The organism is Kribbella koreensis (assembly GCF_039525325.1).
In the GTDB taxonomy this organism is placed as follows: domain Bacteria; phylum Actinomycetota; class Actinomycetes; order Propionibacteriales; family Kribbellaceae; genus Kribbella; species Kribbella koreensis.
On the sequence record NZ_BAAAHK010000008.1, the window covers coordinates 269,313 to 324,925 of the forward strand.

Here is a 55,613-nt window from a genome sequence, read left to right on the forward strand (position 1 = left end):
GTTTCCGAGGACCGGGAAGGTCGACTTGAGGGTCGACAGCGGCAACGGGAGGACGCCCTTGACGGCCGCCGAGTCGATGGCGACGCCGACGCTGCCCAGTCCGCGATCGAGCAGGAGCTGGACGACGGTACCGCCGAACGAGTGGCCCATGATGATCGGCGGCCGATCCAGCGCCTGGATGATGCTCTGGTAGTGGTCGACCACCTCCCGAAGCCCGACTCCCGCGATCCCCGCGGGGTCACGGCGAAGGTCCTCGACCTCGCGGTCGAGCCCCGGCCAGGCCGGGGTCAGCACCCGGTATCCCCGCCCTTCGTAGTGGTGTTTCCACCCCTCCCAGCTGCGTGGATTCACCCAGAGCCCGTGGACGAGCACGATCGTGCCGGCCTCACCGGCGGAGAATTCATTCATGCGGACCTTCCCTTGAGCAAGACGCTTCGTTGCCTGGAGCACGCCTGACCGGCGCTCCCCGAAAGTCGCCTCGGTGCGCGTCGAGCACGCATCCGGCGGATGCTCATCAGGATCGGTCGCCACTCCACCCGCCCGCTTCCGTCGGATGACCACAGGAATCCGACGCCGTCCCGCCACCTCGGACAGTCGTTCGACAGTCGGATGACGGTGACCCTGCTCCTGAGTTACTGCCGCAGGTAAGCGTCGACCTCAGGCAGTACCTCGGACAGCGGGCGGTGCATGTCCAGCTGGAGGTAGTTGCCCGGAGGCCGTTGGACGCGGTCTGCCGCGCCGCGGAAGAAGGCCTCGCCATCGACTGGTTCGTCGCCGAGGTCCACCGGCGGATGATCCACACCGCGACGATGGCTCCTCAGCCGCGGGCGTTGGTGGAGTCGCTCGTCGATGAGTTTCAGATCGTCGACCTGGCATTCGACGTACCGGTAGTTCGCGTTGTGCTGCCGGGCGATTCCCATCCCCTCGGTGACGATCCGTGGCCAGAAGCACGGGCTGTCCATGACCACGGGATGGCCTTGGGCCAGTACGTGGCGGGCCTGGGCGTACATCACCTCGTACGCCGCCTTGGTGCTGCTCGTCAGGTCGAAGCCCGCATCGAGAATGGCGGACTTGATGACGTCGTAGTCGACGGCGACGGCGTTGAACGTCTTGACGACGTGTGCGGCCACGGTGGACTTTCCGGAGCCGGGAACGCCTGACATCTGGAGCAGGAACATCCTGTGCCGACCTTCCGTTGTTCCCGGTATGAATGAGCCTATCGAGGTTGTACGCCGGTTCTGTGCGGCTTGGTCTGACAATGTCGCTACCGCTGAGCTGGTCGCGTTCTTCGCCGAGGACGCCGTCTACCACAACATCCCGCTGGAGCCGGTGGCCGGACGGGAGGCGATTGCCGGCTACATCGACTCGTTCATCCGTCCTGGGGCGCCGGGAATCGAGCGGATCGAGTTCAAGGTCCGCAACATCGCGGCCGATGGTCCGGTCGTGATGACCGAGCGGGTGGATGTGTTCACGCTGCCCGACAGGTCGTTCGAGGTACCGGTGATGGGGGTCTTCGAGGTTGCCGACGGCAAGCTCACGGCGTGGCGCGACTACTTCGACATCAACCAGTTCACCACCCGAATGGGATAGAAGCCCGCGGATTCTCGGCGGTAGCCTGTTGAGATGGGGCTTGGGCGGGGGAAGACGGAGCATGGCGGCGCTCGCGATATGACGCGCAAGCACGGCCATTGGGGTCATGCCGAGGAGGCCAAGGCCTGGGCGTCCCGCGCCCGCCGGCGCGACGAGAAGCGCGAGCTTGATGAAGTACGGCATCAGCTCGGTGAGTGATGCCATTCGCAAGGACGACCTTGCGGCTGAGGGTGAGCCGGAGGTGGAGTTCAACGTCGGGATTGCGGGGCGTTTGCCGCGGAAGACGGCTGCTGCGGGTGCGTTGATTCGCGATGACGCTGGGCGGATCTTGTTTCTGAGCCGGATGGTCGTTGATCCTGGCGAGGCGCGTGGCTATGAGTTCCTGTCGCTGGATGAGGCTGCCGGGCGGTTGCGGCCGTCGCTTGCTCGGAGGATCGCGGTAGCGGTGGAGGCAGTGGATCGGGGAGTGCCGGTCTATGCGGAGTTCGGGCGTTCCGTGAGTTCCGCGGACTAGGCGCCGGCACGCTTGCGGGTTAGGACGGCTACCGCGATCAGGGGTAGGGCTGAGATGGCTTGCATTGTCGTGTACCAGGTGGGGCAGAGGTTGGGGATCAGGTCTACGGCGATGATGGCGATGGGCATGATCGTGGTGAGGGTTTGTAGGCGGGTGAGGCTGGAGTGGGTGCCGGTGGCGGCTTGGGTTGCCAGGCGGTAGAGGAGTGGGGAGATCGCCAGCAGGATGGTGGAGCGGATCCACTCGAAGAGGGTTGTCTGGTGGTTCGTGAAGGTCAGCGTCGCGACTGTGCCTAGAGTGATGGCGCTGACCATGGCGTAGAGCTTGATGCACTTCTTGACGGTGTCGAAGGATTCTTGGGTGCGGGGAGCGTCGGTTGTCGTCATGTCGTCGACGCTACGGAGGTCGGAACAGGTCCGGTATGGAGCTGGGCGTCGGGCAGGGTGGGGCTGGCCACACCCTTGGTCCGGCGATACTGGGTTGGTGATTCTTGAGGGTGTGCGGGTTCTTCATCGGACTGGGCAGTGGTGTGCGGGGGTGCGGACTGCTGACAATGTGGTGGCTTATGACGTGCCGATCCTTCCGGAGTGGCAGGCGGTGGGGCGGCCGACCGTGGATCGAGGGTTTGTCATTGCCGATGAAGGTGTGCAGATCATGAAGCCGAACACCTTCACGGGATGGCTTGAGGGTGGTTGGTACATCGATCTGGTGGATGTGGAGGAGACCGAGCCGGGGCGGTTGGTCGTTCATGATCGGCAGGTGGATATTTTGTTGCCGCCGACAAGCATTCGGTACGAGATGCTTGATCTGGACGACTTCGCGGATGTGATCGAGAACGGGTCGCTTGATGCGGCTACCGCGGTTCGGGTGTTACGGAACACTCAGCGGTTCATCGACAAGTACCTGCGCAACACGGACCAGGACGTTCTCGAGTCCTGGCCGGACTTCCCGCCGGCGGCCGTACGGCAACTGGCGGAGCTGCCGCCTTTTGAGAAGGGGGAACAGTGGTGAGGCCTCGGATCTTCGGTACCAGCTTCGCGGACGTCTATCCGTTGTACGTCGCCAAGGCGGAGCGGAAAGGGCGGACCAAGGCGGAGGTCGACGAGATCATCCGGTGGCTGACGGGGTACAGCCGGCAGGACCTGGAAGGGCAGTTGGCGAAGCAGGCGGACTTCGAGACTTTCATCGCGGAGGCGCCGGAGCCGAACCCGGCGCGGGCGCTGGTCAAGGGCGTCGTCTGTGGCGTCCGGGTGGAGGAGATCGAGGATCCGGTCATGCGCGAGATCCGGTACCTGGACAAGCTGATCGACGAGCTGGCGCGCGGTAAGGCGATGGAGAAGATCCTCCGCAAGGTGTGAGCCCGCAGCGCTGGCTTGGCTGAGACAGCGGGGTGACAGCGCCGTGGGCGGGTGCTGTCAGGGGGTGTCGTCAGGGTCGTGGTGTGACTCGACGACAGGAGCTTCCGATGTATGACGTGGTGATAGTGGGTGCGGGGCCGGTTGGGCTGTTCCTTGCTTGTGAGCTGGGGCTGGCGGGGTGCTCCGTGCTGGTGCTCGAGCGGGAGGCAGACGAGGCGTCGCCTTGGCGGGCGATGCCGTTGGGGATGCGGGGGATGTCGGCGGCCTCGGTCGAGGCGTTCTACCGGCGAGGGTTGCTGGGGGAGTTGCTCGCGGCGTCCGGGCGGTCGAAGGATCTCGAGGAAGACGAGCCGCTCGTTCCTCAGCGGGTAGGGCACTTCGCGGGGATGATGCTCGACCCGAGCAAGGTTGATCTCGGCGCGCTCCCGGAAAGGTTGCCGACGCCCGCGCCGGGTGGCGCGATGACCAGCCTGGAGGCGGTCGAAGGGGTGCTGGCCGAGCGGGCGGCCAAGCTTGGCGTCGAGGTCAGGTACGGCGTGACGGTTGGTGCGCTTACGCAGTACGAGGAGAAAGTCGTCATCAACCAGGAGTACGAAGCGCGATGGGTGGTCGGGTGTGACGGCGGGCGGAGTACGGTGCGCGGTCTGGCGGGCTTCGAGTTCGCCGGTACGAAGCCGGAGTTCACCGGCTATGTCATGGACGCCACGGTCGCCGATCCCGAGAAGCTCGAGCCCTGGTTCAATCCGACGCCGACCGGGATGTACGTCCGGATGCCGATCGAGGGGCATCTCGGGATGATGGACTTCGACGGTGGCGCCTTCGATCGCTCGCAGGAGCTGACTCGCGAACACCTGCAGGAGGTACTGCGCAGGGTCTCAGGCACTGACGTGACCTTGAGCGAGGTACGCCGGGCGTCGAGCTTCACCGATCGGGCGATGCAGGCGACGACGTACCGGCAAGGGCGGGTGCTGCTGGCCGGCGACGCCGCGCACATCCACTCGCCGCTGGGCGGGCAGGGGCTCAACCTCGGCCTCGGCGACGCGATGAACCTGGGCTGGAAGCTCGCGAAGACCGTCCAAGGCAATGCTCCGGATGGTCTTCTCGACAGCTACGCGGGTGAGCGTCAGCCGATCGCCGCGCGCGTGCTCGACTGGTCGCGTGCGCAGGTGGCGACGATGGCGCCGGGATCGCAGGCGCTGCAGGGGTTGCTGCACGAGCTGTTCGAGACCCGCGACGGTACGACGTACGCGTTCAAAAGGTTGTCGGGGGCATCGATCCGGTACGACCTCGGCAGCGAGCATCCGCTGGTCGGCCGGGTCGCGCCGGAGTTCCGGCTCGAGGACGGCCGCCGGCTCGCGGACCTGATGCGCGACGGCGAAGGCGTCCTCCTCGATTTCAGCGGGCGCCTGGCCAGCAGGGCGACAGGGTGGGAGGGAAGGATCCGGTACTCCGCTCAGCCCGCCCGCGACGACCTCGGACTGGCCGCCGCGCTGATCCGGCCGGACGGTGTCGTGGCCTGGGCGGCGTACCAGGCCGATCCTGATGGCGAAGCTGCCGCAGCCGGGTTCGACCAGGCGGCGACGCGTTGGTTCGGTGGTCGCGCATGACGATCACCCTGCGAGCGGGCAGCACCGTGATGTTCACCGGCGACTCGATCACCGACAGCTTCCGGTTCGAGAGCGAGGAGGCGCTCGGGTACGGCTACCCGCTGCGCGTCGCCGGAGAATGGGGCTACCGCCATCCGGACCGGCCGATCACCTGGCACTACGTCCGCCCGCTGGCGATTCTGCAGGTAGTTGCCAAGGGCACCTTGTGCTCCGTCTGAGCATCCGCACGCCGCGGATCTGCTCAGGCGGAGCACAAGGTCGGTCCGCTCAGTCAGCTGACACCAAGGGAGCGATCAGTTCGTGCCAGTCGGTTTCTGCGGCTTTGCGGGTCACCTCGGCGAATCGTGGTTCGCCGAGGTGATGTCGGGCGTCCTGCTCGATTCTGGTGGCGTCCAGTTGGGAGAGGCTCGCCAGACCGCGGACGTCGGTGGTGGCTGCCAGGAGGAGCGCTGCCTGGTCGTAGTTGCCGAGGCGGGCAGCGAGGTCCGCGAAGCCGACCAGGAGTGGGCCGAGCAGGAAGGCGAATCCTAGTTCGGAGGCCGCCTGCCAGGCGGCGATACGGTGACGGCGGGACTCCTCGAGATCGTTGGTCAGGTAGCCGCGCACGTCGTGGATCTGGGCGCGAACACTCGCCTGCTCCGCGGCGTCGCCCAGGAGCGTGGTTGCGAGCTCCAGCTGACGGCGGGCCTCCGCCAGGTCGCCGGCCAGCCGCGCGAGGCCCGCCTTGGCGAGTGCGAGGGAGACCAGGGCGTACGGCCAGGTGACGCCCTCGGCGAGCCGCTCGGCGTCGGCGATGGCGGCCGCGCTGGCGTCGCGGTCGCCGATCACCCAGTACAGCATCGCCTGCTGGGTCCGCGTCTCGATGACGTCCTCGACGGCGCCGAGCTCGGTGAGGACGGTGATCGCCTCCTCGTAGCACTCGCAGGCGCCGTCGAACTCACCGCGGGTCGCGAGCTGGACCGCCAGCTCGCCCAGTGCCAGGTAGATCCCGAACCGGTCGCCGAGCGTCCGGAACTCCGCGAGCGCCAACGCAACCTGAGCCTCCGCCTCCGCACCGCCCTGGCCGAGGAGGGCTCGCATCTTGCCGACCTGCCAGCGGGCCAAGGCCCCGACCCACGGGTCGTCGCTGTCCAGCTGATCCTCGAAAGCGGCCAAAGCCTGCTCAGGCGCATCGAGCAGGCGCTCCATCGGGATCACCAGGCCGAGCATGGGGTGGTTGCTCTCGCTGAGCTGACTGAACCGGTACGCCTTCCGGATCCACTCCTCGCCCAGATGCTCGTCGCCCTGCCCCGACGTCACGTAAAGCACCACCAGTCCGTAGACCAGCGCACGGATGTCATCCGGCACCTCGCCCGGGAGGTCGACGGCCGCGAGTGCCAGCTCAAGCCCTTCGGTACGACGTCCGCCCAGCCACCAGTACCACCCGGTGGCCGCCGCGAGCTGCATCGCCGTCCCCGCGTTACCGGCCGCGATCGCTCCCCGCAGCGCGGCGCTGAGGTTGTCGTGGTCGGCCCGGAGCAGGGCGAGCCACTCCAACTGCTCGGCGCGGCGCAGATGCGGCTCCGCGATCTCCGCGAACTCGGTGAAGTACGCGAGATGCGCCTGCCGGGTCTGATCGGATTCGCCCGCCTCCGCGAGCCGATCGGCGGCGTACTCCTTGATCGTGGTCAGCATCCGGTAGCGCGGAGCGCCATCGCCCACAGGGACCAGCAGCGACTTCTCGGCGAGTGAGGTGAGCAACTCGAGCACCTGATCCCGCTCGACGGCGTCACCGAGGCAGACGTGCTCGGCCGCCTCCAGGCTCGCTCCACCAGAGAACACCGAGAGCTTGCGTAGTACCGTCCGCTCGGCGTCGGTGAGCAGCTCCCAGCTCCAGTCGACCACCGCGCGCAACGTCTTGTGGCGCGGCAACGCGGTACGGCTCCCGCTGGTCAGCAGCCGGAACCGGTCGTCGAGCCGGTTGGCGAGCTGCTCGATGCTCATCGTGCGCAACCGGGCGGCGGCCAGCTCGATCGCCAGCGGCATCCCGTCCAGCGCCAGGCAGATCCGCACCATCAGCGCCTTGGTGTGTTCGTCGGTCCCAAGAGCCTTCCGTACTGCGCCCGCCCGGTCCCGCAGCAACCGCAGCGCCGGCGAGCTGTCATCGACGAGACCGCCGGTCGGGAGGGCAAGCGGCTCGACCTGCCACAACGCCTCGCCGGTGATCCCGAGCGGCTCCCGGCTGGTCGCCAGGATCCGCAGCCGCCGGCACTCTCCGAGCACTCGCTCGGCCAGCTTCGCCACCGACTCGATCACGTGCTCGCAGTTGTCCAGGATCAGCAGCATCTCCCGGTCGTTGATCGCGGCAATCAGCCCGTCCATCGGGTCCGATGGCGACGGACCGAGCAGCGCGTCCCGAAGACCGAGCCCGGCGAGCGCGGTCTGCGCGACATCGCTTCCCGCGCCGATCGGGGCGAACTCGATCAGCCAGATCCCGTCCGCCATCCCACCGAGCACTGTCCGCGCGGTCTCCGTCGCCAGCCTGGTCTTCCCCGAACCGCCCGACCCGATGAGAGTGGTCAGTCGATGCTCTGCGATCAGCTCCCGGACTGCCGCGACGTCCGCGTCACGGCCGACGAAACTCGTCAACTCGGCCCGTACGTTGGTCTTGCGGGTCTCCTCGCGCTGTCCCAGCTCCCCACGCAGCAGCGCAACATGCAAGGCCGCCAACTCCGGCGAGGGGTCGACGCCGAGCGCGTTGGCCAAGGCCTGTCGTGTTCGCTCGTACAGGACCAACGCCTCGCTGTCGCGACCGGTTGCCACGAGGGCGCGGATCAGCGCCGCAACCAGCCGTTCCCGCAGCGGATGCGCAGTCACCGCGTCGGTCAGCTCCGGGAGCACCTCCGCGCCCTGGCCGAGGCTGACCTCTCCCTCGAACCGATCCTCCATCGCGGTGAGCCGCAGCCCCTCGAGCCGGGTCCCCGCCGCGTTGAACGCGGCGCTTTCGTCCAGGCCGACGTCCTGCAACGCCGCCCCACGCCACAAGGCAAGAGCCTCGCGCAGCAGCCGCACCTGCCGGGGACCCTTCTCAGTGCGGGCCTGCCCGACGAGGGCTTCGAACCGCAGCGCATCGACCGCGTCGGGATCCACCGTCAACCGGTAACCGCTCGGCTGCCCCTCGACCGACCCCTCCGGCAAGGCCTTCCGCAACCGCGAAACCAACCGCTGCAAGGCATTCGCCGCCTCGGCCGGTGGCTGCTCACCCCAGATCCAGTCGACCAGCGTCGCCTTCGGCACGGTACGACCCGCCTCCAGCGCCAGCGCGATCAGCAACCCCCGCAGCCGGGCACCCGGAACGTCGGCCAGGCGCCCATCGCCCGCCCGAACCTCGAATGACCCCAGTATCCCGATCTGCACCCGACAGATCTTGCCATCCATCCGGAGCCCCGAACGCCCAGGCTGCCCGGCGCCCCCGCTGTCACCGACTCAGCGGGACAGGTCTCGCAGTTGGCGGCGGGAGGTGATCTCCAGTTTGCGGTAGATGTTGCGGAGGTGGGCGTCGATGGTGCGGGGGCTGAGGAAGAGGGTTGCGGCGACTTCCTTGGAGCTTGCGCCGGCGGCGACCTTGGTGGCGATCAGGCGTTCCTGCGACGTGAGCTGGTCGATGGGGTTAGTGCCTTCGCGGCGCGGGCGCTGGCCGGTGGCGGCGAGTTCGCGGGCTGCTCGTTCGGCGAAGGCGGCGGCGCCCATCGCGGCGAAGGCCTCGTGCGCGGCTTGGAGCTCGACTCGTGCCTCGGAGCGACGGGACTCGCGCCGCAGCCATTCGCCGTAAAGCAGCCGCGCACGCGCGTACAGAGCCCGTACGTCGGTCTGCGCGAGCAGGTCGATCGCCTCCCGGTACCGCGCGTCCGTGCTCGCTGACGCCGGATCGAGCAAGGCCTGCGCGAGAAGGTGCGATGCAACGGCCCACGGTGTCGGGTTGGTGCGGGCCAGCGCCTCGATCCGGTCCACTGCGAGGGCCGCGTCCTCAGGGCGGCCGGCTCGGGCGGCGGCTTCGACGAGTTCCGCGTCGAGGCTCCAGACGACGTACGAACCGCGTTGCTGTTGTTGCTGGGCGGTGAGTCCGGCCTTGACTGCGGCCGGGTAGTCGCCAAGGCCGTTGCGGAGTACGGCGGTGGCGTAGAGCTCGGCGACGATCTCGTCCCGGCCGACGCGCTCGTGCATGCCGGCCAGCAGCTCCTGGAACTCGTCCGTGTCGCCCCGCCAGGCCGCGAAGATGAACTCGGCGAAGGCCAGGTCGAGGGTGCCGGCCGCCTCGTCGACCGCGCGTGCCTCCTCCAGAGCAGCGGCCGCGTCGCCGAACCGGCCGAGCATCATCCGCCCGATGGCATGGAACTTCAGCGCCTGCGGCAGTACTGCGAACGCCGACTGCCGGCGAGCCAGTTCGACCTGATGGGTGGAGACCTCGTCCACCGCCTCGGCGTCGCACAGGTCGATCGCCATCATGCAGGCGAGCTCCATCCACCAAGGGCTGGTGAGCTCGGAGGTCCTGAACGCCTCCACCGCGGCGCGCATCGCCGGTACCGCCTTCTCGGCCGGCAGCATTGCCTGGTCGAGCAACGCATCCAGTAGCAGGTCGGCAGGTCGTGGGTTCTCCGGCGGCGGTACTTGAGCACGGATCCGGGTGCCGAGCTGGCGCAGGCGTCCCGGCAGCCGGTCGATGAACATCGCGGAACTGAATGCCTCGATGTAGGTCTCCCGGGCCTCGTCGGGCGGGAGGTCCGGGGCGACGCTGACCAGGGCTGCGGTCGCCTCGGGACTGCGCTCGAGGTGGAGGTCGATCAGAGCGCGCTGGAGGCGGGCCTCGGCATGCTGTTCAGGGTCGAGCTGGCGGCGTTCGGCCTGGGTGACCAGCTCGCGGGCCTCGGGGAACGAGCCCAGTCGCATCCGCAGCCGGGCCGCGGCGAGGAGTCGGGCGGCTTGGCCGGCGGGCTCTGGGCTCAGTTGTGCGGCGCGTTCGAGGAAGGCCGAGGCGGCTGCGAGGTCGCCGCGCCGCTCGGTGCGTTCGGCCGACTCGGTCAGCTCGGTCGCGACGTCCTCGTCGGTGTCGATGACGGCGTGCGCTCGGTGCCAGGCGCGACGGTCGGGGTCGATGGCTCGGTCCGTCGCCTCGGCGAGCGCGGCGTGCAGGCTGCGGCGCATCGCGGGGGTCGCTGCCTGGTACGCCGCTGAGCGCACGAGCGGGTGGCGGAAACGCAGCCGTGGACCGAGCACGACCAGGCCGTCGTCTTCAGCGTCGGCGATGGTGGCTGGGTCGAGGTCGAGGAGTTTCGCTGCGCGTCGGAGTAGGCCTAGGTCTCCGACCGGCTCGGCGGCGGCCAGGGCGACGAGGGATTGCGTTGCCGGTGGCAACCGTAGTACGCGTCGGGTGAACTCGTTCTGCAGAGCCTCGACGACGCTGCCGCGCTGCGCGCTCTGGTGATCGGCGGGCAAGGCCATCGGGCCGTCGATGTGCCCGAACTCCAGCAGGGCAAGGGGATTGCCGTGCGCTTCGGCCAGGACGCGGTCGAGTACTTCGCTGTCGACGCCCGCTCGCGTCGAGGACTGCAGGAGGGTCAGCGCGTCGGCTTCGGCGAGGCCGGAGAGTTGCAGACGGGGGAGCTCGGGGAAGTCGACGCCGGGTCCGCTGTCGTCGCGCGCCGCGAGGACCATGGCGATCTGCTCGGAGGCGATCCGGCGGGCGACGAAGGTGAGCACTTGGCGGGTACCGGCGTCGATCCACTGGACATCGTCGATGACGCAGCAGACGGGGTGGCGGCGGGTGAGTTCGCAGAGCAGGCCGAGTACGGCGACGCCGACCATCAGTGGGCTTGGTGTCGTGGCGTCGCCGAGGCCGAAGACCGACTCGAGCGCTCGCTGCTGGACGGCGGGGAGTTCGGTGCGGTGCTCGATCACGGGGGCGCAGAGTTGGTGCAGGGCGGCGTACGGGAGGTCGCGCTCGAACTCGCTGCCGTCTGCGCGTAGTACCAGCCAATCGTCGAGCTGTCCGGCCACGGTCTCGACGAGTGTCGACTTGCCGATCCCCGCCTCGCCGGCGACCACGATCGCGCCGCCTCGGCCGTCCCCGGCCCCGCGTGTCACCTCGCCGATCGCGTGCAGCTCAGCCTGCCGGGCCACGAACTGCATCGGGTCGACTCTCCTCGGTAATCGATGGAACGCGCTTCGCGGCCATCGTAGGTGAGGGCCGGTGACTACGTAGGCAGCCGATCTACGTAGTTTTCGCCGACGCGCCGCCTGCCTTCGTCACGGCATCGTCTATCTCGTCAGCACGACACACCGAGAACGAAGCGAGGACGAGATGATCACCGAGGTAGAGCTCCCAGGCATCGTCGAACCGGAGGGACTGCGCCTGCGCCGGCGGGAGATCCCCGAGCTCGAAGCAGGCCAGGCGCTGATCCGGATGGAGGCGACGGGAGTCTCGTTCGCCGAACAACAGATGCGGCGCGGCCGGTACTACGACCAGCCGCCCTTCCCGTTCGTACCCGGCTACGACGTGGTCGGCGTAATCGAGTCCCTCGGCCCCGACTCGGGCTCCGGGTTCGTGGTCGGGCAGCGGGTTGCCTCGTTGACCAAGGTCGGTGGCTGGGCCGACCGGCTGGTGCTGAACACCGCGGACCTCGTGCCGGTGCCGGACGGGGTGGGGGCCGAAGAGGCGGAAGCGTTGATCGTCAACGGCGTGACCGCCTGGCGGATGCTGCGGATCGCGAAGGTCAAGCGTGGCGACACCATCGTCGTACTGGGCGCCAACGGCGGAGTCGGATCACTCCTCGTGCAGTTCGCCCGGTACCTCGGCGCGCAGGTCATCGGAACCGCTTCCAAGCGTCACCTCCCGTACGTCCGTGAGCTCGGCGCGATCCCGGTCGACCGCGAACAGGACACCGTCGCCGCAGTCAAGGCGATCGCCCCGGACGGAGTCGCCGCGGTCTTCGATCACGTCGGCGGTACCGGCATCCGCCACTCCTGGTCGATGCTCGGCCGCGGCGGATACCTCGTCTCCTACGGAACCGCCTCCACCCGTGACGACCAAGGCAACGCCAAACTCCCCGTTCTCGCCCTCTTCGGCCGCCTGTTCCTGTGGAACCTGCTCCCCAACGGAAAGTCCGCGACCTTCTTCAACCTATGGGCCGGCAAGGCCCGCCGCCCCGAGCGCTACCAGACCGAACTCCGCACCGACCTGGAAGCCGTCCTCGCACTCCTCGCCGCCGGCGAGATCACCGCCCGCATCGCCCGGGCCTTCCCCCTGGCCGACATAGCCGACGCCCTCCACTACGCCGAATCCGGCACCGCCGCCGGAAAAGTAATCCTCGTCCCCTGATCCCCGGCCCCGACCACCCGCCGCGGACCCCGCGGCCCCGACCACCCGCCGCGAACCCCCTGCCTAGCAGCTTCCTCGTGTACCCGCTTCCAGCGGCCCAGGCCAACTTGAGCACAGCGTCTGCCTCGGCCGCCGACAGCCAACCGGACCACCTCCATTGCGGCGCCCTTCACCCCGTCCGGTCTTATGTTGGACAAGTGACTGATGACAGCTGGGCCGGGTTGGCGGATTCGTTTGCCGAGGGCGCGTATGCCTCGCCGAAGGGGCGGGTGCGGACGTACGTGATGCACCACCAACTGCTCGAGCACCTGGCCGGGCCGCCGGGCGCAGTGCTCGATGTCGGTGGGGGAGCGGGGCATCAGTCGTTCCCACTGGCGCAGGCCGGCTACGCGGTGACGCTGCTCGATCCGTCCGCGGCGATGCTGGACAAGGCGCGAGAGCGACTCGACCGGTTGCCTGCTGAGGTACAGAAGCGGGTGACGTTGTTGCAAGGCGACGGCTTGAAGGCTGTCGAGCTGGTGGATGGGCGGCTGTTCGATGCGGTGTTGTGCCACGGCGTACTCGGATATCTCGATCAGCCGGACGAGCTGGTATCGCAGTTGTGTCAGTGCGCCGTCGCGGGCGGCCTGGTGTCGATCATGACGGGCAATGCCAACACGATGGCGGTACGTCCCGCGCTCGAGCGCCGCTGGGACGATGCGCTGGCGGCCTTCGACTCCACCGAGGAGATCGGGGTGCTGGGCGTGCCGACGCGGGCCGACACGGTGGAGCATCTCAGCGAGTTGATGAAGAGCCATGGGGTCGCCGCGCTGGAGTGGTACGGGGTCTGGCTCTTCACGGACTGGCTTGATTTCAGCGGTGTCGAGGTGGATCTGACCGACTCGGCGCAGGTCGCCGCGATGGCCGCGGTCGAGTTGGAGGCCAGCAAGCGAGACCCGTATCGGCAACTCAGCCGGCCCTTCCACCTCGTGGGGCGCAAGCTCACGTAGTACCGGATCTCAGCTTGCGGCCTTCTTGATCAACGCGGTGAGCTGCTTCTCGACGGCCGGGGTCAGCTTGGTCAGCGCGAAGGACGTCGCCCACATGTCGCCGTCGTCGAGGTTGGCCGGGTCGTTGAAGCCGAGCGTGCTGTAGCGAGCCTTGAACTTGTCGGCCGGCTGGAAGAAGCAGACGATCTTGCCGTTCTTGGCGTAGGCGGGCATGCCGTACCAGGTCTTCGGCGAGAGCTCCGGGGCGTTCTCCTTGACGATCGCGTGGATCCGCTCGGCCATCGCCCGGTCGCCCTCGTCGGCGATCTCCGCGATCTTCTCCAGTACCGCCGCCTCGGCCTCCGCCTTGCCGGACGCCGCCTTCAACTCCCGGGCCCGCTCCTTCATGGCCCCGCGCTCCTCGTCGGTGAACCCGTCGTAGGACTTGGACTTCGCTGCCGTGGACTTCTTCGTTGTGGTCATGGCTTCACCCTACGAACCCGCCTACCACCCGCGCTTCTCGAAAACTGATCGATATCCACACCTGCAACCATGTGTTGCGCATCAAGCCAGGTTGGGCTACTTTCATATGCAACAAAAGGTTGCGTCTGAAAGGAATCGAAATGGTAGACATCCTGCACAGAGTCGGAGTGAAGTCGTCGGTGGCCGAGGTCTACACCGCCCTCACCACGATCGAGGGCCTGTCCGGCTGGTGGACCACGAACACCAAGGGCGAGCCCGGCGCCGTCGACGGCGTCACCACATTCACCTTCGGCCCCGGCGGCTTCGACATGAAGGTCCTCGAACTCGACCCCGGCAAACGCGTCCTCTGGGAGGTCGTCGAAGGCCCCGAGGAGTGGCTGACCACCCACGTGATCTGGGACCTGGAACAGGTCGACGACTGGGCCATCATCCACTTCAAGCACGAAGGCTGGAAGGACCCCGTCGAGTTCATGTCCCACTGCAGCACCAGGTGGGCAGTCTTCCTCCTAAGCCTCAAATCCCTCCTCGAATCCGGCCAAGGCGCCCCCGACCCCAACGACACCACCATCAGCAACTGGCACTAGTTCTCTCCGGCCGTCGCTATCGTGCACCCGTGCCAGATCCCGTACTACGCCCGCTGCTTTTCCTAGATGTCGACGGCCCGCTCATCCCGTTCGGATCGACACCTCAGACCCACCCGACCTACGAGCCATCCACCGACGACTCGAACCCCCTCCTAGCCCGGATCGATCCAGCCCAAGGCCCCCGGCTCGCGGCGCTGGGTTGCGAGTTGGTCTGGGCGACCACCTGGATGACCGACGCGAACGACAGCATCTCCCCGCGCCTGGGCCTACCGGAGCTACCAGTGGTGATCTGGCCGGACCCGACCGAGATCGACGAGCAGTACGAGCGGTCCGGCCTCCACTGGAAGACCCACCCTCTGGTCGAATGGGCAGCCGGCCGCTCGTTCGTCTGGGTCGACGACGAACTCACCGACCTCGACCGCGCCTGGGTGGAGTCCAGCCATCGAGGTCGGGCCCTGCTCCACGCGGTCGATCCGCGGATCGGCCTCGCCGAGTCCGACTACTTGGCAATCCGGAGTTGGCTCGAACTCGGATGACCGGTGGGGCCGGGCTGTAATGGTGGGTATGACTGTTGACTTGTTTGCTGGGGTTGCGGTTCGGGAGATTGGGGCGGCTTCGGGGTGGTACGAGCGGTTCTTCGGTGGGGAGCCCGCGTTTCTGCCCAATGAGGTCGAGGCGGTTTGGGAGGTGGGGGAGCATCAGTACGTGTACATCGTGGAGGCGGCGGAGCGGGCTGGTCACGCGCTGGTGACCTTGTTCGTGAGCGACCTCGACGCGGTGGTCGACGGTCTCAGCGCGCGTGGGATCGAGCCGGTCAAGCGCGAGACGTATGAGAACGGCGTACGGAAGATCACCTACAACGACCCGGACGGCAACGAGATCGGCTACGGCGGCGGCCCGGCTGATCACGCTGGGAACGGCTGAGCGGTTACGGGCCGCGGTCGGATGAGGTGAAAGTTGGCTCTGGTGTTGCGGCCGCCTGATCCCCACTATGGTCCAGGGGAGGTGGGGGTGTTGCTGGAGGGGAAGATCCGGCTGCCCAGGCGGCGGCGGGCGGTGGTGTCGCGTGGGCGGCTGGGGGAGCGGCTGAGTGCGGGGACCGGGTTGACGTTGGTGTCGGCGCCGGCTGGGTTCGGGAAGACGGCGCTGCTCACCGAGTGGCTGGGTGAGGACGGGCGGAAGGCCGCCTGGCTTTCGCTTGACGAGCGGGACAACGAGCCGGCGTCGTACTGGTCCTATCTGGTTGCCGCGCTGAGGACCGTGGTGCCCGACGTCGGAGCCGCCGCGCTGTCGTTGTTGCAGGCTTCGCGGCCGCCGGTCGAGGCGGTACTTTCGACGTTGCTCAACGACCTGGAAGCGGTCGAGTACGACGTTGTGCTGGTGCTGGACGACTATCACGTGATCGAGCGGCGTGAGATCCACGACGGGATGGCGTTCCTGGTGGAGCATCTGCCGCCGCAGATCCGGTTGGTGATCGCGAGCCGGGTCGACCCGCCGTTGCCGTTGGCTCGGATGCGAGCGCGCGGCGAACTCGTCGAGCTCCGGTCGGCGGAGCTGCGGTTCACGGCCGACGAAGTCGCGGAGTACCTCAACGGCGTGATGGGTCTGGCGCTGACGGCCCACGACGTCGCGGTGCTGGAGGGACGTACGGAGGGCTGGATCGCCGCGCTGCAGCTGGCCGCGCTGTCGATGCAAGGCCGCGACGACGTCAGCGGCTTCATCGCCGGCTTCGCGGGGGACGACCGGTACATCGTCGACTACCTGGCCGAGGAGGTGCTGCAACGCCAGCCCCAGGAGGTCCAACACTTCCTGCTACAAACCTCCATCCTCGATCGCCTACACGGCCCGCTGTGCGACGCAGTCACCGGCCAGGTCGGCGGAAAGGACCGGCTCGCCGCGATCGAGCGAGGCAACCTCTTCCTCTTCCCGCTCGACGATCAGCGCCGGTGGTACCGGTATCACCAGCTCTTCGCCGACGTCCTCCAGGCGCACCTCCTCGACGAGCAGCCGGACGCCGTCGCAAGCCTCCACCAACGCGCCGGCGCGTGGTACGAAGAGAACGGCGACCGCGCCGAAGCGATCCGCCATTCCCTGGCAGCAAAGGATTTCGCGCAAGCCGCGACCCTGATCGAGCTCGCGATCCCGGCCTTGCGCAGGAACAGGCAGGAGGCGACCGCGCTGGCCTGGCTGCAGGCATTGCCCGACGAAGTGATCCGCGTCCGCCCGGTCCTCAGTGTCTCGTACGCCGGTACGCTCCTGATCACCCATGACCCGGCCGGCGTAGACCGCAGACTCGAAGACGCGCAGCGCCACCTCCAACGCACCGACGAAACGATCATCGTCGACCACGACGAGTACGGACGCCTGAACGAGGCGATCGAGACCTACCGAGCCGCCCAATCCATTGCCCAAGGCAACCTCACCGCAACCGTCGCCCACGCCCGCCAGGCCCTCGCCATCGCAGCCGAAGACAGCCACCTCTGGCGCGCCGCCGCCGCCGGACTGCTCGGCCTCGCCCACTGGTCCGCCGGCGACCTCGAAGCAGCCCACGAAGCCTGGACTGCTTGTACGACGGGACTCCAAGCCTCCGGCCACACCGCAGACGCACTCGGCTGCGCGATCGCCCTGGCAGACATCCGCAGCGCGCAAGGCCGCCCGACAGATGCGATGCGCACCTTCGAACAAGCCCTCCTCCTCAAACCACCCCCAGGCGAACCCGTACTCCGCGGCACCGCCGACATGTACGTCGGCCTGAGCGAACTCCACCTGGACCGCAACGACCCGCAAACCGCAACCCAGTACCTGGCAAAGGCCCAAGCCCTAGGCGACCACCTAGGCCTGCCGCAGTACTCCTATCGCCGCCGCGTCGCCCTGGCTCGCATCCGCGAAGCAGAAGGCGACTACCAAGCCGCACTCCAACTGCTAGACGAGGCGGAGACCGTCTACGTCAGCGACTACTTCCCCAACGTGCGCCCGATCCACGCACTGCGCGCGAGGGTATGGCTCGCGGCGGGGGAGCTGGACAAGGCAATCGACTGGGTCCGCGACCACAGCCTGACCGTCGACGACGACCTCAGCTATCTGCGCGAGTACGAGCACCTCACCCTGGTCCGCGTGCTCGCGGCCCAAGGCATCGCAGTCGAAACGTTCCTCGACCGCCTCCTGCAAGCCGCGCAAGCCGGCCACCGGGCCCGCAGCGTCAACGAGATCCGCACCCTGCGAGCCGACCCCCAAGCAGCCACCACCAACAACGCACGCAAGCAGGGCCTGATCGAGCCACTGAGCGCCAGGGAGTTCGACGTACTGCGCCTGCTCGGCACCGACCTCGACGGCCCCGGCATCGCTCGCGAACTCATCGTCTCGCTGAACACCGTCCGCACCCACACCAAGCACATCTACGCCAAACTCGGCGTCACCAGCCGCCGCGCCGCCGTCCGCCGCGCCACCGAACTGGAGCTGTTCTCCCGCTGAATCACCACCCCGATCACCACTTGTGGTGATGCCGGCTCACCAGCTCGCCGCCTAGCTTGCGAGTCGTGGACGAACCGTACGAAATCCGCCTCCAAGGGCATCTCGACGCCCGCTGGTCGGCGTGGTTCGACGGGCTCGACCTGACCACCGAGAGCGACGGCACCACCGTCATCAGCGGACCCGTGGCCGACCAGGCCGCCCTGCACGGTCTGTTGCAGAAGGTCCGCGACACCGGCCTGCCGTTGCTCTCGATCCACCAGAGCCATGGAAAGGCGACATGACCACCATCACCCGCACCCCGGCACCACCGACGGTCACCCTGCGCAGGACGGCGCTAGTCGCCGGCATCCTCTACCTGATCACCTTCGCCGCGTCGATCCCGGCCCTCCCGCTCTACAGTTCCCTGGTCGACGACCCGCAGTACATCCTCGGCAACGGCTCCAGCGCACCGATCCTCCTCGGCGGACTGCTCGAAGTCATCACCGCACTCACAGCAATCGGTACTGCAGTAGCGCTCTTCCCGGTCGTCAAGCGCCAGAGCCAAGGCCTCGCCCTCGGCTTCGTCACAGCGCGCGTCATCGAAGCGACATACATCGTGGTCGGCGTAGTCACGATCCTCTCGGTGGTGACGCTCCGCGACAACCCCGTCGCAGGCACCGATCCAGCAACCCTCGTCACCGCCCAGCAGTCCCTGGTCGCGATCCACGACTGGACCTTCCTGCTCGGCCCCGGCGTGATGCCCGGCGTGAACGCCCTCCTCCTGGGTACCCTCCTCTACCGCTCCGGCCTCGTCCCGCGCATCATCCCGACGATCGGCCTGGTCGGCGCCCCGTTCTTCCTCGTCTCCGCCGTCGCCCTGATCTTCGGCGCCTACGACCAACTCTCGCTCTGGTCGGGCATCGCCACCGCGCCCATCTTCGTCTGGGAACTCTCCCTGGGCCTCTGGCTCACCATCAAGGGCTTCAAGCAGGCGCCGAATGCATAGGTTCGTGGGTGAGTGGTGACGTAGTCTCCGAAGGATCTGACGTCTGGGTAGTGAGGTGAGTGGTTTGCGGTTCATTCGGGGGCAGCAGCCGGAGCAGGATCTGACGTTCAACGACGTGTTCCTGGTACCGAACCGGTCGGCCGTGCAGTCGCGGCTGGATGTGGATCTCGCGACGACGGACGGGAGCGGGGCGTCGATCCCGATCGTCGCGGCCAACATGACCGCGGTGTCGGGGCGGCGGATGGCCGAGACGATCGCGCGGTGTGGCGGGCTGGCGGTGATTCCGCAGGACATTCCGGTCGAGGTGGTGGCCGACGTCGTCTCCTGGATCAAGCAACGGCACCCGATCTACGACACCCCGCTGGTGATGGCGCCGAGCGGTACCGTCGGCGAGGCGCTCAACCTGCTGCCGAAGCGCGGCCACGGCGCGGTGATCGTGGTCGAGAACGGCCGCGCCGTCGGCGTGGTCACCGAAGCCGACTGCGAAGGCGTCGACCGCTACGCCCAGCTCGAAGGCATCATGTCGCGCGAGCCGCTCAGACTGCCGGCCGGGATCGCGGCGGAGGAAGCGTTCAACCAGCTGTACGACGGCCACCACCGGCTGGCGCCCGTGACGGACGAGGACGGCCACATCGTCGGCATCCTCACCCGCCAGCGTGCCCTCCGCGCCACTCTGTACGACCCCGCGGTCGATGCCCAGGGCAAGCTCCGGGTGGCGGCCGCGATCGGTATCAACGGCGACGCCGAGCAGAAGGCGAAGTCGCTGCTCGACGCCGGTATCGACCTGCTCGTGATCGACACCGCTCACGGTCATCAGGAACGCATGCTCGACGTACTCCGGACAGTCCGCGCCCTCGACCCCGAGGTGCCCGTCGTCGCGGGCAACGTCGTCACCGCCGAAGGCGTCGAGGACCTGGTCGAGGCAGGCGCCGACATCATCAAGGTCGGAGTCGGCCCCGGCGCGATGTGCACGACTCGCATGCAGACGGCTGTCGGCCGGCCGCAGTTCTCCGCCGTACTGGAGTGCGCGACCCGAGCCCGCGAGCTGGGCAAGCATGTCTGGGCGGACGGCGGCGTACGGCATCCGCGGGACGTCGCGCTCGCGCTGGCCGCCGGAGCGTCGAGCGTGATGATCGGCTCGTGGTTCGCCGGAACGTACGAATCGCCCGGCGATCCGCACCGCGACAGCGACGGCCGGATCTACAAGGAGAGCTTCGGGATGGCGTCGGCCCGCGCGGTGCGGCTCCGTACCGCCGACGACAGCCCCTTCGAACGGGCCCGTAAGGGCTTCTTCGGCGAAGGCATCTCGACCGCCCGGATGTACCTCGACCCCGAACGCCCGAGCGTCGAGGACCTGCTCGACTCGATCGTCTCCGGCGTCCGCAGCTCGTGCACCTACGTCGGCGCCACCAACCTGGAGGAGTTCCACGACCGCGCCGTCATCGGCATCCAAAGCGCCGCCGGCTACAGCGAGGGCAAGCCGCTCAACACCAGCTGGTGAGGCAGACTAGGCCCGTGAAGGCTCGACACCTGCTGGCCGGTGGCGTCGCGCTGCTGCTGTGCGCAGCCGGGCTGACGCTCATGGGCGCCGACGAAGCTCCAGCCGCCCGTGAGCAGGCCGACCTCACCATCGTTGCCCTGGGCGACTCGGTGACATCCGGCGTCGGCTGCCGATGTACCGCCTTCCCAGGGCTCTACGGCCGTCTGATCGCCGACCGCACCGGCCAATCGGTTGCCGTCGACAACCAAGGTGTCAGCGGGATGAACTCCGGCGGCCTGCTGACCCAGCTGAAGCACAAACACTCATCCATCAGCGAAGCCGTCCAGACCGCGAACATCATCCTGATCACCATCGGCGCCAACGACTACCTCGGCCACGAGGACGCCGTCACCCGAGCATCCTGTACGCCGATAGTCCCCAACAGCTGCGTCGCCAAAGAGCTCAGCCGCCTACCCGCCAACCTGCATCAGATCCTGACCCGCGTCCGCGCCCTCCGCCCCGGCGCGACCGTGCTGATGACCGGCTACTGGAACGTCTTCCGAGACGGGCAAGTAGCCCGCGACCGCTACACGCCCGACGGCATCGAAGCATCCTTCGCCCTCACCCGCGCGACAAACGCAGCGACTGCCGACGCGGCCCGAAGCGACGGCGCGACCTACGTCGACATCTTCACCGCGTTCGAAAAGCCAGGCCAGGACGTCACCACCCTGCTGGCCCCCGACGGCGACCACCCCAACGCCGCCGGCCACGCCCTGATCGCCCGAAGCCTCGCCTCGGCAACAGTCCTTCTAGCGCACTAGTGCCCGCTCCGCGCGAGCCGGAAGCCGAGGTCGTCGATGTGGAACGTCGGGTGACTCTTCCGGCGACTCGAGGCTCGGCAAGCGTTCGGCGGATCGTACGCACCCCCACCGCGGAACACCCGGTACGGTCCGTACGCCGCCGAGTGGAGGTCCCAGGTCCACTCCCACACGTTGCCGAGCAGATCGTGGAACCCCCACCGATTGGCCGCCTTGCCGCCGACCTCGTGCACGCGCCTACCCGAGTTGTCCCGGTACCACGCGATCTCGTCGATCGGACCGTATCGTTGCTCAGGGCCCCCAGTACGGCAGGCATACTCCCACTCCGCCTCCGACGGCAGCCGATACCCGCCGGCCGCCCAATCGCAGGCGACCTGCTCCCCGTCCCGATCCCCATCAACGATCGCGTACGCCGGTACCAGCCCCTCCCGCACTGACAACGCGTTGCAGAACCGGACCGCATCCAGCCACGACACATCGGTAGCAGGCAGGGCACTTGAACCACCGTCGTACTCCGCCCGCGTCACCGCGCAAGCAGCCAGCCTGAACGGCGCCACGTCCACGACCCACGAGGCGTCCAGCCCCTCGTCGCGCAACGCAACCTTGCCACCCGGAAGCTCAATCATCAGACCCGGACGCTAACACCGATCCACGAGCTCAACTGATCGCGTCCAGAACGAGTTCTGCTGCTGCATGTGTCCGCGGAGGAGGTGCCGCCGGAAGGGTTTTGGCAGCCGTTGACCGGGGGGATCAAGGGGGACGAGACGGCTGTACAGGCGGTGGCTCGGGAGGTGTTCGAGGAGACCGGGCAGGTGGTGGGCGAGGGCGAGTTCCGGTTTGTGGCGGACGGGATCCGGGTGAAGGTCTCTGCGGACTTCGAGGTGGTGAAGAGCCTCTTCGTGGTGCGGCTGCCTTCGCAGGTGGTGACCGTGGAGCCTAGCGAGCACGACGACTTTCGGTGGGTGGAGCCGGGTGAGGTGAGTGGGTTGCTGCACTGGGAGAGCAATCGGGAGACCTGGGAGCAGGTTCAGAAGGTGCTCTGAGCAGAGGCGGTGCTGCCGTTGCCGGCAGCACCGCCTTCGCTGCTAGGGGAACTTCAGGCGGATGATGAAGTTGTCGATGCCGCTGGGGGAGCCGCCGTTCATGTCGTCGTTGGTGGAGGTGATCCAGAGGGCGCCGTCGGGGGTTTTGGTGACGCTGCGGAGGCGGCCCCAGGTGCCGGAGAAGACGGCTTGGGGGGTGCCTACGCCGGTGCCGGCGGAGTTGATCTGGGTGACCCAGAGCTGGCGGCCGGTGACGCCGGCGATGTAGATCCAGTCGTTGACGATCTCAACGCCGCTCGGTCCGGCCTGCGAGGTGGACCAGGTGCGCTTCGGGGCGATGTAGCCGCCGCAGTCGCCGATGGTTCCTTCACAGGCGGGCCAGCCGTAGTTGCCGCCCTTCTGGATCAGGTTGAGTTCGTCCTGGCTGTTCTCGCCGAACTCGGCGGCCCACAGCTGCCCGCGCGAGTCCCACGCGAGACCCTGCGGGTTGCGGTGACCGAGGCTGTACACGTACCGCGCGTTGCCGCCCTCGCTGAAGAACGGGTTGTCGCTCGGCGGCGTACCGTCCGGGTTGATCCGCAGGATCTTGCCGTTCAGCGAGCCGCGGTTCTGCGAGTTGCCGCTGTTCTTCGCGTCGCCGACGGTCGCGTACAGCTTGCCGTCCGGACCGAACCGCAGCCGGCCGCCGTTGTGGTACCGGTTCTTCGCCAGCCCGGTCAGTACCGGCTCCGACGTCGTGGCCAGCACACCGTTCTCGTACTTCATCCGCACGATCCGGTTGTCGTTCGCGGCCGTGTGGTAGAAGTACACCCAGTGGTCGGTGCTGAAGTTCGGCGACAACGCCAGCCCCAGCAGGCCACCCTCACCAGTTGTGGTGACAGCGCCAGGAACCTTGCCGAGCGTGGTCTTCTGCCCGGTCGACGTCACCAGCAGTACCTCGAAACGGTCCCGCTCGGTGACGAGCGCCGACCCTGATCCATCCGGCAGGAACGCGACGCTCCAGCCCAGGTCGACCTTCGCGATGTCCCGGTCGTACGCCGGAATGCCACCGGTCCCGGTGCTCGCCGTCCGCACGCTCACCGCGTTGCTCGCGGCCGACGCGTTGCCGTCGGGGTCGCGCGCCTTGACCGTGAACGAGTACTGCGTGTTGGGCGTCAGGTTCGTGATCGTCGCCGTCAGCGAGCTCGTCGTCGACACCTTCGTCGCGCCCTGGTACACGTCGTACCCGGCGATGCTCCCGCTGTTGTCGGTCGACGCGTTCCACGCCAGGCCGACACTGTTCGCGGTGATCGACGTCGTGCGCAGGTTGCCCGGCGCGGTCGGGGGCTGCGTGTCGCCGCTCGGCGGGGTGGTGAAAGCGACCACGTTGCTCTGCTGCGACGCGTTGCCCGCGGCATCGAACGCGCCGACGGAGACGTCGTAGGCCGTATTGGAGGTCAACGTGTCGACCGTCGCTGACAGTGTGCTCGCGTCGACCACCTTGAGCACATTGCCGCCGCGGTTGATCTCGTACCGGACCACGCCGACGTTGTCGGAAGCCGCCGTCCAGGTGAAGGTGGCCGCGTTCGACTTGATGTTGCTGACGGCAAGGTTCGACGGAGCCGACGGTGGCGTGACGTCGTCGCTGGTCGGCGTCACGGTGAGCTTGTCCGCGTTCGGACCGCCGTCGGCCGTGGTCGCGCGGGCGCGGATCTTGTTCGTGCCCGCGGCCAGGGTCAGCCGGACCGTCTTGGTCTGCCAGCTGGTCCAGTCGCCGGTACCGGGGAAGGTGATGCCGACCGCGCCGGCCACGCCGTTGACGGTGAAGTCCATCGGCCGCTGAGCGGTCGTCCCGTTGGCGTAGCGAAGCGTCACGTCGGCCGGCCCGGCGGGCGCCGTCACCGTCCACTCGACATAGCTGCCGACGAGGTTGTCGTAGTTGACGAAGCCGGTACCGGTGTAGCCGGCGTGGTTCGACTCGACCACGCCCTGGGAGATGGTGGCGTTCTCGGCCTGGTAGTCGGTCGAGGCCGCGGTCGCGGACGGGGTGAGGGGTGCGAGGGCCAGCGTGACGGCCACGGCCGACAGACCGCTGAGCAGCGCACGCCGAAAGGATCGACGAGTCATGGAGGTCTCCTGATGTTCCGGGGCGGAAAGGAGCTGCAGGAACCACAATTAATAGTTAGGAAAGTTTCCTTTCCTAACTCGTAGTTCGCATCACACCACTGTCCGTCAAGGCCTGTCAACCCTTCGGGAATGCGCTTGCCCAGCGAACCGGTTCAGCTTTCCGAGACCGTGATCAACACCTTGCCGGTCGCGCCGGCCTCGACGGCCTGGTGAGCCTCGGCGGTCTGAGCCAGGTCGAAAGTGTGCAGCGGCAGGCCCGCGTCCTCGCCGACGGGCAGCACGCCGGCGGCGATCGCGGCGCTGACGTCCTCGGCCGCGGCCGAGATGAGCTTCGGGCCCACGCCGTAGAGCAGTAGGAACTGGTACCGGGCGTTCAGGCCCATGTTCGCGCGAATGTCGAGGGCGAGCGGCTGGTTGCCGTCGTTGGCGTAGATCGCGATGGTGCCGAGCGGGCGTAGTACCGCGAGGTTGAGCTCGTTGTTGGCGCCGGCGGCGACCTCGACGATCACGTCGACCCCGTCCGGAGCGAAGGAACGGATCTGCGCGGCCGCATCCTCTTCCCGGTAGTTCACGACGTGATGCGCACCGGCGGACTCGGCGTAGGCGGTCTTGCCCGGGCTCGTCGTCGCGATCACCGTGGCGCCCGCCCACCGAGCGAGCTGGATCGCCGCGTGCCCGACCGCGCCGGCGCCGCCCGCGACCAGAATCACCTTGCCCTCAAGGGCTCCTGGCGAAAGCCGGGTCGGGCCGTCCTCGGCGACCGTCAGCGCGCGATGTGCCGTGATCGCCGGTACGCCGACACTCGCACCGATCTCGAACGACGCGCTGTCGGCCAGCGGGAACACCCGCTCGACCGGAAGCGTCGTGTACTCCTGGGCGGACCCGCTCATCGGCCGCTGGAACGCTGCAAGCGTGAACCAGACCCGATCGCCGACCGCAACCTGGTCCACCCCTGCGCCGACGGCGTCGATGACACCCGATCCGTCCTGGTTCGGGACGGACTCGACCGCCTCACCGCCGTACAGGCCGGTCCGGGCCTTCCAGTCCGTCGGATTCACGCCCGACACCACGACCCGGACCCGCACTTCTCCCGCTGCGGGCTCCGGCACCTCGCGATCGACAAGCCGAAGAACGGAGTCGGCCGCACCGAGTTGGTCAAAGACAATTGATCTCATACCGCCTACAGCCCCCCAGCGCCCACACCTATTCCGCTGACGCCGGGTACGGCTCGCACCGCCACGCATGCACAACCCTCGCGAACCACCCCGACACGCCGCAGTAAACGATTGCCCACCCGAGTTAGGTATGCACCCAGGGCCGGCCGGCGCCGGCCGGCGACCCAGATCCGGGTCGGCACTCAGTCTCTTGGCGCTTGGTGGGTCAGATACGGGGGTCCCGGGGGTCGCGGAGGTCGCGGCGTTCTTCCACGACGGTGGTGTGGGAGGCCCGGGTGCGCTGGCCGTTCAGGAGCAGGACCAAGGCGATGCCGAGGGCGCCGGCGCCCATCAGGATGTAGCCGACCATGGTCAGGTCGACGCCGCTGATCCGGTCCGAGACGGCGAACGCGAGTACGCCGCCGACGGCGAGCAGAAAGATTCCTGCGCCGATACCCATCAGATACCTCCAGTAGTTGTGCAGCCCACGGGCGGCGGGCGGCGCCACCTCCGCGTACCCGGTCGGCCGGATGGGCAAACGGTGACCGGGGGCTGGCACTGGAGTCTGTATGCGGTATACGATGTCGAGCAGGACAGGCCGGTTGTGACCTGGTGCACGGCGGTCAGCCGGGGTACCAGGTAAGCTCGGTCTGTTTGTGGAGGGGAGTATTCCTTCGCGGCAGCGTCGTCATCACGGTGAGCCCTGGAGCCCACCCGGTGCTGTCGGTCCGAGAAACCAGCGGGCGGAAGAGACCTCCGGACCCGCCCTTGTCGACGTCCGGAGGAAACTCATGGTCTCTGCCGTGCCTGCTCACGTGTGGATCCTCACGATCATCGGTCTGCTGGCGATCGTCGCCTTCGACCTGATCGTGATCGCCCGGCGCAACCACACCGTCACCATCAAGGACGCGACCCGCTGGGTGCTCTTCTACGTCGGTCTGGCCGGCCTGTTCGCCGTGCTGCTGTTCGTCTTCAAACCCGGTGACGCGTCCGGCTCGGAGTTCGTCGCCGGCTACATCACGGAGTACAGCCTCAGCGTCGACAACCTGTTCGTCTTCGTCATCATCATGGCCAGGTTCGCGGTCCCGTCGCTGGCCCAGGACAAGGTGCTCTACATCGGCATCGTCGTCTCGATGCTGCTCCGGGCGGTCTTCATCCTGGCCGGCGCCGCCGCGATCGCCGCGGCCAGCTGGGTGTTCTACTTCTTCGGCGCGTTCCTGGTCTACACGGCGGTCAGACTCGCGCTCGAGGGCGAGAACGACGAGACCGACTTCCAGGAGAATGCCGTCATCCGCGGCCTGCGCAAGATCCTGCCGCTGCAGCACGACTACGACGGCGCCAAGCTGGCGACGAGGAACCCGGCCGGCAAGCGGATGTTCACCCCGCTGGTGATCGTGATCTCCGCGATCGGGATGGCGAACGTGATCTTCGCGCTCGACTCGATCCCGGCGATCTTCGGCCTCACCCAGGACGCGTACGTCGTACTGACCGCGAACGCCTTCGCCCTGATGGGTCTGCGCCAGCTGTACTTCCTGATCGGCGGCCTGCTCGAGCGCGTCATCTACCTCAACGTCGGCCTGTCGGTGATCCTCGCCTTCATCGGCGTGAAGCTGATCATCGAGGCGCTGCACGGCTCGCACATCGACGACATCGGCGCGATCCACCTGCCGCACATCGGGATCGCCACCTCGCTCGGCTTCATCGCCGGCACCCTCCTCGTGACGACGGTCGCCAGCCTGATCAAGACCGGCTACGACCGCCGCCGCGTGGAGGCCGAGGTCGACTAGCTCTCCGCCTCCTCAGACGAAGCTGCGGTCGGTACTACGTGACGCGTATCCGGCCGCAGTCGCAAGTACAGCAAGGGGATCGGCGACAGGATCAGCCCCGACACCGTCAGCGCAGTACGGATCGAAGTGGCCCCCGCCAGCGCGCCGAGCGGGGGACCGCCGGCCACCTGACCGATCGCGTTCGCCTGGCCGACCATCGAGATCACCGTCGCCCGCGACCTCGAGTCGAGGTTGCGGTTCAGCCAGGCCGACTCGACCGGGTAGCTGATGGTGGCCGCGATCGCGCCGAACCACATCGCCGCCAGCGCGATCCACAGCTGCCCGGCCAGCGCGAAGCCGATCACACCCAGCAGCTGGAACACGGCCAGCAGCGCGAGCAGCCCGTTCGGGTGCAGGGCGTTGACCCGGTCGGCCGACACCTTGTTGACCACCAGCGAGGCGCCGAGCGCGAGGAACGTACCGGTCAGCGAGAACACGGTGAACCAGACGGCCGGATCGGTGGTACCGAACAGGTCGGGGAAGTGGAAGCCGGACAGGATCTTCACCGACCACAACCGGTCGAACGCCTCGCTGGACAGCCCGGAGATCAGGCTGATCAGCACCAGTGCACGGACCACCGGGCGGCGCCTTGCCACTGCCAGGCCGTGCTTGAACGTGTCGGCCATCTGCTGGAAGGTGTCGCGCTCGGCGGCCGGGGTCGGATGGAAGTTCTGCTCGCGCATGAAGACGAACAAGACCAGCGCCAGCAGGATCATCCCGGCACCCGACACCTTCAGCGGCAGGCTCAGGCTGATCAGCCCGATCGCGCCCGCCGAGACGATGCCGGCGATCTGCGCGCCCAGCCGGACCTGCTGGCTGCGGACGAAGATCGGCCCGACGTCGTCCTCACCGAGCTCGTCGGTGATCCAGGCCTGGTCGGCGCCGGAGGTGAAGGTGTAGCCGAGCCCCCAGATCACCTGGCCCACCAGGATCGCGAGGAACGCGGGGACGAAGCCCTGGAGCAGGAACGAGACCCCGATCAGGGCGAAGCCGATCAGCACCGACAGCCGCCGGCTGCGCAGGTCGGCGACGATCCCGGTCGGGATCTCGAACAGGAAGCAGGCGATCTCCATCGTCGTCCCGACCAGGACGAGCTGGAGCGGGCTGAGCCCGACTTCCTTGATCTGGTAAACGAGGTTGAGGGTGAAGGTCAGCGCGGACAGATAGGCCCAGACGCCGTGGAAGGCGTAGTAGGTCCGGGCCGGATCCGCGCGCCGGTAGGCAGGCAAGAACGACATGATGAGTGAACTCCTGAAAGCCGCACGTCAGTTGGGCATGACAAAGCACGACCGTTCGTAGGCGACGGTCACAGCGCCGGACGTGACGCACAACGGCACAGCTCGGCCGACCGGCTCGGAACCCCGGTGTCAGCCGCTGGCGGACGTGCGCTTTCAGGAAGAGGCTTGCATAGCCGGGATGCTAGACCAGAACCCCTGTCACCCGCTGCTGATTTTCGTCACTCGCGGGCGCCGAATACCCGATTGGGCAGCCCTTCCAGGGGTACGATCGAAGAGGCCCGGCCCGGCCGTTCCCCCGTGATGGTCGGGTCGGGTCCAACACGGCGCGGCCCGTACGCCGTGATGCCACCGGCGCGCGGATAATGGCCCGATGCTCCCGACGCTGCGTGATGTGACGGCAGGACTCGGACTGGTCATCGACCGCTTCGAGGAGACCCGGGCGACCGACGCTGAGTCGATCGGCAACGGCAACTGGCTCGGCTGGACCGCGACCGGGGAGTGCCTGGTCATCAGGCGCTATCACGTGTTGCGGACCGAGGCGGATCTTGCCTACGAGAGCGCGGTGTTGCAGCATCTCGCTGCCAAGGGCTGGACGGTCCCGGTGCCGGTCGCGGGACCGATCCGGTACGACGGCCGGCTGTGGGCGGCGACCCGGTTCGTGCCGGGCAAGCCGCATGCCGCGGAGACCGCCGGGCAGATCGAGGAGCGGGGCTCGATCCTCGCGCGCCTGCACGCGGATCTGCGGGAGCTGGAGCTGGGCCAGCGGCAAGGATTCTTCCAGGCTTGTGATCTGGACGCGATGGGCGCCTTCCAGGACTGGGATTCCGGAGTTGTTGCCCTGCGCATCGAACGGCCCGATCTGGCCGGCTGGGCCGAGGCGGCGATGGCCGAGGTCAAGCAGCTTGTTGCCGAGAGCAACTTGTCGGCATTGCCACAATCCATCGTGCACGGCGACTTCGCCGAGTGGAACCTGCATTTCACCGACGGCCGGCCGGCCGGGATCATCGACTTCGACCTGGTGCATGCCGACAGTCGCGCGTGGGAGTTCGTGATCGCCCGGGTCCACCGGTCACCCGGTCTGCTCACCGGTTACCAGCGGACCGCGACGGAGCTCGGCATCCCGTTGACCGAGCAGGAGCTGGCCGCGATCGACCCCCTGCAACGGGTCTTCCGCGTCAACATGGTGATGGCCGAGCTGTGGTCAGGACCTCGCACCGGGCGTTTCGGCGTACCGATGATCGAACGGCAGCTGGCCCGCACTGGCACCCCCAAGCCTTAGGCTCGCCGCATGCCCATCCTCGTTGAACCGGCCCTGCCCGCGGGAATCCTGAGCGACAAACAGCAGCCTCGGTTGAAGGCTGACGACCTGGTACTCCGGCCGTGGCGAGCCGCCGACGCGCCGATCGTGAAGGCTGCCTTCGACTGCCCGGACATCCAGCGCTGGCACGTGCGCCGGCTGGACACGCTCGAGGAAGCCGTCGAGTGGACCGGGCAATGGCCGTTGCGGTGGGCTGGCGAGGAAGCCGTGAGCTGGGCCATCGTCGACGACACCGACGAGCCGCTCGGACAGGTCGGCCTGCGCAGCATCTCGCTGGCGGAGGGCGCGGCCGGCGTCTCGTACTGGGTGCTGCCCGACGCACGCGGACGAGGTCTGGCCGCGCGGGCCGTGGCGGCCATGTGTGGCTGGGCCTTCGGCGAGGTCGGACTCAACCGGTTGGAGAACCATCACTCGACGCTGAACCAAGCCTCTTGCAGAGTCGCCGAGAAGACAGGTTTCCCGCATGAGGGAACGCTACGGCGAGCGATCAAGCATGCAGATGGCTGGCATGACTGGCATGTCCATGGTCGTCTGAGCACCGACGCCTAAAGCTGGGTGGCCGAGGCTCCGGGCTCCACGGTGTAGGGGTGGAGTTGGGGTGCGGGGAGCGGGCCGGGGGTTTCGCAGAGTCCTCGGACTAAGTCTTGACATGAGCGCCGCCCGCGCGGCTAGGCTCCAAGTTAACCGTTTCACCGCCACTCACGAACGTGGCGGCCACCGACCGCCCACTCCGCAAGGCCCCACGCTGGAACGCCACGAAGTAGGAGACATCAGTGTCTGAACCCCTCCGCGTCATCCAGGTCGGCGCCGGCGCGATGGGTCGCGCCTGGCTGCACAATCTGGCCGGCAATCCCGGCGTCGAGCTGGTCGGCCTCGTCGACATCGATCTCGAGCATGCCCAGCGGGTGAGTGAGGACGAGCTCGCCGCCCTGGTGCCGGTGGCCACCTCCCTGACGGAGCTGAAGGATGTCACGGGAGCGGAAGCCGTCATCAACGTGACCGTGCCGGCCGCGCACAACCAGGTCAACGAGGAGGCGCTGCGCGCCGGGTTGCCGGTGCTCTGCGAGAAGCCGATCGCGCCGACGGTCGCCGAAGCGCAGTACATCGCCAAGGTCGCCGAGGAGACCGGGCAGCTGCTGATGATCAGTCAGTCGCGCCGGTACCTCAACCAGTTCACCGCGCTCTGCGAGACGGCCGCCAAGCTCGGGCCGATCTCCGTCGTGTCCTGCGAGTTCGCCAAGGCCCCGCATTTCGGCGGCTTCCGCGAGGAGATGGCGTTCCCGCTGTTGCTCGACATGGCGATCCACCAGTTCGACTCCGCCCGGGCCCTGCTCGGCGAGGATCCGGTCGCCGTGTACTGCGAGTCGTTCAACCCGTCCTGGAGCTGGTTCGCCGGCGACGCGGCGGCGACCGCGATCTTCGAGTTCCCCAGCGGCGCCCGGTTCGTCTTCAACGGCAGCTGGGTCAGCCCGGGGCTGGAGACCGCCTGGCACAGCCGCTGGCGGGTCAGCGCCGAACGCGGCACGGTGCTCTGGGACGGCGAGAACGCCCCGGAGACAGGCGATCCCCGGCAATCGATTGCGGTCGGCAACGCTCCGGAGGAGATCGCCGGCTCGCTGGCCGAATTCATCCACTGCGTGCGAACCGGTGCGGCGTCCAGTACGCCGGCGAGCAGTAACGTGCAGAGTCTGGCGATGGTCGAGGCGGCCGTCAGTTCCGGAACCGGGAAACGCCGCGTCGCGCTTGCCGAAGTGCTCGGAGACGATTGAGACTTCAAGTCTTGACATAAGCGGCAGACCGCGATTGACTGCGATATAGTTCACTAAGGAAATAAAGTCAGGTACCAGGTCCCGGGTCGCAGCTCAGAGTGACTCCACCTGGCGCGCTGCCGACCGCCCAGGTCCCGTGGAATCCGCGGGACCTTGCGGCGTTTGTTGCTGGGGGCAACGAATCTGTCCGGCTTATGGAGTAGGCCGGAATCCTTTGTGTGCAAGGCCGGAACCGTCATGGTCAAGGTCCGGTATCGAGAGTGAATGTTGCTCTTCCACTCATCCGGGTTCTGTGTCATTCTCCCGGTGGAAGCCGACATCCTATCGGATATCGGTTTGGCTCCGAGAAGTCAGCGGGCCGTCACGGTAAGTGCAGCGACACCGAAGGGACGCAGGTGTGAGCGGAACGATCGAGGTGAAACCGGCGCCGACGGCGCCGGCGCTCAAGCAGGCGGTGAGGACGCCACGGAAGATCCCACGGCCGAGCCGCTGGACAGAGGCACGGCGCAGTCTCCGCCGGCACTGGCAGCTCTACCTGCTGATCATCGTTCCACTCGCGTACTTCGTGATCTTCAAGTACATCCCGATCTCGAACGCGGTGATCGCGTTCAAGGACTACAGCCCGATCAAGGGTCCGTGGGGCAGCCCGTGGATCGGCTTCAGGAACTTCGAACTGTTCTTCCAGAACCCGGTGTTCTGGACCCTGGTGAAGAACACGTTCTTCCTTGCCGCCTACACCGTGCTGGCCAGCTTCCCGATCCCGATCATCCTGGCGATCGCGCTGAACGAGATCCGGGTCGGCGTCTTCAAGAAGACGGTGCAGCTGGTCACCTACGCGCCGTACTTCATCTCGACCGTGGTCGTGGTCTCGATGACGATCCTGGTGCTCTCGCCGCAGCTCGGCTTCGTGAACGACGCGATCGGCCTGTTCGGCGTGCCGAAGGTCGACTTCCTCGGCAAGCCGGACTACTTCCGGCACATCTACGTCTGGTCCGACGTCTGGCAGACCACCGGGTACTCCGCGGTGATCTACCTGGCCGCGCTGGCCGGGATCGACCCGGCGCTGCACGAGTCGGCCCGGATCGACGGCGCCAGCCGGCTGCAGCGGATCCGCAACGTCGACCTGCCCGGCATCATGCCGACCGCGGTGATCATCTTGATCCTCGGCGTCGGCAACATCATGTCGATCGGGTTCGAGAAGGCGTACCTGCTGCAGAACCCGCTGAACGCGTCGCAGTCGGAGATCATCGCGACCTACGTCTACAAGACCGGCCTGCTGAACGCCGACTTCTCGATGGCGACCGCGATCGGGCTGTTCAACTCCGTCATCAACCTCGTCCTGCTGGTGATCGTGAACTTCGTCGCCAAGCGGATCACCGGGAACGGACTGTGGTCATGAGCGTCACTCTGGAAGGAATCCGGCGGACCGGCCGGCGGCAGAGCCCGCAGGGATCGCAGCGGACCGCGATCGAGGAGACCCGCACCGATAAGATCTTCCTGGTCGGCGTCAAGATCATGCTCTGGATCGCGCTGATCGTGGTCGCGGTGCCGCTGATCTACATCGTCGCCAACTCGTTCAGCAGCGCCTCGGCGGTCAGCGGCGGCCGGGTGCTGTTGTGGCCGATCGAGCCCAGCATCAAGGCGTACCAGGAGGCCTTCAGCGATCCGCTCATCATGAAGGGCTACCTGAACTCCTTCATCTACGCGATCGGCGGCACGCTGATCAGCGTCACGCTGACGATCGCGATCGCCTATCCGTTGTCGCGCCGGACCTTCTACGGGCGCAACGTGATCATGAGCGCGCTGATCTTCACCATGCTGTTCTCCGGCGGCCTGATCCCCACCTACCTGGTGGTCCAGGACCTCGGCATGCTGAACACCCGCTGGGCGATGGTGATCCCGAGTGCGATCGGGGTCTGGCAGGTCATCATCGCCCGCACCTTCTTCCGCTCGACGATTCCCGACGAGCTCTACGAGGCCGCCACCATCGACGGCGCCAGCGACCTGCGCTTCCTGTGGTCGATCGTGCTGCCGTTGTCCAAGCCGGTGATCGCCGTCATCGCCTTGATGTACGCGATCTTCCAGTGGAACAGCTACTTCGACGCCCTGATCTACCTGAAGGACCCAGGTCTCTACCCGTTGCAGATCGTGCTGCGCAACGTGCTGATCCTGAACACTCTCTCCGGGTCGACCACTACCACCAACCTGGCGCAGCAGCTCGAACAGCAACAGCTGGCCAACGTTTTGAAGTACGCGCTCATCGTCATCTCGAGCCTGCCCGTACTGGTCATCTATCCCTTCGTCGCCCGCCACTTCACCAAGGGCGTCATGGTCGGCGCAGTCAAGGGCTGAAAAGCCCATCCAGAAAGGAAACACCGCAATGCGCTCATCCGTGCGCACGGCCACCGCGCTCCTCGCGGCCGGCCTGCTCGCCACCCTGGCGGCGTGCAGCTCCGACAAATCCGACGGAGCTGCCAACGAGACGTCGGCCGACGGCAAGACGATCATCGACGTCTTCACCCCGGCCGACCAGACGATGAACCTGGACACCAACTCGGTGACCAAGATCATGAGTGACAAGTTCAAGCTCCAGTTCCGCTGGCAGACCACCACCTTCGACGCCGGCCCGGCCAAGGAGAAGCGGCAGATCTCGCTGGCCAGCGGTGACTACCCGGACTTGTACTTCCTGATCCCGTGGGTCGACGGCTTCAGCAAGGCCGAGGTGATGAAGCTCGGTCAGCAGGGTGTCGCGGTACCGCTGGAGCAGCTGATCAAGGACAACGCGCCGAACATCCAGAAGTTCCTGGACGAGAACAAGTCCTACAAGGAGGAGTCGACCACTCCGGACGGGCACATCTACGCGCTGCCGCAGTGGGCCGACTGCTACCACTGCAGCTTCCCGAACAAGCTGTGGATGAACTCGACCTGGCTGAAGAAGCTGGGCCTGCAGCAGCCGAAGACGCCTGAGGAGCTGCGCACGGTCCTCAAGGCCTTCAAGACCCAGGACCCGAACGGCAACGGCAAGGCCGACGAGATCCCGCTGACCGCGGACACCCAGGACGGCACCCTGATCTCGTACCTGATGGGCGCCTACGCCTACCCGCCGGTCGGCGCGAACAACGGCGTCCAGGGCCTGATCACGCTGAACGGCGACAAGGTGGTCACCCCGGTGACGACGCCGGAGTGGCGCGAGGGCCTGAAGTACATTGCCTCCCTCTACAAGGACGGCCTGATCGACCAGGGCGCGTTCACCCAGAACGCGGCCGCGCTGCAGGCCCAGGGCAACGACCCGAAGGCGGTCCGGATCGGCTCCGCGTCGATGCTGCACCCGTACATCTTCGTCCAGTCCGACTCCAAGGACGGCCGGGACAAGCAGTACGACGCGGTCCCGCCGCTGACCGGCCCGAACGGCAAGAGCTACGCCGGTGAGCAGTACCTGCCGACGCTCAACTACACCTTCATGCTGACCAACAAGGCCAGCAAGGAGGCCCAGGTCGCGGCGATCAAGATGCTGGACTGGATCTTCTCCGACGAGGGCCAGATCATCACCAACAACGGCCCGGAGGGCGTCGGCTGGACCAAGCCGGCACCGGGCGAGGTCGCGCTCGACAAGAACACCAAGCCGCTCTACAAGCCGGTCCAGAACGCCCCGAAGAACATCAGCTGGGGCGCGCTGGCGCAGTACCACAACGTGCTCGCCTTCCGGAACGCCCAGGTCACGCCGCTGGACATCTACACCGGTGCGGGCTACGAGCGCCGGCTGTTCCAGGCGACCCAGGAGTACGACAAGCACGGTGACCGGGCGCAGGTGTTCCCGCAGGCCGTGGTCTGGCCGGACCCGAGCCTGAGTGGCGAGCTGGCCACGCTGCAGACCAACCTGAACAACTACGTGACCCAGAACCAGCTGGCGTTCATCACCGGTTCGAAGAACCTGGACACCGACTGGGACGCGTACGTGAAGGGTCTGGACAGCACCGGCATGCCGCGCTTCCTGGAGATCAACCAGCAGGCGTACGACAAGTACAAGTCCGGTTCCAAGTAAGTAGCCAGAACGCCGGCCGAACCCCTGCGGCCGCGCCCCTCCGGCCGTACCGGGAGCTCCGTCCAGCTCCCGGTACGGCCGTCCCTCTGCGCTGAAGGAAGCTTTCTGTATGTCGCACGAACTGTGGTTCCGTACCCCCGCGCCGGACTGGTTCGAGGCACTGCCGGTCGGCAACGGGCATCTCGGCGCGAAGGTGTTCGGCCGGGTCGCCGACGAGCGGATCGCACTGAACCTCGACGACGTCTGGTCCGGGGCGGGCGCCCGCAAGCTGGCGGTGACCGACGGGCCGGAGGTGGTCGCCGACATCCGCCGGCTGCTGCTCGAGGAGGGCGACCGGTACGCCGCGTCGGAACGATCCCGTGCACTACAAGGCCCGCTGGTCGAGTCGTACCAGCCGCTAGGCGACCTGCTCATCACGTCGCCAGGCGGCGCCGGGAGTGCGGGCGACCCGGCCGACGGGACGGAGTATCGGCGGTCGTTGGATCTGCGGACCGGGATCGTGGGGATCGACTACACCCGCGGGGGAGTGCGGTTCCATCGCGAGACCTATGTGTCGACGCCGGATCAGGTGATGGTCTGGACGATCGAAGCCAGTGCCCCGGGAGCGATCGATGTCGATCTCGCGCTGACGAGTCAGCATCCGATCAGCCTCGACGCATCCGGCGAGACGGCGACGATGGTCGGGCACGCGCCGTCGGACCTCACCATCGAGTACCGGTCCAGCCCTGACCCGATCCGTTACGAGGAAGGCAAGGGGATCGGCTTCGGCGTCGCCCTGCGTGTCTTCGCCACCGGTGGAACGGTGACTGCGGATGACACCGGGCTGAAGGTTCGTGGCGCCGGCAACCTGACCGTTCTGTTGTCGGCAGCAAGTACTTTTCAGGGCTGGTCCGTTGCTCCCGGCGATGACCCGGCCGTGGCCTTGCAGGAGGCGACGAACCTGCTCGACGCCGTCGACCTCGGCGAGCTCAAGCAGCGGCATCTCGACGACCACATCACCCTGTACGACCGGGCCGGCCTGACCCTCGGCGAGCCGGTCGACCTGCCGACCGACGAACGCGTCAGCGCGGTCGCTGCCGGTGGTACGGACCCTGGACTCAGCGCGCTCATCTTCAGCTTCGGGCGCTACCTGTTGATGGCGTCCTCCCGGCCCGGTACGCAGGCCGCCAACCTGCAAGGCATCTGGAACGAGGACCGCCGCCCGATGTGGGCGAGCGACTGGACCAACAACATCAACACCCAGATGAACTACTGGCCCGCCGACGTCACCGGCCTGCGCGAGTGCTTCGGCCCGCTGACCGATCTCCTCACCGGCCTGGCCGAGTCCGGCTCCGAGACCGCCCGCATCCTGTACGACGCGCCCGGCTGGGTCTCGCACCACAACTCAGACCTCTGGATGGCGAGCTGGCCGGTCGGCGACGGCGGCGACGATCCCGTCTGGTCGATGGCCGCCACCTGTGGCGTCTGGCTCTCGGCGCATCTGATGGAGCACCACCGCTTCCACCCGGATCTCGACTTCCTGCGCGACAAGGCGTATCCGGTGCTGCTCGGAGCGGCGGAGTTCGTGCTCTCGATGCTCGTCGAGGACGGCGAGGGGCGGCTGCAGTTCATCCCGTCGACCGCGCCCGAACACCACTTCTACGTGCCGACGGGCGAGAAGGCGTCGGTCGACCTGACCACGACGTACGACAACTGGCTGATCCGTGAGTTGGTCGCCAACGTCGTCGAGGCCGAGGCGGCATTGGGGTTGTCGAGCGAGATCGCCGCGCGCGGGCAGGCCGCAGTACTGCGACTGCCCTCGATCGCGATCGCGGACGACGGCCGGATGATGGAGTGGCAGACCGACTGGCCGCCGTCCGAGTTCGACCACCGGCACCAGTCACACCTCTACGGGCTCTACCCAGGCGCACAGATCGACCCGGCCGGTACGCCGGAATGGGCATCGGCTGTTCGGGCTTCACTCGCGGTACGGACCTCAGGCCGGCCAGCTGGTGGGTGGACGAGCGCGTGGCTGATCGCCTTGTGGGGAAGGCTGTACGACGCCGAGAAGGCCGCGGCCGTACTGCGCGACTACACGAGCCGCCTCGTCTCGGACAACCTGCTGCACCGCGACGGCGACATCTTCCAGATCGACGCCAACTTCGGGCTCACGGCCGCCATCGCCGAGCTGCTGATCCAGAGCCATACCGATGTGATCCATCTCCTACCCGCGCTGCCGGCTGAGTGGCCGGACGGTTCGTACACCGGTTTGAGGGCCCGTGGCGGGCTCGCCTTCGACGTGACCTGGGCGGGTGGGCAGGTGCAGAAGGTGGTGGCGACGGCGGAGGTCGCAGGCACCTTCACGATCCGTGTCGCGGGCGGCGAAGTCACCGAGATCACCATGTCAGCAGGAGAGACGAGGGGCTGGGAACCGAAGTTCAGCGAGTAGCTGCAGGGCTCCTGACAGTGCTGCGGAAGGGGATGGAGGCGGCGAGCGTCAGTACTGCCTGGAGGGACCAGAAGTAGACGGCGATCCAGGTTTCGCGAGGGCCGATGGTCGTGGACTGGGCGAGGGTGGCGATCACCCAGCCCGGGATCGGCCCGAGAGCGAGCACACCGCACAAGACCCGCAGTCGGCGCTGACCGCGGCCGGCCAAGGCGTACCCGCCCGCTATGGCGAAGACGGGGAGGGCGAGTGCTCCGCCGCCGATGCCGTCGGCCAGGATATTCGCCGGGTCGGTCAGACCAGGGAGCAGGACGCTCGCGAAGAGTAGCGGTGAGAGCGTCAGCCACCGCCTGCGCTCGCCGCCCGTCCGGCGGATGTGTTCGGACCACCCGAGGAGTACGCCGATCAGCGCGCCGGGCAGGAGGATCCAGCCGAACGTGCCCGACCACGAAACCGACGAGTCTGGGCCGGCGACCTGAGCCATGAAGCCGCGCAGCCCCGAGGCCCAGGCCAGCCCACACACGCCGCCCCAGGCCGGCAAGCGCACGATCGACCGGATCATCCTGCCCACCCCTGGCCTACTGCTCGATCCGGGCACGGAGGCGCTCGGATCGGCCACCGGTCGGGCTGAGGTGTTGCGTGTACACGGCCAGGTACAGGACGCAGAGGGTGAGGCCGTAGATCGCGACGCCGATGGGCAGCGCGCTGGTGAAGCTCAACCCGATCATGAGCAGCGACCAGATGCCGGCAACGATCGGTGCGAACCGTTGCCACCCTTGCCACTCACCCGATCGCAGTACGGCGATGCCCGCGATGAGCAGGCCGAGCGCGGTGACGGCGACCCCGAGGCCGAACAAGCCGCCGACCACCTGCGGTCCGGTCTCGTCCATCCGCTGGTCGGCGAACGGGATGCTCGCGAACTCCGCCAGGAAGAGGACCAAGGTCCCGGCCACCGCGAGTCCCGCGCCGGCCCGCCCACGACGAAGGCTGCGCGCGAACGCGAGCATGCCGACGAGGACGAGGAGATGCATCCCGGCGAACACGATGGAGACCGGCGTCAGGGCGTCCGCGCTCCACGGGTAGCTCCACATGTCGTCGGGCACATCGGACGCCGGCTTGACGATCGTCTCGATGACGACGCCCGACCCGACGGTCGTGATACCGCCGGCGAGTCCGGCGCCGGCGAGCCGGCGGATCGAGAGGTTGTTCATGATGGTCCCGCCTTTCGGAGGATGCTGATGCCGTTCACGCTAGGAACGCGTGGTCGCCCGGCGCATCGGCGCCAGTACGACAGCTGGATCAGCGATCACCCGCGGATCGCCGTAAGTGCCAGCACTGTTGGCCGCCACCGTCGCGCGCTGTCACGATGGGTGGGTGGGCCGACGGACATTACCGGCAGTGCTCTTCGGGGCGACCGTGGTCGTGGAGATCGCCGCGGTCGTCTTGTCGTGGCGCTTGGAGCCCGAGTACGACACCCTCGTGTACGCCGTGGCGGGGCTGACCACCGTCGGCGCCGGGGCGGTGATCGCGCAGCACCGGCCGGAGAATCCGATCGGCTGGCTGTTCTGCGGCTTCGGCCTGTACAACGCGACCGCTGCGGACCTCCTGCAGGGCTGGGGACTGCGGGCCGCCGCGGAGGCGTGGCCAGGCGGTCCGCTCGCTGAATGGATCACCTCGAGCAGTTGGCTGATCAGCGGCTACGGCTGGACACTGACCTTCCTGCTCTTCCCGACCGGCCGCCTGCCCGGGCCGCGGTGGCGGCCGGTGCCCTGGGTCGGCGCGCTCGGGCTGATGCTCGGTACGGCAGGATGGTCGCTGAGCCCTGGCCGCGGTCGCGACTTCAGCAGCGGCCGCAATCCGTGGGCGGTCGAGTCCCTGCCGACGGGCCTCTTGCTGGCCGTCGGCATGCCGCTGTTCCTCGGCGCGCTGATCGCTGCCGTACTGTCCCTCGCCGTCCGTTTCCGCAACACCAGCGGCCTCGAACGTCAGCAGCTCAAATGGTTCGTCCTCGCGGCCTCGGTCGCCGGCGTGGTCCTCCCCATCACCTTCGCGCTCTGGTACGTCACCCCGGCCGTCGGCGTGCTCGCGGCCCTCGCCCTCTCCGCGCTGCCACTGGCGGCGGGAGCGGCGATCCTGCGCTACCGGCTCTACGACATCGACCTGTTCATCAGCCGCACGGTCGCCTACGCCACGCTGAGCGTTGCGCTGGCGGCGGCGTACGGCGTCCTGATCATCTGCCTCGGCACCTTGCTCGGCCGGAGCTCGGGCTGGGCGACGGCCGCGGCCACGGTGGTGTGCGCGATCCTGTTCCACCCGTTGCGCCGTCGGATCCAGGACGCCGTCGACCGCCGCTTCAACAGGTCGAGGTACGACGCCCTGCGCCGGATGACGCTGTTCCTCGACGAGGTCCGCGGTGGCCGACGCGCGCCGGAGGACGTGCAGCCCGTGCTCCGGGAGATCTTCGCCGACCCGGACCTGGAGCTCCTCGTCTTCCTGCCGGAGAGTCAGCGGTACGTCGACCTGGCCGGCCACCCCCGAGACGAGGACGATCGGCACCGGATCGTGATCGAGCGCGGTGGCGACCCGATCGGCGTGGTGCTGCACGACAGCCCGGCCGCGTTCAGCCCCGAGCTGCTGCGTCGCGTGGTCGAGGAGGGCGGGCTGGCGGTCGAGATCGCCCGGCTGCGCGCGGAGGTGCGGTTGCAGCTGAGCGAGGTCGAGGCTTCCCGGGCCCGCATTGTTGCTGCCGGCAACGCCGAGCGCCGGCGGATCGAGCGGGATCTGCACGACGGGGCGCAACAGCGGCTGGTGTCCATCGGGCTGGCGCTCCGGCACGCGCAGCACCAGTTGGGTCCGGCGCGCGATGCCGTCGGCGCGACGCTGGATCGCGCGGTCGCCGAGGTCGGTGTCGCGATCGGCGAGTTGCGCGAACTCGCCCACGGTCTTCCGCCGGCGCTGCTCGACGCCGGCCTGGGACCGGCCTTCCACGATCTCGCCCGGCGGGCGCCGTTGCCTGTCTCGGTGCAGGTTCCGGGTGAGCGGTTCGACCCGGGCGTGGAGACAGCGGCGTACTTCATCTGCTGTGAAGGCATCACCAACGCGGTCAAGCATGCGAACGCAAGCCAGGTCGCGCTTGCCGTCCGCTGTCAGCAGCAGCGATTGCTGGTCACCGTGATCGACGACGGTATCGGCGGCGCGGACGCCCGCCGAGGCACCGGTCTGACGGGCCTGGCGGACCGGATCGCCGTCCTCGGCGGGACCTTCCACATACACAGCCGCCCTGGCAACGGGACGACCCTCACCGCGGAGCTGCCATGCGGATCGTGATCGCCGAGGACCAGGTGCTGTTGCGCGAGGGGCTGGCGATGCTGTTCGTCGATGGCGGTCATGAGGTCGTTGCGACGCTCGGCGACGCGGACGGGTTGCTCGCCGCGGTGACGTCGTACCGGCCGGATCTGGTGGTCGCGGACATCCGGATGCCGCCGACGTTCGCCGACGAGGGAGCCCGGGCTGCTCAGGCGGTGAAGCGTGCGCATCCCGAAGTCGGGGTGCTGCTGCTGTCGCAGCACATCGAGACCCAGCATGTGGTCGACCTGGTCGCACTTGGCGGGTTCGGGTATCTGCTGAAGGACCGGGTACTCGACGTGGGCGAGTTCCTGACCGCCGCCGAGCGGGTCGCGCGGGGTGGGTCGGCGCTGGATCCGCAGGTGGTGGCCGGCTTGGTGGCCCGCAACGACCCGCTGGCTGCGTTGACCGACCGGGAACGGGAAGTGCTCGAGTTGATGGCGCAGGGACTGACCAACGGCGGGATCGCCAAGCGTCTGTTCCTCAGCGAACGCACCGTGGAGGCGCATGTCCGCCACGTCTTCACCAAGATGGCGCTGCCCGAAACCGAGGACGGCCATCGCCGTGTCCTCGCCGTACTGACCCACCTCAGCGCAGGCACCCGCTGATTAGGGTTGCCTATCCAAAGTTGTAGCCTCAACCAGGCCCCAACTGGTGAGAAGAGATAGGACAGCTTGTGAGTGGATCGGCTCGGCGGTTGGTCGCCGGCGCGGTGATGATGGCGGTGCTGCTGGCGGGATGTGGCAGCAACGACAAGAAGTCGGCGGACACCGGCGTCGGTGACACGGACGTGGCGACCGGTGGACGGCTGTTCTCCACGGCCGACGCGGAGACCGCCAAGCTCGGCTCGGACGCACAGCCGGGGGCCTTCCCGCGGACGGTCAAGCACGCGCTCGGCGAGACCAGGATCGAGAAGAGGCCCGAGCGGGTCGTCGTACTGGACAGCGGCGAGCTGGACGACGTGCTGGCCCTCGGCATCACACCGGTGGGGATGGCGACCAACTCGGGGCAGACCGGCGTACCGAGCTATCTGGCCGGCAAGGCGCAGGGCATCACGACGGTCGGCAACGTCAGCGAGCTGAACCTCGAGGCGATCGCCGCGCTGAAGCCGGATCTGATCCTCGGCAGCAAACTGCGAGCGAACGACCTGTACGACAAGCTCAGCGCTGTCGCCCCGACGGTCTTCAGCATCCGGCCCGGGTTCCCGTGGAAGGAGGACTTCCTGCTGGTCTCCGAGGCGGTCGGCGAGGAGACCAAGGCGGTCCAGGTGCTGAACGACTACCAGAAGCGCGCCACCGAGGTGAAGGGCAGGATCTCCGGCTCGCCGACGATCTCGCTGGTCCGGTTCCGGCCGGGCGAGATCCGGCTCTACGGCAACCTGTCGTTCATCGGCGTGATCCTGAAGGACATCGGGCTGCCGCGGCCGACGGTGCAGAACGTCCAGGACCTGGCCGTCGAGGTCTCCGAGGAGAACATCGGCAAGGCCGACGGCGACTGGATCTTCTACTCCAGCTTCGGGCCGGCGACCGGTACCAAGGAGAACCAGGTCGTCGGCGGCGCGATCTGGAAGGCGTTGCCTGCGGTCAAGGCCGGCAAAGTGGCCCGGGTCAACGACGAGGTCTGGTTCCTCGGCCTCGGCCCGATCGGCGCGATGGCGACGCTGGACGATCTCGAGAAGCTGCTCGGCGGTAAGAGTTAGTCAGTTCTGGTTTCGCCGCCCACGGGCAGCAGGCCGCGGGCGGCGAAGACCTTCTTGGCGGTGAAGATCGCGTTCAGCGCCTTGGGGAAGCCGCAGTAGCCGGCCGCGTGCGTGAGGGCCTCGACGATCTCGGTCGGGGTCAGGCCGACGTTGAGCGAAGTCCTGACGTGCACCTCCAGTTGCGGCTCGCACCCGCCGAGCGCGGTGAGGATGCCCAGCGTCACGAGTTGTCGCTGCTTGGGGTCGAGGCCGGCGCGCGCGTAGATGTCGCCGAACCCGAACGCGACGATGTGGTGGGCCAGATCCGGCGCGATGTCGGCCAGGGCCTCCATCACGGCCGGGGCGGAGCCGCCGTCGACCGCGTTCAAGACGGCCGCGCCACGGTCGTACCGGGCCTTCTCTTCAGGGCTGTCGAGGCTGGGAGCCGGCTCGAAGGGTTCAGTCATGCTTCGCACGGTAGGCCGTCGATGGTCTACTCCGGGACGCGGCCTCGGTCGGTGACCGGGATGTGTGGCGCATATCGCTTCACGGCCTCGCGGAGCGCGTCGAAGTCGAGCGGTTTGCCCATCACCGCGTGGGTGCCGGGCCATTGTCGCGACGGGCCCCAGGACTTCGGGCCGGCAGCGTCGGGATGGGTGATGACGATCAGGTGCGGCTCCCAGCCCTCGCCGTCCTCGCCGTGGTCCCAGTGCCGCTCGACCCGGCAGATCTCGTGGACCTCGCCCCAGTGCAGCGTCTGCGGCTGGTCGCCGCCGAGGTAGACGCGGTTGCTGTCGAGGCACAGCAGGACGTCGTCGGAGTCGGATTCGTGGCGCGACTCGGCGGTGGTGATCGCGCCGACCAGGATGAGGATCGGCAGCCCGATCGCGAAGATCAGCGGGGCGCCGCCCCAGGCCAGCCAGATGGCCTCCAGCGGTGTGCGCATCGGGGAGTCGTTGAGGACGGCCCACAGGACGGCGCCGACGGTGAGCAGGATCTCGAGGGCGACGAGCAGCGCACCGAAGTACAGGATGGACAGCGTCGTGCCGAGCCCGGTACGCCGTACGACGAACGGCTCTGTAGTCGGGTCCTCACGCATATCCGCATTCTGGGTGCGCCGAGGGTCCCGCGCCAGGGTCCCGGCGATTTTCGGTAACACCCGGGCGTCGTCGGCGATAGTCAGGCGTAGGACGACCCGTGACCAGAGAGGGTGGATCGTGGCGGCCAAGTTCGAGGTCTACAAGGACGCGCGAGGTGAGTACCGGTTCCGGCTGAAAGCGCCGAACGGGCAGATCATCGCGAGTTCCGAGGGGTACAAGAGCAAGGATTCCGCGCTGAACGGGGTCGCGTCGGTGAAGAAGAACGCCGCCGACGCGATCGTCGACGACCAGAGCTGACGGCGGTCCCGCGCCCAGATCCGTTGCTGTGGGCAACGGATCTGGGCGCGGTGTGGGCCGGTACCTTCGGACGGCGCGCTGGTACCAACGGATGAAATAGCTCCGCCGTCGGGATGATCGGGGTCGCCCGGGCTTTGGTCCGGAACCGGCGTGGGCAAGAATCGACCCATGTCCGACCGCCAGACACTGCCCAACCGCCGCAAGCCCGGAACCGGCCGCCGCAAACCGGGCGCCGGCTCTTCCCGTGTCGCCTCCAGACGGCAGCGCAAGGGCGGTAAGTGGCGTCGCGGCTGGTTCATCGCGGTCCTGGCGCTCCTGGTGGCGCTGCCGCTGCTGTTCCATCGCCGGATCCCGAACTCGTTCGGCAACCTCGGCAGTCTGGTCGACACCTTCCTGCCGTGGGTGGGTGTCGCCATCCCGGTGCTCGCGATTGCGGCGATCGTGCGTCGCTCGGCTACTGCTGGGGTCGCGCTGCTGGTGCCGACGCTGATCTGGGGAATGATGTTCGGGAACGCGCTGGTTCCGGGCAAGGGTGGCGGCGCGTACGACGTACGAGTGCTGTCGCACAACGTGGACGCTGCGAACAAGGATCCGGAGCAGACGGCCAAGGACCTGCTCGCCGCCGATGCCGACATCGTGGCGCTGGAGGAGATCACCTCCGCGGACCTGAAGGTCTACAAGGCGGCGTTCGCGAAGACGTATCCGCATGTCGTCGCGCGCGGCACGGTCGCTCTCTGGTCGAAGTTCCCGGTCGAGGAGAGCGAGTCGGTCGACGTCGGCTTCGCCTGGACCCGCGCACTGCGCGCCGAGGTCGCCACTCCGGAGGGCAAGGTTGCCGTCTACGTCGCGCACCTGGCGTCCGTCCGGGTAGGCACCAGCGGCTTCACGTCAGATCAGCGCAACAACACCATCAAGCAACTGGGCCAGCAGATCGCCCAGGAGAAGGTCGCCGGCGTGATCGTGATGGGCGACTTCAACGGCACAGCCAACGACCGCAGCCTCGCGCCGCTCACCTACGGCCTCCGCTCAGCCCAGGGAGCCGCCGGCTTCGGCTTCGGCTTCACCTGGCCCGCCAACTTCCCCATGGCCCGAATCGACCACATCCTCGTCCGAGGCGTCACGCCGACGAAGGCCTGGGTAATGGACTCCACCGGCAGCGACCACCGCCCAGTCGTCGCCGAACTCCGCATCTGACGCCCGCCGGGCGCTCGCGGCTCGGCCCACCGGTCCCGCTGCCAGGTTGTTCGCCCGCTGACCACCTACAGACCACCAGCCCCCGAAGAAACACCGTTCGCCAGCTGGTTTTGGGCTGGGACGGAGGAGCGGACGGCGGGGCAGCATGGGGGTTCAGTCGGCTAAGCCGTGGCGGTAGGCGTAGCGGACTGCTTCGGCTCGGTGGCGGGCGCCTATTTTGGCGAAGGTGTTGTTGATGTGGGTCTTGACTGTGGTTTCGCCGATGAAGAGGTGTTCGGCGATTTCTGGGTTGCTCAGGCCTTGGGCGATCAGTTTCAGGACTTCGCTTTCTCTGGCGGTGAGGCCGTCGGTGCGGGGGATTGGTGTGGGGTTGAGGCCTGCGACTAGTTTGCGGGAGACCTCGGGGTCGAAGGTGGACTGGCCGGCGGCGGTTGCGTGTAGGGCGGCTCCGATTTCTACCCGGCCGGCATCCTTGGTCAGGTAGCCGCGGGCTCCTGCCCGTAGGGCCAGGGCGATTGACTCGTCGTCGGCGTAGGTGGTCAGGACTAGGACGGCGACTTTTGGGTGCTCTGCGGTGATTCGTGCTGTTGCTTTCACGCCGTCGAGCACTGGCATCCGCAGGTCCATCAGCACGACGTCTACGTTGCCGCCGGCAACGAGTTCGATCGCCTGTACGCCGTTGGCGGCCGCGCCGACCACCTCGACTCCGTCGATCAGGCCAAGCAACGCCACCAGCCCTTCTCGGACCACCTGCTGATCGTCCGCAACTACCACCCGCACCAATTGCTCAGGCATCTGCCACCTCCGCGATGACCAGCCAGCCGTCGTCGTCCGGTCCGGCTTCAAGGCTGCCACCGACCAGGGCCAGGCGCTCGCGCATCCCCGCCAGCCCGAAGCCCTGGCCGGGCGGATGCAGTTGGTCCGCAGCAAGTGGGTTGTGGATGGTTAGGCGTAGCGTGTCGGCGTAGGTCAGTTGGATGTAGATGGGTTGGGTGGGAGCGTGTTTGCCGGCGTTGGTCAGGGCCTCGCGGGCGGCGCCGAGTAGGGCGACGGTGATACCCGAGGCGATTGGGCGAGGGGTACCGGAGGTCGTCACAGTCACCTTTGCTTGGTGGTCTTTTTCGTGTTGATCGGCTTGGGCGGTCAGGGCTTCGGGGAGAGCAGGGGCTTCGTCGGAGCGGAGGGCGGCGACGGCGGAGCGGGCTTCGACCAGGCCCTGGACGGCTAGGCGGCGGGAGCGGCGTACCCGGTCCAGAGCACCTGCAGTGTCGTTGCGGTCGGCCAGGAGGGCTTCGGCTAGTTCTAGTTGGACGGTCAGGGCGCCGAGGGAGTGGGCGAGTACGTCGTGGAGGTCGCGCGCGATTCGGCCGCGTTCGTCCAGGGCAGCGGCTCGAGCGTGTTCGTGTTGGGCCAGCTGGGTCTGCTCGAGCAGTTGCGCCGTCTGACGAGCCTGTACTTCGTACTGCCGCCGGTTGAGCCCGAACGCGACCAGGATCGCGATCCACATCAGCTGAGTCAGGTACCAGCTCGTCGAGCGATCCCACCACCATGCGGAGACCGCGACCGCGCCGGCGCAGCTGAGGCCAACGGCGATGATCGGCCGATTGCGCCAGGGATGCGCCATCACGGCGACGTCGGTGAGCGGGACGAGCACCAGTACGAGCGCATTGGATCCGGAGACGCCAGTGACGAAGGCCGCGCTGATCGAGGCATACGCGAGGAACCCGAGCGCCCAGTACGGCCGCCAGTTCATCAGGAAGGTACCGGCGAGGAAGGCGGCCAACCCGGCTGCGAGCACCACCCAGACCCACTGGCGTTCAGGCCGCGCGGTGGCCAGCACCCCGATCGACACGGCCGACGTCATCGCTCGCCCGAGCCAGCCGGTCTCCCCGAAGATCGCCCTCGTGTTCACCTGCTCGAGTACTCCTCAGCCTGTCGATGTGCCTTGGACTGGACGACCACCGACTGGACCAGCAGGTTCGCGCCCATGGTCAGCAGGAGCGACCCGCCGCCAGAGGTGATCGTCGCACCCAAGAGGTGCCCGAGCCCGGCAAGACCCAGCCGGAGGACGAGATAACAGACCATGATCCCCAGCCCCGGAAGGCCGAGGCGGTAGAACACCTTCGTACCGCGGTGCTCGACCTGGGCGACCCGTCCACTCGCCAGCCCTGCGACGAGCGCGAGCCCGACGCCGAGGACCAGCAGGACGACGTCGATCGGGCCGAGCGTGGTACCGGTGAGCTTGTCGTGCATCTGGTAGAGGCCGATGCCGGCCATCACGAGCGGGCCGCGCCAGACGTCGGTGTCGGAGTTCTCCAGCTCGGACCAGGACAGTCGGCGGGCGAGGACGGCGATCACGATCACGACGACGATCGCGGCGTTGCCAAGGGTCGGAAGGGACATGGTCCCGAAGGTAGGGAAACGGCTCGACGTTTCGGACCATCCGTGGGTGGAGATCGGGATGGAGATCTCCGCCCGGCGCGGCCGGGTGGGGTTGTGTCGGTACGGCGAGGTAACGTTCCTCACCGGTAGCGTCACTAAGCGTCAGGACGACGATGCGGAGGCCGGCTTGTGTTAGCGCAAGACTCGATCCTGCGGCTGGATGCCACAGCGATCGACTACATCATCATCGCGTTGTACTTCACCTTCGTCCTCGGCATCGGATACCTCGCCAAACGCGCGGTCTCGAACAGCCTCGACTTCTTCCTCTCCGGGCGATCGCTGCCCGCCTGGGTGACCGGCCTGGCGTTCATCTCGGCCAACCTGGGCGCGATCGAGATCATGGGCATGTCGGCCAACGGCGCGCAGTACGGGATGCCGACCGTGCACTACTTCTGGATCGGCGCGATCCCGGCGATGCTGTTCCTCGGCGTCGTGATGATGCCGTTCTACTACGGCTCCAAGGTCCGCAGCGTGCCGGAGTTCATGCTGCGCCGGTTCGGCAAGACGGCGCATCTGGTGAATGCGATCAGCTTCGCCGTCGCCCAGGTGCTGATCGCCGGCGTCAACCTGTTCCTGCTGGCCACCATCGTCAACGTGCTGCTCGGCTGGCCGATCTGGCTGTCGCTGATCATCGCGGCGGCGATCGTGCTGAGCTACATCACCCTCGGCGGTCTGTCGGCGGCGATCTACAACGAGGTGCTGCAGTTCTTCGTGATCGTGGCGGCGCTGCTGCCGCTGACCATCATCGGCCTGCACAAGGTCGGCGGCTGGCAAGGCCTGGTCGACAAGATCACCGCCGATCCCAAGGGTGGCAGCCAGCAGCTGCACGCCTGGCCGGGCGAGCAGCTGAGCGGGTTCACCAGCAGTTGGCTGTCCGTGATCGGCCTGGTCTTCGGTCTCGGCTTCGTGCTGTCCTTCGGCTACTGGACGACGAACTTCGTCGAGGTGCAACGGGCGCTGGCGAGCAAGAACATGTCGGCCGCCCGGCGGACGCCGATCATCGGCTCGTTCCCGAAGATGTTCGTCCCGTTCATCGTGATCATCCCCGGCATGATCGCGGCGGTGGCCGTCCCTGAGCTGCAACAGCTCAAGCAGACCGGCAACGGCTCGGTGACCTACAACGACGCGCTGCTGCTGCTGATGCGCGATCTCTTGCCGAACGGCATGCTCGGCCTCGCGATCACCGGGCTGCTGGCCTCGTTCATGGCCGGTATGGCGGCGAACCTGAGCTCGTTCAACACGGTCTTCACCTACGACCTGGTCGAGCGGTACATCCTGAAGGACCGCGACGACGCGTTCTACCTGCGGCTCGGCCGCTGGGCGACCGTCGGCGGCACGATCGTCGCGATCGGCACGGCGGCGATCGCCTCCGGCTACAGCAACCTGATGGACTACCTGCAGCAGCTGTTCTCGTTCTTCAACGCCCCGCTGTTCGCCACCTTCATCCTCGGTATGTTCTGGAAGCGGATGACGGCGGCGGCCGGCTGGGTCGGCCTGGTCAGCGGTACGTCGACGGCGATCCTGGTCTTCGTCCTGTCCGAGACCGAGGTGATCAAGCTGCCCGGGCAGGGCGCCAGCTTCGTCGGCGCCGGCGCGGCCTTCGTGGTCGACATCGCGGTGAGCGTCCTGGTCAGCATGGCGACCAGACCGAAGACGGACGAGGAACTCAAGGGGCTGGTCTATTCGCTGACCCCGAAGGAGGACCGGACCGAGGTCGCGCAGGAAGGCGACCACGGCTGGTACCGCAAGCCGACCGTGCTGGCCGGCATATCGCTGGCGATGGTCGTCGTGCTGAACATCGTCTTCGGCTGAGAGGGGCGGACAGATGACGGAGAAGAAGAAGGCCGGAGCGTTCGACATCCGGGTGGTGATCGCGTTGCTGATCGCGATCTACGGGGTGGTGCTGACGATCCTCGGGATCATCGCCGACCCCAAGGAGGTCGACAAGGCGGCCGGCATCAACATCAACCTGTGGGGCGGCCTCGCGATGCTCGTCTTCGCGGCGATCTTCACCCTCTGGGCGAGACTGCGGCCGATCGTCGTACCAGTGGAGAAAGTGGACGAAACAAGCGAGTGACCCTTCGGCACCACTGGTCGTTGTAGGACCAGTGGTGCCGGTGGTCCTTCCCCCTGACCTGGGATCCCGGCGTGGCCCCATTTCACTGCGAAGGACCCCGTATGCCTGCTGCAGTTCCTCTTGCCCGAAGGGCCTTCCTGGCCCGGATCGGCGTTCTCGGCGCAGCACTGGGCGGGGGCGGGCTGCTGACACGCAGCCTGCTCAACCCCGCCGACGCCGCGACGAACCCGCTCCTTCCGCCCGCGGTCGACCTCGTCCGCCCTGTCCTCGCGGCACTGGCCCGCGACACCCTCAACGGTCTGACCGCCTTCTGCCTGCCCGGCCCGGACCAGTACTCCCGGACCCAGCGCGCCTCCAGCAGTACGCCGGGTGCGATGGAGGCCGGCGCGACCGACTTCATGATCGCCGCGCTCGACAACTTCGTCCCGTTCCCCGACGCGCTCGCCCAGCCGATCAGTGCCGCTCTGGTGACGGGACTGGCCGACACGGGCATCAGCCTGCCGGGCCTCGAAGTACTGCCGGCCGAGCTGCGCAGTCTCGACCGGGCGTTCGCGGCGATCCTGCACAGCGACGAGGCGATTCCGTTGTCATTCCCGATCGCCGGCCTGCTCAACCTGATGGCGACCCAGGTCAACCCGGCCGCCGTCAACGGCCCGCACCTGTCGCCGTTCGCGCGCCTCAGGTACGCCGAGAAGGCGAAGGCGTTCGAGCTGATCGAGAAGACCGACTCGGATCTGGTCGCGTTGCTGGACGTGCAGTTCCCCGAGCCGTTGAAGGAGTCCGTGTCCGGGCTGCTCAAGTTCGTCGGCGGCGCGCTGATCGAGTTCGGCACCTTCGGCGCGTACGGCGAGTTCGCGGTACTGGACCGGGAGACCAAGACGCTGCGCAAGCGGCCGGTCGGCTGGACCCTCACCGGTTACCAGCCGCACGGGCCCGTCGAGGGCTGGGACGACTTCATCGGCTACTACCAGGGGCGTAAAGAGGTGCACGACTGATGCGCGACGTGATCGTGATCGGAGCCGGCGGTGGTGGACCCGTGGTCGCCAAGGAGCTGGCCGCGAAGGGGCTCGACGTCCTGCTGCTCGAGGCCGGCCCGCGGCACGCGAAGCCGCGGGAGGAGTGGTCGACGTTCGAGGAGGATGCGAACAACCCACTCACCGGGTACTTCCGCCTCGGCCCGACGGACCGGTCCAAGCCCGCGTGGTACCGGGAATGGCCGCAGAACTCGTTCGTCTGGCAGCTGTCCGGTGTCGGCGGCACGACCCAGCACTTCTACGGCAACTACCCGCGTGCCTACCCGGGTGTCTTCAAGGGGTACGACGGCGCCGACCGCAACGAGTACGACGTGAACCACCGGTTCCCGTTCACGTACTCCGAAATGGTCCCGTACTTCGAATGGGTCGAGGCGATCATGCCCGTCCAGACGGCCGCGATGGGACACAAGGAGCAACTGTTCTTCAAGGGCGCCGAGACCCTCGGGCTGCCCGTCCAGACCACCAAGACGACGCTCAGGCAGTCGTACCGTCCGCAGGAGAACGCGATCCTGCAACCCGGCGGGACGGCCGGCAAGACCTCGGACAAGAACCTGCTCAACTACCCGCAGGCGACCGGTTGCACCTTCTGCGGCTACTGCTTCCAGGGCTGCATGCGGCCGAATGGTGCCCCACGCAACCAATTCGCCAAGCGCTCGACGGACAACAGCTACGTGCCGATGGCGTTGACGGCCGAGGTCTGGTCGCGTGGCGGCAAGCCGGTGGAGCTGATCGCCGACGCGTACGTGACCAGGGTGCACACGGAGTCGCGGCACGGAGTACTGACCGCGTCCGGTGTGACGTGGCGGGACAACGTGTCGGGTGACGAGCACCGCGAGGATGCCCGGGTCGTGGTGATGTCCGGTGGGTGCACGGAGAATCCGCGGTTGTGGTTCAACAGCGGGCTGCCGAACCAGAACGGCTGGGTCGGGCGTGGGTACACCGATCACTTCTTCGACTGGATGATCGGGTCGTTCGACGACTACACCGGCAACCCCAAGGGCGTCGGGTCGAGCGCGCGGCTGGACTACCCGCCGTACGGGGGACTGGAGAACGTCGGCCTGCCGCCGGCGCTGAACGCGTTCGCCGGCACGCTGTCGGACAGCGGGATCCGCGGCCAGTACAAGAACGGCCGCGGTCAGACCGGACCGTGGGACGGACCGGCCGGGCGGCTGATGGGGCCGGAGCTCAAGGAGTTGCTGGCCGGTGGCATCGACAAGCTGCTCACCGTGCTGGTGATCACCGACGACGACGTCGAGGCGCAGAACCGGGTCACCACGTCGGCGCTGCCGGCCGACGAGAACGGCCCGATCCCGAAGGTCACCTTCCAGCAGCGCAAGCGCACCAAGCGGACCCTGAACAACCGCGAGGTGATGGCGCGCAAGGCCGCCGAACTGCTGCGGGGTGCCGGTGCGAAGAAGGTCTACCGGATCGACTGGGCGCCGCTCATCCTGCACGTCCAGTCGTCGATGCGGATGGGCGAATCCGAACAGAACTCGGTCCTCGACCCCCGCGGCGAGACGCGTGCGGTCAAGCGTCTCTTCATCGCCGACAACTCGGCGCTGTCCAACGGCCTCGGCGGCCCCAACCCGACCCTCACCAGCCAGGCCCTGGCCACCCGCACCGCCGAGAAGATCTTCGAGACGTACTTCGACGGCGCCCCCTGGGTCCGCACGGAGAGCCCGGTGGTCTCCACCGACCCGCGGATCAGTGTGCGGCTGGGCCAGCTGGGGCTGTAGAAAGTTGATTTGAACCGATCCAGAAAACCTTACGTGCTGTTGGTCGAGGGCACTGAAGACCAACTACGAAAGGCTTTCCGATGTCTGTTCGCAAGTATGTCCTGCCAGCTGTCGTCACGGGCGTGGCGGCGTCGGTCGTCGTCGCCGGCGTCGCCTTCGCCCACGATGATCACTCCGCGCAGGACGCCATCGTCACCCACAACAGTCACCAGGCAGCCGATGCGGGACCGCCTGTCGCCGCTGCTGCCGGGAACAGCAAAGCTCCGGCGGTCTACCTCGCCGCCGGGCTGAGCGGGCGCAACGAGGTACCGGTCGCCGGCGGTCCGGCGGTCGGCGATCCGGACGGCCGCGCTACCGCCGTGGTCCGGATCAAGGGCGACCTGGTCTCGTACGCCGTGCGCTGGCAGAACATCACTGCCCCGAAGGCGTTCCACATCCATCAGGGCGCGGCCGGGACGAACGGCGGCGTCAAGATCGACTTCCTCGGCTCGGACATCCCGGCCGGAGCCTCGGCCGTGACCGGCACCGTCAAGGTGACCGACCAGGCGCTGCTCGACTCGATCCGGGCCAACCCGGCCGGCTTCTACCTGAACCTGCACACGGCCGAGTTCCCAGGCGGGGCCGTCCGTGGCCAGACGCACGCGTTGAGCCGCGCGGTCGACCTCAACGGCGTACTGAACGGCTCGGTCGCGGACAACCTGCAAGCTGTTGCTGACGGCAAGCAGGAGGTACCCGGCCCGAAGCCCTCCGGCGACAAGGACGGCCGTGCCGAGTGGTTGCTACAGGCAAGTGGTGACAAGGTCTCGTACGCGGCGGTCTGGAGCGGTATCGGCGCACCGACCAACGGGCACATCCACGCCGGCGCCAAGGGCGTCAACGGCGCGGTCGCGGCCGACCTGTTCGCCGACGCGGACGGCCTGCCTGCCTCGGTGACGGGCATCGCCGGTACGGCGACCGTCGGCGCCGAGCTGGCCGGTCAGCTGGCGAAGAATCCGGCCGGGTTCTACACCAACCTGCACACCGCCGAGTTCAGCGGCGGCGCCGTCCGCGGCCAACTGGCGAGGAACACCCACGGTCAGCCGCGCGCGGCGCAGGCGGCAGTCGTCGGTGGATCGCAGATCTACCGGTGCGTCGCGCAGCCCGGCGGCGGGTTCGCGTTCGGTCAGTTCGGTGTCGCGGCCGTCCTGCGGGAAGGCATCCTGCACTCGTTCTCGAAGCCGGTCGACGGCCCGCCGCAGTGGATCGCGCCGGACGGCACCGCGGTCACCGGCAAGCTGATCACTAAGTCGGCCAACGGCCAGGGCAACCTCCCGGAGCTGCTGCTGGACGCCAAGCAGGTCGGTGGCCGGTCCGGCATCCTCGCCGACAGCACCCAGATCCTGCGGCTGAACACGGTCGGCGGTGTCGCCCCGGCCGGCAGCTGCGACCCGGAGAAGGACGCCATCGCGACGGTTCCGTACCAGGCGGACTACCTCTTCCTCGGGTAAACCGTGTCCGTTTCGCGAACATCGGTGTCCGGGCAGGTCCTGCTGCCCGGGCACCGCTGTTCGTAGGCTCGGTAGTACCCGATCAGGAGGAATCCGAGATGACGATCACGCAGAGCCGGACGGATCTGCCGGCGCTGGCCACGCAGTATGCCGAGCAGGGCTTCGTACTGGTGAAAGGCCTGCTCAGCAAGGAAGAAGCGGCTGCCTACCGGGAGACCAGCCATGCGTTGCTGGCCCGGTTGAACCGGGACGACGACCCGACCTGGCAGTCGGCGATGGGGATGTCGGAGGCGAAGACGCGGCTGCAGCACCTGCACGACGCGCAGTTCTACGACGCGGCGTTCTCGAAGCTGCTGGTGGATCCGCGGTTCACGGATGTGGCCGCTGCGGTGATGGGTGTCGAGGACGTCCAGCTGCATCACACCAAGCTGTTCGTGAAGCCGCCGGAGAACGGGTCGCCGTTCCCGTTGCACCAGGACTACCCGTTCTTCCCGCACAAGTACCATCGGGTCGGCGCCGCCATCTTCCACTTCGACGACGCGCCGGAGGAGAAGGGATGCGTGCGGGTGATCCCGGGCAGCCACCTCGCGGGGCCCCGTGAGCACGACCCGGAGGGGTCGTTCCACCTTCCCGACGTACCGTTCGAAGACGCCGTACCGCAGCCTGCCGAGGCCGGTGACGTCCTCTTCTTCACCTACCTGACCGTCCACGGCTCCGGCGTGAACGTCAGCAGCGAACCCCGGACGACCTGGCTGGTCCAGTACCGCGACCCGTCCGACCCGCCGACCGTGAAGACCCACGATCACTCACTCGGGCAGGGCATGATCCTGCGTGGAATCGACCCGACCGGCCGAGGATCGGTCTGACCGCTGTGTGGACCGGACCGGATCTAGGCTGCGGCCCATGCAATCCAGCTGGACTCCAGCCGACCCTGCCACCCGCCCCGCTCCGCTCTGGGTGATGTTGTTGCCTCTGATCATCGGGGGGCTCTTCGTCGGGTACCTCGGCGTCAGTTCGGTCGTGGACACCTACCACTTGCAGGTCCGTGGCGTGTCCGTGACAACGGATCTGGTGACAGTGACCGACCCGG

Annotated in this window: 56 protein-coding genes (2 of these 56 cut by a window edge); 38 read left to right on the forward strand and 18 right to left on the reverse strand. The window is 67.6% G+C overall.

Going from position 1 to position 55,613, the window contains the following annotated elements; all coding sequences use genetic code 11:
- Both ABD116_RS19325 and ABD116_RS19330 read right to left on the reverse strand, forming a co-directional pair.
- Window positions 1–408, reverse strand: partial view of an alpha/beta hydrolase gene (locus ABD116_RS19325; protein ID WP_343971671.1) — the start only. It extends 411 nt beyond the left edge of the window; 408 of the gene's 819 nt are visible here — the first part of the coding sequence; its start codon is at window positions 406–408; the stop codon falls past the left edge of the window.
- A 224-nt stretch (window positions 409–632) separates the two neighbouring features.
- Entirely contained in the window at window positions 633–1,178 is a 546-nt protein-coding gene (locus ABD116_RS19330; RefSeq protein ID WP_343971673.1) for a P-loop nucleotide/nucleoside kinase family protein, read from the reverse strand.
- Between the two features lie 28 nt (window positions 1,179–1,206).
- On the opposite strand from ABD116_RS19330, the gene ABD116_RS19335 reads away from it, so the two are divergent.
- The 3 genes from ABD116_RS19335 to ABD116_RS19345 are packed head-to-tail and all read left to right on the forward strand — an operon-like array spanning window position 1,207 to window position 2,104.
- A complete protein-coding gene (locus ABD116_RS19335; RefSeq protein ID WP_343971676.1) occupies window positions 1,207–1,590 on the forward strand; it encodes a limonene-1,2-epoxide hydrolase family protein in 384 nt (127 codons plus the stop codon).
- 33 nt (window positions 1,591–1,623) lie between these two features.
- Window positions 1,624–1,788, forward strand: a complete 165-nt coding sequence (locus ABD116_RS19340) for a hypothetical protein (RefSeq protein WP_343971679.1) — start codon at window positions 1,624–1,626, stop codon at window positions 1,786–1,788.
- A complete protein-coding gene (locus ABD116_RS19345; RefSeq protein WP_343971682.1) occupies window positions 1,781–2,104 on the forward strand; it encodes a hypothetical protein in 324 nt (107 codons plus the stop codon). The genes ABD116_RS19340 and ABD116_RS19345 overlap by 8 nt, the downstream gene beginning before the upstream one ends.
- Here the strand turns inward: ABD116_RS19345 and ABD116_RS19350 are convergent.
- Complete coding sequence (locus tag ABD116_RS19350; RefSeq protein ID WP_343971685.1) at window positions 2,101–2,490, reverse strand: hypothetical protein; 390 nt, start codon at window positions 2,488–2,490, stop codon at window positions 2,101–2,103. The genes ABD116_RS19345 and ABD116_RS19350 overlap by 4 nt on opposite strands.
- A gap of 211 nt (window positions 2,491–2,701) precedes the next feature.
- Between ABD116_RS19350 and ABD116_RS19355 the strand changes: the two genes are divergently transcribed.
- The 4 genes from ABD116_RS19355 (at window position 2,702) to ABD116_RS19370 (ending at window position 5,287) form a co-directional block, all read left to right on the forward strand.
- Window positions 2,702–3,115 (forward strand): DUF402 domain-containing protein, encoded by a 414-nt coding sequence (locus tag ABD116_RS19355; RefSeq protein ID WP_343971688.1) that lies wholly within the window; start codon window positions 2,702–2,704, stop codon window positions 3,113–3,115.
- Window positions 3,112–3,462: a DUF2200 domain-containing protein gene (locus tag ABD116_RS19360; RefSeq protein ID WP_343971691.1), complete on the forward strand. Its 351-nt coding sequence runs from the start codon at window positions 3,112–3,114 to the stop codon at window positions 3,460–3,462. Before ABD116_RS19355 ends, ABD116_RS19360 begins: the two co-directional genes overlap by 4 nt.
- Window positions 3,463–3,569: 107 nt before the next feature.
- A complete protein-coding gene (locus ABD116_RS19365) occupies window positions 3,570–5,069 on the forward strand; it encodes an FAD-dependent oxidoreductase (protein ID WP_343971694.1) in 1,500 nt (499 codons plus the stop codon).
- Window positions 5,066–5,287, forward strand: coding sequence for a hypothetical protein (locus tag ABD116_RS19370; RefSeq protein WP_343971697.1), 222 nt, complete (start codon window positions 5,066–5,068; stop codon window positions 5,285–5,287). The genes ABD116_RS19365 and ABD116_RS19370 overlap by 4 nt, the downstream gene beginning before the upstream one ends.
- 49 nt (window positions 5,288–5,336) lie before the next feature.
- On the opposite strand, the gene ABD116_RS19375 is transcribed toward ABD116_RS19370, so the two are convergent.
- Together ABD116_RS19375 and ABD116_RS19380 are read right to left on the reverse strand one after the other, a co-directional pair.
- On the reverse strand, window positions 5,337–8,465 hold the full coding sequence (locus ABD116_RS19375) for an ATP-binding protein (protein ID WP_343971700.1): 3,129 nt from the start codon (window positions 8,463–8,465) through the stop codon (window positions 5,337–5,339).
- A 69-nt stretch (window positions 8,466–8,534) separates the two neighbouring features.
- The gene (locus tag ABD116_RS19380) at window positions 8,535–11,234 is read right to left on the reverse strand and encodes an ATP-binding protein (protein WP_343971703.1); all 2,700 of its coding nucleotides are present in this window, start codon (window positions 11,232–11,234) and stop codon (window positions 8,535–8,537) included.
- 172 nt (window positions 11,235–11,406) lie between these two features.
- Between ABD116_RS19380 and ABD116_RS19385 the strand changes: the two genes are divergently transcribed.
- Together ABD116_RS19385 and ABD116_RS19390 are read left to right on the forward strand one after the other, a co-directional pair.
- Window positions 11,407–12,423 carry a medium chain dehydrogenase/reductase family protein gene (locus ABD116_RS19385; protein WP_343971705.1) on the forward strand — a complete coding sequence of 339 codons (1,017 nt, stop codon included), beginning with the start codon at window positions 11,407–11,409 and terminating at the stop codon, window positions 12,421–12,423.
- A 284-nt stretch (window positions 12,424–12,707) separates the two neighbouring features.
- Window positions 12,708–13,412: a class I SAM-dependent methyltransferase gene (locus tag ABD116_RS19390; RefSeq protein WP_425552104.1), complete on the forward strand. Its 705-nt coding sequence runs from the start codon at window positions 12,708–12,710 to the stop codon at window positions 13,410–13,412.
- A gap of 9 nt (window positions 13,413–13,421) precedes the next feature.
- Here ABD116_RS19390 and ABD116_RS19395 read toward each other — a convergent pair whose 3' ends face one another.
- Complete coding sequence (locus ABD116_RS19395; RefSeq protein WP_343971710.1) at window positions 13,422–13,874, reverse strand: iron chaperone; 453 nt, start codon at window positions 13,872–13,874, stop codon at window positions 13,422–13,424.
- A gap of 140 nt (window positions 13,875–14,014) precedes the next feature.
- On the opposite strand from ABD116_RS19395, the gene ABD116_RS19400 reads away from it, so the two are divergent.
- The 8 genes from ABD116_RS19400 to ABD116_RS19435 all read left to right on the forward strand — a co-directional run bounded on the left by ABD116_RS19400 (window position 14,015) and on the right by ABD116_RS19435 (window position 21,215).
- The gene (locus ABD116_RS19400) at window positions 14,015–14,458 is read left to right on the forward strand and encodes an SRPBCC family protein (RefSeq protein WP_343971712.1); all 444 of its coding nucleotides are present in this window, start codon (window positions 14,015–14,017) and stop codon (window positions 14,456–14,458) included.
- Window positions 14,459–14,487: 29 nt separating this feature from the next.
- The gene (locus ABD116_RS19405; RefSeq protein ID WP_343971715.1) at window positions 14,488–14,994 is read left to right on the forward strand and encodes an HAD domain-containing protein; all 507 of its coding nucleotides are present in this window, start codon (window positions 14,488–14,490) and stop codon (window positions 14,992–14,994) included.
- A gap of 28 nt (window positions 14,995–15,022) precedes the next feature.
- Window positions 15,023–15,382: a VOC family protein gene (locus ABD116_RS19410; protein WP_343971718.1), complete on the forward strand. Its 360-nt coding sequence runs from the start codon at window positions 15,023–15,025 to the stop codon at window positions 15,380–15,382.
- An 87-nt stretch (window positions 15,383–15,469) separates the two neighbouring features.
- The gene (locus tag ABD116_RS19415) at window positions 15,470–17,929 is read left to right on the forward strand and encodes a winged helix-turn-helix domain-containing protein (protein ID WP_343971721.1); all 2,460 of its coding nucleotides are present in this window, start codon (window positions 15,470–15,472) and stop codon (window positions 17,927–17,929) included.
- Window positions 17,930–17,994: 65 nt separating this feature from the next.
- Window positions 17,995–18,210 carry a hypothetical protein gene (locus ABD116_RS19420; protein ID WP_343971723.1) on the forward strand — a complete coding sequence of 72 codons (216 nt, stop codon included), beginning with the start codon at window positions 17,995–17,997 and terminating at the stop codon, window positions 18,208–18,210.
- The gene (locus tag ABD116_RS19425) at window positions 18,207–18,914 is read left to right on the forward strand and encodes a DUF4386 domain-containing protein (protein WP_343971725.1); all 708 of its coding nucleotides are present in this window, start codon (window positions 18,207–18,209) and stop codon (window positions 18,912–18,914) included. Before ABD116_RS19420 ends, ABD116_RS19425 begins: the two co-directional genes overlap by 4 nt.
- Window positions 18,915–18,978: 64 nt before the next feature.
- The gene (locus ABD116_RS19430) at window positions 18,979–20,415 is read left to right on the forward strand and encodes a GuaB1 family IMP dehydrogenase-related protein (protein ID WP_343971728.1); all 1,437 of its coding nucleotides are present in this window, start codon (window positions 18,979–18,981) and stop codon (window positions 20,413–20,415) included.
- 14 nt (window positions 20,416–20,429) lie between these two features.
- Complete coding sequence (locus tag ABD116_RS19435) at window positions 20,430–21,215, forward strand: SGNH/GDSL hydrolase family protein (RefSeq protein ID WP_343971731.1); 786 nt, start codon at window positions 20,430–20,432, stop codon at window positions 21,213–21,215.
- Here ABD116_RS19435 and ABD116_RS19440 read toward each other — a convergent pair.
- Complete coding sequence (locus ABD116_RS19440; protein WP_343971734.1) at window positions 21,212–21,838, reverse strand: formylglycine-generating enzyme family protein; 627 nt, start codon at window positions 21,836–21,838, stop codon at window positions 21,212–21,214. The two genes, ABD116_RS19435 and ABD116_RS19440, sit on opposite strands and share 4 nt — an antisense overlap.
- A 63-nt stretch (window positions 21,839–21,901) precedes the next feature.
- Between ABD116_RS19440 and ABD116_RS19445 the strand changes: the two genes are divergently transcribed.
- On the forward strand, window positions 21,902–22,255 hold the full coding sequence (locus tag ABD116_RS19445; protein WP_343971881.1) for an NUDIX domain-containing protein: 354 nt from the start codon (window positions 21,902–21,904) through the stop codon (window positions 22,253–22,255).
- 42 nt (window positions 22,256–22,297) lie between these two features.
- Here ABD116_RS19445 and ABD116_RS19450 read toward each other — a convergent pair whose 3' ends face one another.
- The 3 genes from ABD116_RS19450 to ABD116_RS19460 form a co-directional block, all read right to left on the reverse strand.
- A complete protein-coding gene (locus ABD116_RS19450) occupies window positions 22,298–24,361 on the reverse strand; it encodes a PQQ-dependent sugar dehydrogenase (protein ID WP_343971737.1) in 2,064 nt (687 codons plus the stop codon).
- Between the two features lie 152 nt (window positions 24,362–24,513).
- On the reverse strand, window positions 24,514–25,536 hold the full coding sequence (locus ABD116_RS19455; RefSeq protein WP_343971740.1) for an NADPH:quinone reductase: 1,023 nt from the start codon (window positions 25,534–25,536) through the stop codon (window positions 24,514–24,516).
- 205 nt (window positions 25,537–25,741) lie between these two features.
- Window positions 25,742–25,975 (reverse strand): DUF6458 family protein, encoded by a 234-nt coding sequence (locus ABD116_RS19460; RefSeq protein WP_343971743.1) that lies wholly within the window; start codon window positions 25,973–25,975, stop codon window positions 25,742–25,744.
- Between the two features lie 343 nt (window positions 25,976–26,318).
- Here ABD116_RS19460 and ABD116_RS19465 point away from each other — a divergent pair, with 343 nt between their 5' ends.
- The gene (locus ABD116_RS19465; RefSeq protein WP_343971745.1) at window positions 26,319–27,302 is read left to right on the forward strand and encodes a TerC/Alx family metal homeostasis membrane protein; all 984 of its coding nucleotides are present in this window, start codon (window positions 26,319–26,321) and stop codon (window positions 27,300–27,302) included.
- On the opposite strand, the gene ABD116_RS19470 is transcribed toward ABD116_RS19465, so the two are convergent.
- The gene (locus tag ABD116_RS19470; RefSeq protein ID WP_343971747.1) at window positions 27,299–28,579 is read right to left on the reverse strand and encodes an MFS transporter; all 1,281 of its coding nucleotides are present in this window, start codon (window positions 28,577–28,579) and stop codon (window positions 27,299–27,301) included. The two genes, ABD116_RS19465 and ABD116_RS19470, sit on opposite strands and share 4 nt — an antisense overlap.
- A 370-nt stretch (window positions 28,580–28,949) precedes the next feature.
- Here ABD116_RS19470 and ABD116_RS19475 point away from each other — a divergent pair, with 370 nt between their 5' ends.
- The 7 genes from ABD116_RS19475 to ABD116_RS19505 all read left to right on the forward strand — a co-directional run bounded on the left by ABD116_RS19475 (window position 28,950) and on the right by ABD116_RS19505 (window position 38,136).
- Window positions 28,950–29,858 carry a phosphotransferase enzyme family protein gene (locus tag ABD116_RS19475; RefSeq protein ID WP_343971749.1) on the forward strand — a complete coding sequence of 303 codons (909 nt, stop codon included), beginning with the start codon at window positions 28,950–28,952 and terminating at the stop codon, window positions 29,856–29,858.
- Window positions 29,859–29,867: 9 nt separating this feature from the next.
- The gene (locus ABD116_RS19480; RefSeq protein WP_343971752.1) at window positions 29,868–30,446 is read left to right on the forward strand and encodes a GNAT family N-acetyltransferase; all 579 of its coding nucleotides are present in this window, start codon (window positions 29,868–29,870) and stop codon (window positions 30,444–30,446) included.
- 224 nt (window positions 30,447–30,670) lie between these two features.
- Entirely contained in the window at window positions 30,671–31,666 is a 996-nt protein-coding gene (locus tag ABD116_RS19485; protein WP_343971754.1) for a Gfo/Idh/MocA family protein, read from the forward strand.
- Between the two features lie 397 nt (window positions 31,667–32,063).
- Window positions 32,064–33,065, forward strand: coding sequence for an ABC transporter permease (locus ABD116_RS19490; RefSeq protein ID WP_343971757.1), 1,002 nt, complete (start codon window positions 32,064–32,066; stop codon window positions 33,063–33,065).
- Window positions 33,062–34,018: a carbohydrate ABC transporter permease gene (locus tag ABD116_RS19495; protein ID WP_343971760.1), complete on the forward strand. Its 957-nt coding sequence runs from the start codon at window positions 33,062–33,064 to the stop codon at window positions 34,016–34,018. The genes ABD116_RS19490 and ABD116_RS19495 overlap by 4 nt, the downstream gene beginning before the upstream one ends.
- Before the next feature lie 28 nt (window positions 34,019–34,046).
- On the forward strand, window positions 34,047–35,708 hold the full coding sequence (locus tag ABD116_RS19500) for a type 2 periplasmic-binding domain-containing protein (RefSeq protein ID WP_343971763.1): 1,662 nt from the start codon (window positions 34,047–34,049) through the stop codon (window positions 35,706–35,708).
- A 109-nt stretch (window positions 35,709–35,817) separates the two neighbouring features.
- Entirely contained in the window at window positions 35,818–38,136 is a 2,319-nt protein-coding gene (locus ABD116_RS19505) for a glycoside hydrolase family 95 protein (RefSeq protein ID WP_343971766.1), read from the forward strand.
- Here ABD116_RS19505 and ABD116_RS19510 read toward each other — a convergent pair.
- Together ABD116_RS19510 and ABD116_RS19515 are read right to left on the reverse strand one after the other, a co-directional pair.
- Window positions 38,126–38,695, reverse strand: a complete 570-nt coding sequence (locus tag ABD116_RS19510; protein WP_343971769.1) for a hypothetical protein — start codon at window positions 38,693–38,695, stop codon at window positions 38,126–38,128. The genes ABD116_RS19505 and ABD116_RS19510 overlap by 11 nt on opposite strands.
- A 16-nt stretch (window positions 38,696–38,711) precedes the next feature.
- Window positions 38,712–39,344 (reverse strand): hypothetical protein, encoded by a 633-nt coding sequence (locus tag ABD116_RS19515; protein ID WP_343971772.1) that lies wholly within the window; start codon window positions 39,342–39,344, stop codon window positions 38,712–38,714.
- A 187-nt stretch (window positions 39,345–39,531) separates the two neighbouring features.
- Here ABD116_RS19515 and ABD116_RS19520 point away from each other — a divergent pair, with 187 nt between their 5' ends.
- From ABD116_RS19520 to ABD116_RS19530, 3 genes are all read left to right on the forward strand, one after another.
- Window positions 39,532–41,460: a sensor histidine kinase gene (locus ABD116_RS19520; RefSeq protein ID WP_343971774.1), complete on the forward strand. Its 1,929-nt coding sequence runs from the start codon at window positions 39,532–39,534 to the stop codon at window positions 41,458–41,460.
- Window positions 41,448–42,086, forward strand: a complete 639-nt coding sequence (locus ABD116_RS19525) for a response regulator transcription factor (RefSeq protein WP_343971776.1) — start codon at window positions 41,448–41,450, stop codon at window positions 42,084–42,086. The genes ABD116_RS19520 and ABD116_RS19525 overlap by 13 nt, the downstream gene beginning before the upstream one ends.
- Before the next feature lie 68 nt (window positions 42,087–42,154).
- Window positions 42,155–43,177, forward strand: a complete 1,023-nt coding sequence (locus ABD116_RS19530; protein ID WP_343971779.1) for an ABC transporter substrate-binding protein — start codon at window positions 42,155–42,157, stop codon at window positions 43,175–43,177.
- Here ABD116_RS19530 and ABD116_RS19535 read toward each other — a convergent pair.
- A complete protein-coding gene (locus tag ABD116_RS19535; RefSeq protein WP_343971782.1) occupies window positions 43,174–43,623 on the reverse strand; it encodes a carboxymuconolactone decarboxylase family protein in 450 nt (149 codons plus the stop codon). The genes ABD116_RS19530 and ABD116_RS19535 overlap by 4 nt on opposite strands.
- A 26-nt stretch (window positions 43,624–43,649) precedes the next feature.
- Window positions 43,650–44,255 (reverse strand): hypothetical protein, encoded by a 606-nt coding sequence (locus ABD116_RS19540; protein ID WP_343971809.1) that lies wholly within the window; start codon window positions 44,253–44,255, stop codon window positions 43,650–43,652.
- Window positions 44,256–44,373: 118 nt separating this feature from the next.
- Between ABD116_RS19540 and ABD116_RS19545 the strand changes: the two genes are divergently transcribed.
- Both ABD116_RS19545 and ABD116_RS19550 read left to right on the forward strand, forming a co-directional pair.
- Window positions 44,374–44,553, forward strand: coding sequence for a DUF1508 domain-containing protein (locus tag ABD116_RS19545; RefSeq protein ID WP_164600903.1), 180 nt, complete (start codon window positions 44,374–44,376; stop codon window positions 44,551–44,553).
- A gap of 168 nt (window positions 44,554–44,721) precedes the next feature.
- A complete protein-coding gene (locus tag ABD116_RS19550; RefSeq protein ID WP_343971830.1) occupies window positions 44,722–45,747 on the forward strand; it encodes an endonuclease/exonuclease/phosphatase family protein in 1,026 nt (341 codons plus the stop codon).
- 153 nt (window positions 45,748–45,900) lie between these two features.
- On the opposite strand, the gene ABD116_RS19555 is transcribed toward ABD116_RS19550, so the two are convergent.
- Genes ABD116_RS19555 through ABD116_RS19565 form a run of 3 tightly spaced genes read right to left on the reverse strand, consistent with a single transcriptional unit; the run spans window position 45,901 to window position 48,150 of the window.
- Window positions 45,901–46,542: a response regulator gene (locus tag ABD116_RS19555; RefSeq protein WP_343971832.1), complete on the reverse strand. Its 642-nt coding sequence runs from the start codon at window positions 46,540–46,542 to the stop codon at window positions 45,901–45,903.
- The gene (locus ABD116_RS19560) at window positions 46,535–47,659 is read right to left on the reverse strand and encodes a sensor histidine kinase (protein WP_343971834.1); all 1,125 of its coding nucleotides are present in this window, start codon (window positions 47,657–47,659) and stop codon (window positions 46,535–46,537) included. Before ABD116_RS19560 ends, ABD116_RS19555 begins: the two co-directional genes overlap by 8 nt.
- A complete protein-coding gene (locus ABD116_RS19565; protein ID WP_343971836.1) occupies window positions 47,656–48,150 on the reverse strand; it encodes a hypothetical protein in 495 nt (164 codons plus the stop codon). Before ABD116_RS19565 ends, ABD116_RS19560 begins: the two co-directional genes overlap by 4 nt.
- Before the next feature lie 168 nt (window positions 48,151–48,318).
- Here ABD116_RS19565 and ABD116_RS19570 point away from each other — a divergent pair, with 168 nt between their 5' ends.
- The 7 genes from ABD116_RS19570 to ABD116_RS19600 all read left to right on the forward strand — a co-directional run.
- Window positions 48,319–50,001, forward strand: coding sequence for a sodium:solute symporter family protein (locus ABD116_RS19570; protein ID WP_343971838.1), 1,683 nt, complete (start codon window positions 48,319–48,321; stop codon window positions 49,999–50,001).
- 13 nt (window positions 50,002–50,014) lie between these two features.
- Window positions 50,015–50,266, forward strand: a complete 252-nt coding sequence (locus ABD116_RS19575; RefSeq protein WP_343971840.1) for a hypothetical protein — start codon at window positions 50,015–50,017, stop codon at window positions 50,264–50,266.
- Window positions 50,267–50,367: 101 nt separating this feature from the next.
- A complete protein-coding gene (locus tag ABD116_RS19580; RefSeq protein ID WP_343971842.1) occupies window positions 50,368–51,261 on the forward strand; it encodes a hypothetical protein in 894 nt (297 codons plus the stop codon).
- Window positions 51,261–53,036 (forward strand): GMC family oxidoreductase N-terminal domain-containing protein, encoded by a 1,776-nt coding sequence (locus ABD116_RS19585; protein WP_343971844.1) that lies wholly within the window; start codon window positions 51,261–51,263, stop codon window positions 53,034–53,036. Before ABD116_RS19580 ends, ABD116_RS19585 begins: the two co-directional genes overlap by 1 nt.
- A gap of 80 nt (window positions 53,037–53,116) precedes the next feature.
- Window positions 53,117–54,523, forward strand: coding sequence for a CHRD domain-containing protein (locus ABD116_RS19590; RefSeq protein WP_343971846.1), 1,407 nt, complete (start codon window positions 53,117–53,119; stop codon window positions 54,521–54,523).
- A 98-nt stretch (window positions 54,524–54,621) separates the two neighbouring features.
- Window positions 54,622–55,389, forward strand: coding sequence for a phytanoyl-CoA dioxygenase family protein (locus ABD116_RS19595; protein ID WP_343971848.1), 768 nt, complete (start codon window positions 54,622–54,624; stop codon window positions 55,387–55,389).
- 37 nt (window positions 55,390–55,426) lie between these two features.
- Window positions 55,427–55,613: the 5' portion of a DUF3592 domain-containing protein gene (locus tag ABD116_RS19600; protein WP_343971850.1), read on the forward strand. The gene runs 275 nt beyond the window's last position; the window shows 187 of its 462 coding nt (coding positions 1–187); its start codon is at window positions 55,427–55,429; the stop codon falls past the right edge of the window.

Bases quoted from the DNA above. Each gene is read 5' to 3' on its own strand.
- ABD116_RS19330 (WP_343971673.1), bottom strand. From the start codon at position 1,178: ATGTTCCTGCTCCAGATGTCAGGCGTTCCCGGCTCCGGAAAGTCCACC.
- ABD116_RS19335 (WP_343971676.1), top strand. From the start codon at position 1,207: ATGAATGAGCCTATCGAGGTTGTACGCCGGTTCTGTGCGGCTTGGTCT.
- ABD116_RS19340 (WP_343971679.1), top strand. From the start codon at position 1,624: ATGGGGCTTGGGCGGGGGAAGACGGAGCATGGCGGCGCTCGCGATATG.
- ABD116_RS19350 (WP_343971685.1), bottom strand. From the start codon at position 2,490: ATGACGACAACCGACGCTCCCCGCACCCAAGAATCCTTCGACACCGTC.
- ABD116_RS19365 (WP_343971694.1), top strand. From the start codon at position 3,570: ATGTATGACGTGGTGATAGTGGGTGCGGGGCCGGTTGGGCTGTTCCTT.
- ABD116_RS19370 (WP_343971697.1), top strand. From the start codon at position 5,066: ATGACGATCACCCTGCGAGCGGGCAGCACCGTGATGTTCACCGGCGAC.
- ABD116_RS19380 (WP_343971703.1), bottom strand. From the start codon at position 11,234: ATGCAGTTCGTGGCCCGGCAGGCTGAGCTGCACGCGATCGGCGAGGTG.
- ABD116_RS19385 (WP_343971705.1), top strand. From the start codon at position 11,407: ATGATCACCGAGGTAGAGCTCCCAGGCATCGTCGAACCGGAGGGACTG.
- ABD116_RS19390 (WP_425552104.1), top strand. From the start codon at position 12,708: ATGCACCACCAACTGCTCGAGCACCTGGCCGGGCCGCCGGGCGCAGTG.
- ABD116_RS19395 (WP_343971710.1), bottom strand. From the start codon at position 13,874: ATGACCACAACGAAGAAGTCCACGGCAGCGAAGTCCAAGTCCTACGAC.
- ABD116_RS19400 (WP_343971712.1), top strand. From the start codon at position 14,015: ATGGTAGACATCCTGCACAGAGTCGGAGTGAAGTCGTCGGTGGCCGAG.
- ABD116_RS19410 (WP_343971718.1), top strand. From the start codon at position 15,023: ATGACTGTTGACTTGTTTGCTGGGGTTGCGGTTCGGGAGATTGGGGCG.
- ABD116_RS19425 (WP_343971725.1), top strand. From the start codon at position 18,207: ATGACCACCATCACCCGCACCCCGGCACCACCGACGGTCACCCTGCGC.
- ABD116_RS19440 (WP_343971734.1), bottom strand. From the start codon at position 21,838: ATGATTGAGCTTCCGGGTGGCAAGGTTGCGTTGCGCGACGAGGGGCTG.
- ABD116_RS19450 (WP_343971737.1), bottom strand. From the start codon at position 24,361: ATGACTCGTCGATCCTTTCGGCGTGCGCTGCTCAGCGGTCTGTCGGCC.
- ABD116_RS19455 (WP_343971740.1), bottom strand. From the start codon at position 25,536: ATGAGATCAATTGTCTTTGACCAACTCGGTGCGGCCGACTCCGTTCTT.
- ABD116_RS19460 (WP_343971743.1), bottom strand. From the start codon at position 25,975: ATGGGTATCGGCGCAGGAATCTTTCTGCTCGCCGTCGGCGGCGTACTC.
- ABD116_RS19470 (WP_343971747.1), bottom strand. From the start codon at position 28,579: ATGTCGTTCTTGCCTGCCTACCGGCGCGCGGATCCGGCCCGGACCTAC.
- ABD116_RS19475 (WP_343971749.1), top strand. From the start codon at position 28,950: ATGCTCCCGACGCTGCGTGATGTGACGGCAGGACTCGGACTGGTCATC.
- ABD116_RS19480 (WP_343971752.1), top strand. From the start codon at position 29,868: ATGCCCATCCTCGTTGAACCGGCCCTGCCCGCGGGAATCCTGAGCGAC.
- ABD116_RS19495 (WP_343971760.1), top strand. From the start codon at position 33,062: ATGAGCGTCACTCTGGAAGGAATCCGGCGGACCGGCCGGCGGCAGAGC.
- ABD116_RS19500 (WP_343971763.1), top strand. From the start codon at position 34,047: ATGCGCTCATCCGTGCGCACGGCCACCGCGCTCCTCGCGGCCGGCCTG.
- ABD116_RS19505 (WP_343971766.1), top strand. From the start codon at position 35,818: ATGTCGCACGAACTGTGGTTCCGTACCCCCGCGCCGGACTGGTTCGAG.
- ABD116_RS19510 (WP_343971769.1), bottom strand. From the start codon at position 38,695: ATGATCCGGTCGATCGTGCGCTTGCCGGCCTGGGGCGGCGTGTGTGGG.
- ABD116_RS19515 (WP_343971772.1), bottom strand. From the start codon at position 39,344: ATGAACAACCTCTCGATCCGCCGGCTCGCCGGCGCCGGACTCGCCGGC.
- ABD116_RS19525 (WP_343971776.1), top strand. From the start codon at position 41,448: ATGCGGATCGTGATCGCCGAGGACCAGGTGCTGTTGCGCGAGGGGCTG.
- ABD116_RS19535 (WP_343971782.1), bottom strand. From the start codon at position 43,623: ATGACTGAACCCTTCGAGCCGGCTCCCAGCCTCGACAGCCCTGAAGAG.
- ABD116_RS19540 (WP_343971809.1), bottom strand. From the start codon at position 44,255: ATGCGTGAGGACCCGACTACAGAGCCGTTCGTCGTACGGCGTACCGGG.
- ABD116_RS19550 (WP_343971830.1), top strand. From the start codon at position 44,722: ATGTCCGACCGCCAGACACTGCCCAACCGCCGCAAGCCCGGAACCGGC.
- ABD116_RS19555 (WP_343971832.1), bottom strand. From the start codon at position 46,542: ATGCCTGAGCAATTGGTGCGGGTGGTAGTTGCGGACGATCAGCAGGTG.
- ABD116_RS19565 (WP_343971836.1), bottom strand. From the start codon at position 48,150: ATGTCCCTTCCGACCCTTGGCAACGCCGCGATCGTCGTCGTGATCGTG.
- ABD116_RS19575 (WP_343971840.1), top strand. From the start codon at position 50,015: ATGACGGAGAAGAAGAAGGCCGGAGCGTTCGACATCCGGGTGGTGATC.
- ABD116_RS19580 (WP_343971842.1), top strand. From the start codon at position 50,368: ATGCCTGCTGCAGTTCCTCTTGCCCGAAGGGCCTTCCTGGCCCGGATC.
- ABD116_RS19585 (WP_343971844.1), top strand. From the start codon at position 51,261: ATGCGCGACGTGATCGTGATCGGAGCCGGCGGTGGTGGACCCGTGGTC.
- ABD116_RS19590 (WP_343971846.1), top strand. From the start codon at position 53,117: ATGTCTGTTCGCAAGTATGTCCTGCCAGCTGTCGTCACGGGCGTGGCG.
- ABD116_RS19595 (WP_343971848.1), top strand. From the start codon at position 54,622: ATGACGATCACGCAGAGCCGGACGGATCTGCCGGCGCTGGCCACGCAG.